This is a genomic window from Pantoea jilinensis, from assembly GCF_019104105.1.
In the GTDB taxonomy this organism is placed as follows: domain Bacteria; phylum Pseudomonadota; class Gammaproteobacteria; order Enterobacterales; family Enterobacteriaceae; genus Pantoea; species Pantoea eucalypti.
In genome coordinates, this window is the sequence record NZ_CP077746.1 from 1,835,507 (window position 1) to 1,893,177 (window position 57,671).

54 protein-coding genes, 2 tRNA genes and 2 other RNA genes (1 of these 58 cut by a window edge) are annotated in these 57,671 nt (G+C 52.8%); 27 read left to right on the top strand and 31 right to left on the bottom strand.

Going from position 1 to position 57,671, the window contains the following annotated elements; translation table 11 throughout:
* The 4 genes from pdeD to pabB all read right to left on the bottom strand — a co-directional run.
* A protein-coding gene (gene pdeD, locus KTJ90_RS08625) for a cyclic di-3',5'-guanosine monophosphate phosphodiesterase PdeD (protein WP_003852692.1) crosses the window boundary here: on the bottom strand, positions 1–285 show its start. 1,278 nt of this gene lie to the left of the window's left edge; 285 of the gene's 1,563 nt are visible here — the first part of the coding sequence; it begins with the start codon at positions 283–285; its stop codon lies beyond the left edge, outside the window.
* 225 nt (positions 286–510) lie between these two features.
* Positions 511–1,875, bottom strand: a complete 1,365-nt coding sequence (locus KTJ90_RS08630) for an L-serine ammonia-lyase (protein ID WP_003852693.1) — start codon at positions 1,873–1,875, stop codon at positions 511–513.
* Positions 1,876–2,059: 184 nt separating this feature from the next.
* Complete coding sequence (locus tag KTJ90_RS08635) at positions 2,060–2,623, bottom strand: CoA pyrophosphatase (protein WP_003852695.1); 564 nt, start codon at positions 2,621–2,623, stop codon at positions 2,060–2,062.
* Positions 2,607–3,986 (bottom strand): aminodeoxychorismate synthase component 1, encoded by a 1,380-nt coding sequence (gene pabB / locus KTJ90_RS08640; RefSeq protein WP_140915461.1) that lies wholly within the window; start codon positions 3,984–3,986, stop codon positions 2,607–2,609. Before pabB ends, KTJ90_RS08635 begins: the two co-directional genes overlap by 17 nt.
* Positions 3,987–4,096: 110 nt before the next feature.
* On the opposite strand from pabB, the gene KTJ90_RS08645 reads away from it, so the two are divergent.
* Positions 4,097–4,291, top strand: coding sequence for a YoaH family protein (locus tag KTJ90_RS08645; protein WP_003852697.1), 195 nt, complete (start codon positions 4,097–4,099; stop codon positions 4,289–4,291).
* 12 nt (positions 4,292–4,303) lie between these two features.
* Here KTJ90_RS08645 and KTJ90_RS08650 read toward each other — a convergent pair whose 3' ends face one another.
* Both KTJ90_RS08650 and KTJ90_RS08655 read right to left on the bottom strand, forming a co-directional pair.
* Positions 4,304–4,648, bottom strand: a complete 345-nt coding sequence (locus KTJ90_RS08650) for a RidA family protein (protein ID WP_003852699.1) — start codon at positions 4,646–4,648, stop codon at positions 4,304–4,306.
* A gap of 67 nt (positions 4,649–4,715) precedes the next feature.
* On the bottom strand, positions 4,716–5,075 hold the full coding sequence (locus KTJ90_RS08655; protein ID WP_105099121.1) for a hypothetical protein: 360 nt from the start codon (positions 5,073–5,075) through the stop codon (positions 4,716–4,718).
* A gap of 341 nt (positions 5,076–5,416) precedes the next feature.
* Here KTJ90_RS08655 and KTJ90_RS08660 point away from each other — a divergent pair, with 341 nt between their 5' ends.
* The 6 genes from KTJ90_RS08660 (at position 5,417) to rnd (ending at position 12,785) form a co-directional block, all read left to right on the top strand.
* Complete coding sequence (locus KTJ90_RS08660) at positions 5,417–5,584, top strand: hypothetical protein (RefSeq protein WP_003852701.1); 168 nt, start codon at positions 5,417–5,419, stop codon at positions 5,582–5,584.
* 781 nt (positions 5,585–6,365) lie between these two features.
* The gene (yoaA, locus tag KTJ90_RS08665; protein ID WP_008925318.1) at positions 6,366–8,282 is read left to right on the top strand and encodes a DNA repair helicase YoaA; all 1,917 of its coding nucleotides are present in this window, start codon (positions 6,366–6,368) and stop codon (positions 8,280–8,282) included.
* A 44-nt stretch (positions 8,283–8,326) separates the two neighbouring features.
* A complete protein-coding gene (gene tsaB, locus KTJ90_RS08670) occupies positions 8,327–9,025 on the top strand; it encodes a tRNA (adenosine(37)-N6)-threonylcarbamoyltransferase complex dimerization subunit type 1 TsaB (RefSeq protein ID WP_003852707.1) in 699 nt (232 codons plus the stop codon).
* Between the two features lie 60 nt (positions 9,026–9,085).
* Entirely contained in the window at positions 9,086–9,682 is a 597-nt protein-coding gene (locus tag KTJ90_RS08675) for a Slp family lipoprotein (RefSeq protein WP_003852709.1), read from the top strand.
* Positions 9,683–9,889: 207 nt separating this feature from the next.
* Positions 9,890–11,566 carry a long-chain-fatty-acid--CoA ligase FadD gene (gene fadD, locus KTJ90_RS08680; RefSeq protein ID WP_128755131.1) on the top strand — a complete coding sequence of 559 codons (1,677 nt, stop codon included), beginning with the start codon at positions 9,890–9,892 and terminating at the stop codon, positions 11,564–11,566.
* Between the two features lie 97 nt (positions 11,567–11,663).
* Positions 11,664–12,785 (top strand): ribonuclease D, encoded by a 1,122-nt coding sequence (gene rnd, locus KTJ90_RS08685; protein WP_003852713.1) that lies wholly within the window; start codon positions 11,664–11,666, stop codon positions 12,783–12,785.
* A 53-nt stretch (positions 12,786–12,838) separates the two neighbouring features.
* On the opposite strand, the gene minE is transcribed toward rnd, so the two are convergent.
* The 3 genes from minE to minC are packed head-to-tail and all read right to left on the bottom strand — an operon-like array spanning position 12,839 to position 14,671.
* The gene (gene minE / locus KTJ90_RS08690) at positions 12,839–13,108 is read right to left on the bottom strand and encodes a cell division topological specificity factor MinE (RefSeq protein ID WP_008925314.1); all 270 of its coding nucleotides are present in this window, start codon (positions 13,106–13,108) and stop codon (positions 12,839–12,841) included.
* Positions 13,109–13,111: 3 nt separating this feature from the next.
* Complete coding sequence (minD, locus tag KTJ90_RS08695) at positions 13,112–13,924, bottom strand: septum site-determining protein MinD (RefSeq protein ID WP_003852716.1); 813 nt, start codon at positions 13,922–13,924, stop codon at positions 13,112–13,114.
* A 33-nt stretch (positions 13,925–13,957) separates the two neighbouring features.
* Positions 13,958–14,671: a septum site-determining protein MinC gene (minC, locus tag KTJ90_RS08700; RefSeq protein ID WP_008925313.1), complete on the bottom strand. Its 714-nt coding sequence runs from the start codon at positions 14,669–14,671 to the stop codon at positions 13,958–13,960.
* A 155-nt stretch (positions 14,672–14,826) separates the two neighbouring features.
* Here minC and KTJ90_RS08705 point away from each other — a divergent pair, with 155 nt between their 5' ends.
* The 3 genes from KTJ90_RS08705 to ycgN all read left to right on the top strand — a co-directional run bounded on the left by KTJ90_RS08705 (position 14,827) and on the right by ycgN (position 16,589).
* On the top strand, positions 14,827–15,102 hold the full coding sequence (locus tag KTJ90_RS08705) for a YcgL domain-containing protein (protein WP_003852719.1): 276 nt from the start codon (positions 14,827–14,829) through the stop codon (positions 15,100–15,102).
* A gap of 315 nt (positions 15,103–15,417) precedes the next feature.
* A complete protein-coding gene (locus KTJ90_RS08710) occupies positions 15,418–16,077 on the top strand; it encodes a fumarylacetoacetate hydrolase family protein (RefSeq protein ID WP_003852721.1) in 660 nt (219 codons plus the stop codon).
* A gap of 65 nt (positions 16,078–16,142) precedes the next feature.
* Entirely contained in the window at positions 16,143–16,589 is a 447-nt protein-coding gene (gene ycgN, locus KTJ90_RS08715) for a cysteine cluster protein YcgN (RefSeq protein WP_003852723.1), read from the top strand.
* A 58-nt stretch (positions 16,590–16,647) separates the two neighbouring features.
* Here ycgN and dsbB read toward each other — a convergent pair whose 3' ends face one another.
* Entirely contained in the window at positions 16,648–17,178 is a 531-nt protein-coding gene (dsbB, locus tag KTJ90_RS08720) for a disulfide bond formation protein DsbB (protein ID WP_078804466.1), read from the bottom strand.
* A gap of 470 nt (positions 17,179–17,648) precedes the next feature.
* Between dsbB and fadR the strand changes: the two genes are divergently transcribed.
* Positions 17,649–18,368 (top strand): fatty acid metabolism transcriptional regulator FadR, encoded by a 720-nt coding sequence (gene fadR, locus KTJ90_RS08725; RefSeq protein ID WP_078804465.1) that lies wholly within the window; start codon positions 17,649–17,651, stop codon positions 18,366–18,368.
* Between the two features lie 59 nt (positions 18,369–18,427).
* On the opposite strand, the gene KTJ90_RS08730 is transcribed toward fadR, so the two are convergent.
* Positions 18,428–19,963 (bottom strand): SpoVR family protein, encoded by a 1,536-nt coding sequence (locus tag KTJ90_RS08730; RefSeq protein WP_499026322.1) that lies wholly within the window; start codon positions 19,961–19,963, stop codon positions 18,428–18,430.
* A 504-nt stretch (positions 19,964–20,467) separates the two neighbouring features.
* On the opposite strand from KTJ90_RS08730, the gene KTJ90_RS08735 reads away from it, so the two are divergent.
* Both KTJ90_RS08735 and dadX read left to right on the top strand, forming a co-directional pair.
* Positions 20,468–21,769 (top strand): D-amino acid dehydrogenase, encoded by a 1,302-nt coding sequence (locus tag KTJ90_RS08735; protein ID WP_499026324.1) that lies wholly within the window; start codon positions 20,468–20,470, stop codon positions 21,767–21,769.
* A gap of 19 nt (positions 21,770–21,788) precedes the next feature.
* Positions 21,789–22,859, top strand: coding sequence for a catabolic alanine racemase DadX (gene dadX, locus KTJ90_RS08740; protein ID WP_457173052.1), 1,071 nt, complete (start codon positions 21,789–21,791; stop codon positions 22,857–22,859).
* Here dadX and KTJ90_RS08745 read toward each other — a convergent pair.
* From KTJ90_RS08745 to yeaG, 6 genes are all read right to left on the bottom strand, one after another.
* The gene (locus KTJ90_RS08745) at positions 22,852–24,045 is read right to left on the bottom strand and encodes a multidrug effflux MFS transporter (protein WP_008925308.1); all 1,194 of its coding nucleotides are present in this window, start codon (positions 24,043–24,045) and stop codon (positions 22,852–22,854) included. The genes dadX and KTJ90_RS08745 overlap by 8 nt on opposite strands.
* Positions 24,046–24,170: 125 nt before the next feature.
* Positions 24,171–25,637 carry an undecaprenyl-phosphate galactose phosphotransferase WbaP gene (wbaP, locus tag KTJ90_RS08750; protein ID WP_008925307.1) on the bottom strand — a complete coding sequence of 489 codons (1,467 nt, stop codon included), beginning with the start codon at positions 25,635–25,637 and terminating at the stop codon, positions 24,171–24,173.
* Between the two features lie 377 nt (positions 25,638–26,014).
* On the bottom strand, positions 26,015–26,248 hold the full coding sequence (locus tag KTJ90_RS08755) for a DUF1480 family protein (RefSeq protein WP_003852736.1): 234 nt from the start codon (positions 26,246–26,248) through the stop codon (positions 26,015–26,017).
* A 78-nt stretch (positions 26,249–26,326) separates the two neighbouring features.
* Positions 26,327–28,054 carry a potassium/proton antiporter gene (locus KTJ90_RS08760; protein WP_003852737.1) on the bottom strand — a complete coding sequence of 576 codons (1,728 nt, stop codon included), beginning with the start codon at positions 28,052–28,054 and terminating at the stop codon, positions 26,327–26,329.
* Between the two features lie 248 nt (positions 28,055–28,302).
* Entirely contained in the window at positions 28,303–29,577 is a 1,275-nt protein-coding gene (locus KTJ90_RS08765; protein ID WP_003852738.1) for a YeaH/YhbH family protein, read from the bottom strand.
* Between the two features lie 85 nt (positions 29,578–29,662).
* Complete coding sequence (gene yeaG, locus KTJ90_RS08770) at positions 29,663–31,597, bottom strand: protein kinase YeaG (RefSeq protein WP_003852739.1); 1,935 nt, start codon at positions 31,595–31,597, stop codon at positions 29,663–29,665.
* A 420-nt stretch (positions 31,598–32,017) separates the two neighbouring features.
* On the opposite strand from yeaG, the gene KTJ90_RS08775 reads away from it, so the two are divergent.
* Both KTJ90_RS08775 and KTJ90_RS08780 read left to right on the top strand, forming a co-directional pair.
* Positions 32,018–32,767 (top strand): MipA/OmpV family protein, encoded by a 750-nt coding sequence (locus tag KTJ90_RS08775; protein WP_003852740.1) that lies wholly within the window; start codon positions 32,018–32,020, stop codon positions 32,765–32,767.
* Positions 32,768–32,848: 81 nt separating this feature from the next.
* The gene (locus KTJ90_RS08780) at positions 32,849–33,700 is read left to right on the top strand and encodes an aldo/keto reductase (RefSeq protein ID WP_140033348.1); all 852 of its coding nucleotides are present in this window, start codon (positions 32,849–32,851) and stop codon (positions 33,698–33,700) included.
* On the opposite strand, the gene KTJ90_RS08785 is transcribed toward KTJ90_RS08780, so the two are convergent.
* Together KTJ90_RS08785 and gapA are read right to left on the bottom strand one after the other, a co-directional pair.
* The gene (locus KTJ90_RS08785) at positions 33,697–34,596 is read right to left on the bottom strand and encodes a D-hexose-6-phosphate mutarotase (RefSeq protein WP_499026329.1); all 900 of its coding nucleotides are present in this window, start codon (positions 34,594–34,596) and stop codon (positions 33,697–33,699) included. The genes KTJ90_RS08780 and KTJ90_RS08785 overlap by 4 nt on opposite strands.
* A 73-nt stretch (positions 34,597–34,669) precedes the next feature.
* Positions 34,670–35,668, bottom strand: a complete 999-nt coding sequence (gapA, locus tag KTJ90_RS08790) for a glyceraldehyde-3-phosphate dehydrogenase (RefSeq protein ID WP_003852747.1) — start codon at positions 35,666–35,668, stop codon at positions 34,670–34,672.
* A 341-nt stretch (positions 35,669–36,009) separates the two neighbouring features.
* Here gapA and msrB point away from each other — a divergent pair, with 341 nt between their 5' ends.
* Both msrB and KTJ90_RS08800 read left to right on the top strand, forming a co-directional pair.
* A complete protein-coding gene (gene msrB / locus KTJ90_RS08795; protein ID WP_003852748.1) occupies positions 36,010–36,420 on the top strand; it encodes a peptide-methionine (R)-S-oxide reductase MsrB in 411 nt (136 codons plus the stop codon).
* A 5-nt stretch (positions 36,421–36,425) separates the two neighbouring features.
* A complete protein-coding gene (locus KTJ90_RS08800; RefSeq protein ID WP_003852750.1) occupies positions 36,426–36,707 on the top strand; it encodes a YeaC family protein in 282 nt (93 codons plus the stop codon).
* 39 nt (positions 36,708–36,746) lie between these two features.
* On the opposite strand, the gene pncA is transcribed toward KTJ90_RS08800, so the two are convergent.
* From pncA to sppA, 3 genes are all read right to left on the bottom strand, one after another.
* Complete coding sequence (gene pncA, locus KTJ90_RS08805) at positions 36,747–37,355, bottom strand: bifunctional nicotinamidase/pyrazinamidase (protein ID WP_003852752.1); 609 nt, start codon at positions 37,353–37,355, stop codon at positions 36,747–36,749.
* 16 nt (positions 37,356–37,371) lie between these two features.
* Positions 37,372–38,385, bottom strand: coding sequence for an asparaginase (gene ansA, locus KTJ90_RS08810; protein ID WP_008925303.1), 1,014 nt, complete (start codon positions 38,383–38,385; stop codon positions 37,372–37,374).
* An 85-nt stretch (positions 38,386–38,470) separates the two neighbouring features.
* Positions 38,471–40,333 (bottom strand): signal peptide peptidase SppA, encoded by a 1,863-nt coding sequence (sppA, locus tag KTJ90_RS08815; RefSeq protein ID WP_003852755.1) that lies wholly within the window; start codon positions 40,331–40,333, stop codon positions 38,471–38,473.
* 173 nt (positions 40,334–40,506) lie between these two features.
* Here sppA and KTJ90_RS08820 point away from each other — a divergent pair, with 173 nt between their 5' ends.
* The 3 genes from KTJ90_RS08820 to KTJ90_RS08830 all read left to right on the top strand — a co-directional run bounded on the left by KTJ90_RS08820 (position 40,507) and on the right by KTJ90_RS08830 (position 43,474).
* Positions 40,507–41,058 carry an NAD(P)H nitroreductase gene (locus KTJ90_RS08820; protein WP_008925301.1) on the top strand — a complete coding sequence of 184 codons (552 nt, stop codon included), beginning with the start codon at positions 40,507–40,509 and terminating at the stop codon, positions 41,056–41,058.
* A gap of 191 nt (positions 41,059–41,249) precedes the next feature.
* Positions 41,250–43,166, top strand: coding sequence for a DNA topoisomerase III (locus KTJ90_RS08825; RefSeq protein WP_499026333.1), 1,917 nt, complete (start codon positions 41,250–41,252; stop codon positions 43,164–43,166).
* The gene (locus KTJ90_RS08830) at positions 43,163–43,474 is read left to right on the top strand and encodes a YnjH family protein (protein ID WP_003852760.1); all 312 of its coding nucleotides are present in this window, start codon (positions 43,163–43,165) and stop codon (positions 43,472–43,474) included. The genes KTJ90_RS08825 and KTJ90_RS08830 overlap by 4 nt, the downstream gene beginning before the upstream one ends.
* Before the next feature lie 33 nt (positions 43,475–43,507).
* On the opposite strand, the gene xthA is transcribed toward KTJ90_RS08830, so the two are convergent.
* From xthA to KTJ90_RS08865, 7 genes are all read right to left on the bottom strand, one after another.
* Positions 43,508–44,314 carry an exodeoxyribonuclease III gene (xthA, locus tag KTJ90_RS08835; RefSeq protein WP_033762790.1) on the bottom strand — a complete coding sequence of 269 codons (807 nt, stop codon included), beginning with the start codon at positions 44,312–44,314 and terminating at the stop codon, positions 43,508–43,510.
* 222 nt (positions 44,315–44,536) lie between these two features.
* Positions 44,537–44,664: non-coding RNA, RtT sRNA (locus KTJ90_RS08840), on the bottom strand.
* 41 nt (positions 44,665–44,705) lie between these two features.
* Positions 44,706–44,833: non-coding RNA, RtT sRNA (locus KTJ90_RS08845), on the bottom strand.
* Positions 44,834–44,874: 41 nt separating this feature from the next.
* Positions 44,875–44,959 (bottom strand) — tRNA-Tyr (locus tag KTJ90_RS08850).
* A gap of 40 nt (positions 44,960–44,999) precedes the next feature.
* Positions 45,000–45,084, bottom strand: a tRNA-Tyr gene (locus KTJ90_RS08855).
* Positions 45,085–45,228: 144 nt separating this feature from the next.
* Positions 45,229–46,077 (bottom strand): formyltetrahydrofolate deformylase, encoded by an 849-nt coding sequence (gene purU / locus KTJ90_RS08860; protein WP_003852258.1) that lies wholly within the window; start codon positions 46,075–46,077, stop codon positions 45,229–45,231.
* A 55-nt stretch (positions 46,078–46,132) separates the two neighbouring features.
* On the bottom strand, positions 46,133–46,588 hold the full coding sequence (locus tag KTJ90_RS08865) for a YchJ family protein (RefSeq protein ID WP_283544046.1): 456 nt from the start codon (positions 46,586–46,588) through the stop codon (positions 46,133–46,135).
* Between the two features lie 96 nt (positions 46,589–46,684).
* Between KTJ90_RS08865 and rssA the strand changes: the two genes are divergently transcribed.
* The 5 genes from rssA (at position 46,685) to KTJ90_RS08890 (ending at position 52,193) form a co-directional block, all read left to right on the top strand.
* The gene (rssA, locus tag KTJ90_RS08870; protein WP_003852252.1) at positions 46,685–47,590 is read left to right on the top strand and encodes a patatin-like phospholipase RssA; all 906 of its coding nucleotides are present in this window, start codon (positions 46,685–46,687) and stop codon (positions 47,588–47,590) included.
* 99 nt (positions 47,591–47,689) lie between these two features.
* Complete coding sequence (rssB, locus tag KTJ90_RS08875; protein ID WP_003852251.1) at positions 47,690–48,706, top strand: two-component system response regulator RssB; 1,017 nt, start codon at positions 47,690–47,692, stop codon at positions 48,704–48,706.
* Between the two features lie 193 nt (positions 48,707–48,899).
* Entirely contained in the window at positions 48,900–49,808 is a 909-nt protein-coding gene (gene galU, locus KTJ90_RS08880) for a UTP--glucose-1-phosphate uridylyltransferase GalU (protein WP_008925296.1), read from the top strand.
* A gap of 22 nt (positions 49,809–49,830) precedes the next feature.
* Positions 49,831–51,171 carry a UDP-glucose dehydrogenase family protein gene (locus KTJ90_RS08885; protein ID WP_003852248.1) on the top strand — a complete coding sequence of 447 codons (1,341 nt, stop codon included), beginning with the start codon at positions 49,831–49,833 and terminating at the stop codon, positions 51,169–51,171.
* A 14-nt stretch (positions 51,172–51,185) separates the two neighbouring features.
* Positions 51,186–52,193: an NAD-dependent epimerase gene (locus KTJ90_RS08890; RefSeq protein WP_003852243.1), complete on the top strand. Its 1,008-nt coding sequence runs from the start codon at positions 51,186–51,188 to the stop codon at positions 52,191–52,193.
* Positions 52,194–52,264: 71 nt separating this feature from the next.
* On the opposite strand, the gene hns is transcribed toward KTJ90_RS08890, so the two are convergent.
* Entirely contained in the window at positions 52,265–52,681 is a 417-nt protein-coding gene (gene hns, locus KTJ90_RS08895; protein WP_003852241.1) for a histone-like nucleoid-structuring protein H-NS, read from the bottom strand.
* Between the two features lie 410 nt (positions 52,682–53,091).
* Here hns and tdk point away from each other — a divergent pair, with 410 nt between their 5' ends.
* Positions 53,092–53,712: a thymidine kinase gene (gene tdk / locus KTJ90_RS08900; RefSeq protein WP_003852240.1), complete on the top strand. Its 621-nt coding sequence runs from the start codon at positions 53,092–53,094 to the stop codon at positions 53,710–53,712.
* A 67-nt stretch (positions 53,713–53,779) separates the two neighbouring features.
* Here tdk and adhE read toward each other — a convergent pair whose 3' ends face one another.
* Positions 53,780–56,467, bottom strand: a complete 2,688-nt coding sequence (adhE, locus tag KTJ90_RS08905; RefSeq protein WP_499026340.1) for a bifunctional acetaldehyde-CoA/alcohol dehydrogenase — start codon at positions 56,465–56,467, stop codon at positions 53,780–53,782.
* A 460-nt stretch (positions 56,468–56,927) separates the two neighbouring features.
* Between adhE and KTJ90_RS08910 the strand changes: the two genes are divergently transcribed.
* On the top strand, positions 56,928–57,575 hold the full coding sequence (locus tag KTJ90_RS08910; protein ID WP_003853931.1) for a YchE family NAAT transporter: 648 nt from the start codon (positions 56,928–56,930) through the stop codon (positions 57,573–57,575).
* Positions 57,576–57,671 lie beyond the last annotated feature (96 nt).

Here is a 57,671-nt window from a genome sequence, read left to right on the forward strand (position 1 = left end):
CGTCTGCAGAGAAGAGATTTTTTCGATGAGTGGAAAACGAACATTGTTGCAGGGTACACCCACGAGGCCCAGCGTATTATTCGCGGAAACTTCCAGCGGCGAAAACATCCGGTCAAACCGCATAATCGCTTTATTGGCGAAATCCATTGCCTGACGTTCAATACGTGACTTTTCTTCAAAATAGCGAAAGGCCAGCGTCAATATCATGACCACGATGGCGATTGAGAATGCTATGAGCAAACGCTTGCGTCTGAATTGTCCAACAAATTGCTGGGCCATAAACATCAGTATCCACCTTCCCAAAAAGCCAGAATAAAGCAAAAAATTACGGGGTTAGTATCGGCACGGCCAGATCAATATTGAGGCCGAAATGCAGAAAAGCGGGTCTGGAAAGCGACGAAAGCCGGACGGTTGCGCGGAAAACACTCTACCGTTAAAACCTGCGCTGAGATAGCGCAGGATGCGGATTTTATTACAGTTGAACGTTATTTAAACATTTAAACGTTTCGTTCAATCACACTGCACTTTAATTGCCAGACCGCCGCGTGAGGTTTCGCGGTATTTAGCGTTCATATCTTTGCCCGTTTCATACATCGTCTCAATAACCTTATCCAGCGAGACGCGAGGTTCGCTGGTACGACGCAGTGCCATTCGCGCCGCGTTAATGGCTTTAACTGAGGCGATCGCATTGCGCTCAATGCAGGGCACCTGAACCTGACCGGCAACCGGGTCACAGGTTAGTCCCAGGTTGTGCTCCATGCCAATTTCAGCGGCCACGCAGACTTGCTCAGGACTGCCGCCCAGCAACTCGGCCAGACCGGCCGCCGCCATGGAGCAGGCCACACCCACTTCACCCTGGCAACCCACTTCAGCACCGGAAATAGATGCGTTCATTTTGTACAGTACGCCAATGGCGCCGGAGGCAAGGAAATAGCGCAGAAAAATATCGGGGGTTACCGGCTCGATAAAGTGATCGTAATAAGCCAGCACCGCCGGCACGATGCCACAGGCACCGTTTGTTGGTGCGGTGACGACACGACCTCCTGCGGCGTTCTCTTCGTTGACGGCCAGTGCATACATATTAATCCAGTCGATAACAATCATCGGGTCACTGGAGTGCTTAGTGGAGGAGGTCAGGAGGCGACGCAGTGAGGCAGCACGACGTGGCACGCGCAGCGGTCCGGGCAACACACCTTCGGTATTCAGACCGCGATCGATACAGGCCTGCATCGTCTGCCAGATATCGGTGAAATAGGCATAGATCTCATCGCGGCTGTGCAGCGCCAGCTCATTTTTCATCACCAGGCCAGAGAGGGAGAGGCCGGTCTCATGGCAGTGCGCCAGCAGATCTTTAGCGGAATGAAACGGCCATGGCACTGACACTTCATCCAGTGCCGACTGCCCAAAGTGCTCTTCATCAACGATGAAACCGCCGCCAACGGAGTAATAGGTCTTCGACAGAATCAGCAGGTCACCTGCAAACGCCAGCAGACGCAGACCATTTTCATGCAGCGAGAGGTTCTCGCTGCGGAACACCATGCCGCCTTCGCGCGGAAAATCGACTTCATGCGCGCCTTTCGCCAGCAGCAGCCGCTCACGCTGTTCGACATCTTTAATAAACGCGGGTATCGCATCAATATCCACGGTATCGGGCGATTCACCCGCCAGACCCATGATGATCGCGATATCCGTATGATGGCCTTTGCCGGTCAGAGACAGAGAACCATAGACATCTACGGCGATTCGGGTCACCTCCTGAAGCTTTTCCTGTTCGCACAGCAAATCCACAAACTGCTTACCCGCTTTCATCGGGCCGACAGTATGCGAACTCGATGGGCCGATGCCCACTTTGAACATGTCGAAAACACTAATCACAGGTGACACTCCTCACAATTATTCTCAGTCTGCCGGGGCAGTTTATGGCGCCCATAGTAATAGTCATGCACCGGAAAAGAGCGCTTTTTCGCATGAAATAAACTTATCTAAAACGATAGAAAAAATTATAGCGCAGCCCGGCAGGTCGCTGGCGAGCATCTGTGAAAAAACAGGCAAAAAGGTTTCAGAAGGCGATCTGGGTGCTCAATGAACGGATGATTCCGGCGGTCATGCCCCACACCAGATAATCCTGGTAGCGCGAGAGCCAGACCGGATGGCGTACACCGGCCCGATGCACCTCCAGCGCGCTGTAGCGGCTTAGCTGCAGAGCTTCGGCCAGCGGCATCTCAAAAGCACTGCTGACCTCATCCGGGTTAAGAGTAAGTCGTAAATCGGCCGGAATAATGCCCAGCACGGGCGTGACCTGGAAGCCGGTGCTGCTGGTGACGGCAGGCAGCGCACCCAGTATCTCGACCTGCTGCGGATCGATGCCGACCTCTTCCTGCGCTTCACGGAGTGCTGTGTTGATCAGTGAGGCGTCGGTGTCATCCTGCATCCCGCCGGGAAAGGCGACCTGTCCGGCGTGCTTGCGCAGGGCCTGCGAACGCTGCGTCAGCAACAAACCCGGCTCAGGACGGGCCACAATAGGCACCAGCACCGCAGCATGACGTCCTGAGAGACGCTGGGTGCTGCGGGCGGGTTGCTGCAATAAAAAACGGCTGCGAAAAACATCAATCGTCAGTGCCAACTGAACCTCCTGCCTGCTCAAGTGTCGGTAAGATCCGGCTGACTTTATCGAGCGTTTCCTGATACTCCGCTTCCGGATCGCTGTCAGCCACCAATCCGCCACCGGCAGAGCAGTAGAGTTGCTGGCCTTCGGCGATTAGCGTGCGAATCGTGATGCTGGTATCCATCCGGCCACAGAGGCTGATATAGCCGATGCTGCCGCACCAGGCATTGCGGCGCTGCGGTTCCAGCTCATCAATAATCTCCATTGCCCGAATCTTAGGTGCACCGGTTATCGAGCCGCCAGGAAAACAGGCGCGCAGTAAATCAGTGGCCTGCAGGCTGTCAGGTAGCTGCGCCCGCACCGTGCTCACCAGGTGATGCACGGCGGGGAAGGGTTCAACCACAAACAGCTCTGGCACCGTAACCGAACCGGGTCGCGCCACACGGCCAATATCGTTGCGCAGCAAATCAACAATCATCAGATTTTCAGCCCGATCTTTCTCCGCATGGCGCAACGACTCCGCCTGTTGTGCGTCGGCAATCGGGTCGTCACAGCGTGGTCGGGTCCCTTTAATGGGGCGAGTTTCAATCTGCTTGTTATTCAGCGACAGGAAGCGTTCCGGCGACAGGCTGAGAATTGCACTGTCAGGCAGCCGCAGAAACGCGCTGAAGGGTGCGCGGTTAGCCGCATTGAGGAGAGTGAATGCCTGCCACTCATCACCCTGATAACCCGCCTGAAAACGCTGTGCCAGGTTTACCTGATAACAGTCACCGGCCTGAATATAAGCCTGAACGGCGGCAAAGCGCGCGGCGTATTCGGCATAGCTCATATTAGAGCGCCAGCGGCTTGTCAGCGAAAAGGGTACAGTTTCGCGTACAGGCCACTGTGCCAGCCAGGCGGCACGTTCTTCAACATTGCTCAACGCCACGAGCGTCAGGGTTTGCTGATGATGGTCGGCAATCAATGCCCAGTCATAGATTCCTGTGGCCATGTCAGGCGTAGTGAGATCGGCTGCAGCCCGCTGCGGCAGGGACTCAAACCGGCGGCCCAGGTCATAACCAAACAGCCCCAGCGCACCGCCCTGAAACGGCAGCGTCTCGCTGGATGCAGGTGTGACGCCCAGCGCATCACACTGTTGCTGCACCAGCAACAGGGGATCGGCGGTTGATTCGGTTGTACCGGTTGGGTCGCTGAGCGTCGTGATTGCGCCGCGGGTCACCAGGGTGGCGCGGGGATCGGCGGTCAGAAGATCAAAACGGTTGTCACTGTGACTGGCCTGCGCGGAGGAGAGCAGCATCGCCCAGGGCAGATGGGCAAGGGTGGCGAAACGCTGAGTCAGCGCATCGGGGGTATAATCAAGCGTGAGGGTTTCAACAATCATCGGGCAGACAAATCAGAAAGCTAAGAGGCGGTCAGACTGACATATTTTTTCCTCACTGGCACCTGTTAGTTCCACGTGGGATACTGTCTGACCCAACGCAGGAGTAAAAAATGTTTATTGGATTACCGGCTCTCTCTCATGAGCAACAACAACAGGCCGTCGAACGTATTCAGGCGCTGATGGCAGGCGGACTATCGAGCGGTGAAGCAATCGCCCAGGTGGCGCAGGAAATCCGCGAAAATCACAAGGGCGAACGTATTCGGGCGTTATTCGAAGACGAAGATGACGAAAACGAAGAGGAATAACGCCCGGCAGGTTTAACGTGCAGCAATGATTTTAATTTCGATCTTGTATTTTGGATTTAGCAGACCGGCCTGAACCGTACAGCGCACCGGCGCATTGCCCGGCGAAACCCAGGCATCCCAGGCGCGGTTCATGGCGGGGAAGTCGGCTTTATCTACCAGGAACAGCGTCGCATCCAGAATTTTGCTTTTATCGCTACCGAGCCGGGTCAGAATGGCGTCAATCACCGCCAGCGCATTGGCGGTCTGTGCTTCTGCGTCGGCATCCAGATTTTCGGGCACACTGGTGTAATAGATTGTGTCGTTATGAATGACGGCTTCGGACATACGATGTTCCGGGTCAATGCGGGTAATACTCATCGGTTTCTCCCTGGTTAATTGCGCATTAGCCTGGCACACTCCTGATATCGCTGTCACCTCTTACGCTTTACAGGCAGCGCTCAACAATCGCCTGTCTGTCTGCCATCACGTCCGGGGACATCCGGAAGGTGGTGAAATATTTCACATCAGCACCTTTTCGGCGGGGCGAAACATCCGCAAAAATAGAATCTTCCCAGGTAAAGACGCTGATCTCACTGCCGTTCGGCTGGGTGTGGGTGGTGTTATCCCGTGCAATGACGCTGGTGGTGGACCAGCCGCGATAAATACAGTCGCTGAGCTGAGGGACGGTGCGGGCGCTTTGGCCCTGGAAAACGGGTTGCTGCAGACGAGCCTGATCAGGGGTAGGTGCCTGGCAGCCGCAGAGCAGCAGTACGCCAGCCAGAGATCCGATGCGGACATAATTCATGATGTACCTCCGCCTGAAACAGGCAGTCGGGTTTAGCCATCTGCGAAACATCACCTGAAGGGCAATGTTAAGCCAGTCTCAGCACATCAGCCTACGGGTGCCACATCCCAACAGTAAGCTGATTTAATCATTATAATCCTGCCTTTTGATTACCTGATGTGTTCATTTGCATTTGATAACTGCATCACACTGTGGCGCTAACTGCGCTGACAATGAAGTGTCCTTAATCGCGCCTGCTGTTAGCGCTGACAGGGGATAAGAAACACGGAATTAGGGGAACTGGCGGCTTAAAAATGTTATAAATCAGTCATGAGATTGCGCCACAGGTTGAGGATTAAAGCATGGCGAATACGCAGTATCTTTTTTGGGTAATGGCTGGCGCTCTGACGCTGCTGTTTATTGTTATCGCGGCATTTGTGGGGTTATCCAAAGGCAGTAAGCAGGGATTTGTTACCTTTGCCGTGCTGTTCATCATCATGCTGGCGGGTGCACTGTACCTGCATCATTAGCAAGGTGCGGTTGGGCTGTTTTCAGTCCATTACAGTGAATTCACGTTTGGTTCACATTTCAGGTGGAAAGTGTGCGGCCTCCAGTGAGTGTTAACTATGATCAGTTGAAATAGCAGCCTTGCTATTTATCACCGGAGGTAATTATGTCTGAACGTCCTGATTACGATGAACCGCTGCCAGATGATGCTGAGATCTATCCGGAAGATGAAGAAGAGGATGAGGAAAACGATCCCTTAGAAAAGGATGTTTAGGCGTTTGAAACGGTTGTCTGACGACCTCCATTTCTTCTGAATTCTGACTCACGCCGCAAAACCGTCAGTCGCGCAGTTTTGCGGTTTCTACACCGGTCTCATTGACTCACTTCTGTCCGCGCCTTTTCAGCTTTACCCGGGTTGCTGGAATCTGGCTAAACAACACCCTGGTGATGACCCTCTGACCGCTCGGGTTGTTCAGATAAACTGCCCGGATAAAATCCTTCAGTCATTAGTCTCACTGACATTCGCATCGATGAAAACCTTTAGCGATTCCTGCGCGGATGCACGGCGGTTTATCGCCTTACAGATTAAAAAGCGAATGGAATAAAGTCCCTGTTATTAATTAGCTTATTCAGCAGGGTATTTAATGAAGCGCTAAAATTTCAGGTTTTCTTATCGTACTTTCGGGTCACGTACCGCCGCACCTGAAACGGCTAAAACCTCAACCTGTTGATATTTATCGATTTTGATTTGTTTATCCAATACTGACATAATTACAGTGTTTTTGCCGTTCTTAGAGAGGGTATGTGGCAGACGATTTTGCAGTGGATGGCGCACTGGCGTTGGCGATCGCAGGTTTTAAACCGCGTGAAGCACAACGTGAGATGGCGCAGGCGGTATCTGAAGCCGTAAAACAGCAGGGTGAACTGGTGGTTGAAGCCGGCACCGGCACCGGCAAAACCTATGCTTACCTGGCACCCGCCTTGCGGGCCGGAAAAAAAGTCATTGTCTCCACCGGCTCAAAAGCGCTGCAGGATCAGCTTTATGGCCGCGATCTGCCCACCATGATTAAGGCACTGAAGTTCAAAGGGAAAACGGCCTTGCTGAAAGGGCGCTCTAACTATCTCTGCCTGGAACGCATGGAACAGCAGTCGATGGCCGGTGGTGAGCTCACCGTGCAGGCGCTAACCGATCTGGTGACGCTGCGCAGTTGGTCATCACAGACAAAAGATGGCGACATCAGCAGCTGTGCGGGTGTGACCGAAGATAGCCCGATCTGGCCGCTGGTGACCAGCACCAACGACAACTGCCTGGGCACGGATTGTCCGCGCTATAAAGAGTGTTTTGTGGTCATGGCACGTAAGCGCGCCATGGACGCTGATGTGGTGGTCGTTAACCACCATTTGTTTCTTGCCGACCTGGTGGTAAAAGAGGGGGGCTTTGGCGAATTGATTCCCGAGGCTGATGTGATGATCTTCGATGAAGCCCATCAGTTGCCCGATATCGCCAGCCAGTATTTTGGTCAGCAACTCTCCAGCCGCCAGTTACTCGATCTGGCTAAAGATATTATTACCGCCTACCGCACGGAAGTGCGTGATGCCCAGCAACTGCAGAAATCAGCTGATCGACTGGCGCAATGCGCACAGGATTTCCGCCTGTCATTAGGCGATCCGGGTTATCGCGGTAATTTACGCGAACTGCTGAGCGATAACCAGATACTGCGCATGTTCACCTTGCTGGACGATGCGCTGGAGCTCTGTTACGACGTTATCAAACTCTCGCTGGGTCGTTCAGCTCTGCTGGATGCCGCCTTTGAGCGCGCCGCGCTTTACCGTACCCGCTTAAAACGGTTACGGGCGATTAACGAGCCGGGCTACAGCTACTGGTATGAATGTACGTCGCGTCATTTTATTCTGGCGCTGACGCCGCTCTCGGTCGCTGAACGATTCCGGGAAGTGATGGACAACCGTAAAGCGGCGTGGATCTTCACCTCGGCCACCCTGGCGGTGGATGAAAAAATGGCCCATTTCGCCGAACGACTGGGTGTGAATGCGGCAAAGAGCCTGATTCTGAATAGCCCGTTTGATTTTGCGAAGCAGGCACTGCTCTGCGTGCCGCGCAATCTGCCTGAGCCTAACCGTCCCGGCGGCGCCCGCCAGCTGGCCGCGATGATGAAACCGCTGATCGATGCCAACAAAGGCCGCTGTTTCTTCCTCTGCACATCGCACCTGATGATGCGTGAACTGGCGGCAGAATTTCGCGCCTCAATGACCCTGCCTGTGCTGGTACAGGGTGAAACCAGCAAAGGTCAGTTACTGAAACAGTTCATCGACAAAGGCAACGCCCTGCTGGTGGCGACCAGCAGTTTCTGGGAAGGGGTTGATGTGCGGGGTGATGCGTTGTCGCTGGTTATTATCGATAAACTGCCGTTCACCTCGCCGGAAGATCCCCTGTTAAAAGCCAGAATGGAAGATTGCCGGATTCGTGGCGGCGATCCCTTCACGGATGTGCAGCTACCGGATGCCGTGATCACGCTGAAGCAGGGGGTGGGGCGGTTGATCCGTGATACGGATGATCGGGGTGTGCTGGTGATTTGCGATCAGCGCCTCGTATCGCGTCCTTATGGCGCGTTGTTTCTCAACAGCCTGCCACCTACGCCGCGCACCCGGGACATTGATCGTGCCATCGCCTTTATCCGTCAGCAACCCGAACCAGACGCATAATTTTATGCTAATATGCGCGCCGTTTTCTTTCTTCTGAGGTGGTCATGTCAGCCCGAATTTTAGCGCTGGATACGGCGACAGAAGCCTGTTCAGCTGCCTTGCTGAATCAGCAACAGATTGATGCCCGATTCGAGATCGCCCCGCGTGATCATACCCAGCGTATTTTACCGCTGGTCGAAGAGCTCCTGCTGGCACAGCAGCTGGAACTGACCGAACTGGACGCGCTCGCCTTTGGTCGCGGCCCGGGCAGTTTTACTGGCGTACGCATTGGCATTGGCATTGCGCAGGGCCTTGCACTGGGCGCAGCACTGCCGATGATCGCGGTTTCTACCCTCGCGACGCTGGCGGAAGGCGCATGGCGCCTTCACGGGGCAACCCGGGTATTAACGGCGATTGACGCGCGGATGGGCGAAGTCTATTGGGCCGAATATCAGCGTGATGAGCACGGTGCCTGGCAGGGCGAAGCCAGCGAAAGTGTGTTGTCGCCGGAAGCGGCACTGGCACGCATGCAGTCGCTCTCTGGTGAATGGATGACCGCTGGCACCGGCTGGCAGGCTTATCCTGGCCTGCAGCAGGGACATGAACTGACGCTGGTTGCCAGTGAGGTCACGCTGCCTGCCGCTCAGGATATGCTGCCGCTGGCGATACTTGCTCTGGCGCAGGGGAATACGCTGCTGCCGGAGACGGCGGAGCCCACTTATCTGCGCAATGAAGTCGCCTGGAAAAAATTACCTGGCCGGTAAAATGCACGCAACTTATTGTTATGCGTCCAGTCTAAGTCTTTACCTAACGGGAGAACGTCTATGTCGTCAATGTGTGGTAAAGGGCTTTCAGGTCTGCTGCTGACCTGTGTGCTGGCGTTAACCGGTTGTGTCTCGATTCCCGACACACTGCAGGGCAGCTCGCCTCAGCCGCAGCAGGATTTGTTGCGGGTCATGAGCGATCCTTCGATCTTCGTCGGGCAGGAATCTCGCTTTGGCGGCAAGGTCGTGAATGTCACTAATCTGAACGGCAAAACCCGGCTTGAGATTGCTGCACAGCCGCTGGACGATAGCGCCAGACCGCGTCTGGGGGCGGCGTCGGTGGGGCGGATTTATGCCGATATCCACGGCTTCGTTGATCCAGTGGATGTCAGAAACCAGTATGTCACTGTGCTGGGTACCCTGAAGGGAACGGAGCAGGGCAAAATTGGTGAGGCAGATTATAAATTTGCCGTTATCGATGTACGAGGTTACCAGCGCTGGCGTCTCGCGCAACAGGTAACAGCACCGCCTCAGCCAATGGATCCCTGGATCTGGTATGGTCCGACTCGTCATCGCGGCGGCTACTGGGGCCCAAATCCTTACTGGGGTATGGTTAACAGTGGGCCGACTGAGGTGCAAACCATACTGACCGAGTAACGGTGAAAAAGGTGATATCCAGCCCGGTTGCGGTGCTCGCTGCCGGGCTTTTTATTTGCCTGTTTTCGCTGCACGAAATTTAGTGATGCACTTCGCAACCTCAACATGCCAAACCAGGCAAACTGGTACAATCAGTTAAAATATTGTTAACAAAACAGATTGGCTGAGGCAGCGATGGAAATACAACATAATTATCGGGGTGAATCCTTGAATAAGGTTTGGCTGAAACGCTACCCGGCAGATGTGCCTGCCGAAATAAGTGCAGATCGTTACACCTCGCTGGTGGATCTGTTTGAGCAGGCCGTAAAACGCTACGCTGATCAACCCGCGTTTATAAACATGGGTCAGAAGATGAGTTACCGTCAGCTGGAGGAGAAGAGCCGCGCGTTTGCCGCCTATCTCCAGCAGCAACTGGGCCTGAAAGCGGGTGACCGCGTGGCCCTGATGATGCCTAACTTATTGCAGTATCCGGTGGCCCTGATTGGTGTGCTGCGCGCTGGCATGGTGGTGGTCAACGTTAACCCGCTCTATACGCCACGTGAACTCAGGCATCAGCTCAATGACAGCGGTGCCAGCGCCATCGTCATCGTCTCGAATTTTGCCCACACGCTGGAAAAAGTGGTGGCGGAAACCGCGGTGCGTCATGTCATTCTGACGCGGATGGGCGATCAGCTGGCACCCATAAAAGCGACGCTGGTTAACTTTATCGTCAAGTATGTGAAGAAGCTGGTGCCTAAATATCATCTGCCTGGCGCCATCTCCTTTCGTCATGTTCTGGACGTGGGTGCCACACTCAATTATCAGCGTCCGACCGTCTCAAATGACGATCTCGCTTTCCTGCAGTACACCGGCGGCACGACCGGCGTAGCCAAAGGGGCAATGCTGACCCATCGCAACATGCAGGCGAACCTGGAGCAGACCCGCGCGACTTACGGTAAAGTGCTGCGCGACGGTAAAGAGTTTGTCGTCACTGCGCTGCCGCTTTATCACATTTTCGCTTTAACAGTGAATGGCCTGCTTTTCCTGGAGCTGGGCGGTCAGAATCTGCTGATCACGAATCCGCGTGATATTCCTGGCTTCGTTAAGGAGCTGGGTAAATTTCCGTTTACCGCGATCACTGGCGTGAACACGCTGTTCAATGCGCTGCTCAACGATGAGCAGTTCAATAAGCTCGATTTCTCAACGCTGCGTCTTTCGGCCGGTGGCGGGATGGCTGTGCAGAAAGTGGTGGCGGAACGCTGGGAAAAGCTAACCGGACACTATCTGCTGGAAGGCTATGGCCTGACCGAATGTTCGCCGCTGGTGTCAGTCAATCCGTATGACATCAGCTGTCATACCGGCAGTATCGGCCTGCCGGTGCCCTCGACAGACGTGCGGATTCTGGATGACGATGGCAACGAAGTGCCGCCAGGTGAGCCGGGTGAGCTCTGCATCAAAGGTCCCCAGGTGATGCTGGGCTACTGGCAGCATCCGGAAGCGACAGCGGAAGTGCTGAAAAATGGCTGGCTCCACAGCGGTGATATTGTTACCGTTGATCAGGAAGGCTTTATCCGCATCGTTGACCGCAAAAAAGATATGATTCTGGTCTCCGGTTTTAATGTCTATCCGAATGAAATCGAAGATGTGCTGATGCAGCATCCTAAAGTGCGTGAAGCGGCGGCAATTGGTGTGCCGAGCGATCTTTCTGGCGAAGCCGTAAAAGTCTGTATCGTGAAAAAAGACGCGTCACTGACTAAAGAAGACGTGCTCGATCACTGCCGCCGTCAGTTGACCGGCTACAAGGTGCCGAAGATCATTGAGTTTCGTGATGATTTGCCCAAAACCAACGTCGGCAAGATTCTGCGGCGCGAGTTGCGTGACGAGGTAAAACCCGGCGCGAGCTGAATCCGGGCAAAATTGAGGTTGAACGCCGGCATGTCCGGCGTTTTTATTGTTTTTAACATGGAGCGCCGCGCGTTGTTAGCTGCGGTGGAAATCAGACGTGAACTATTCCCTTATCGACCAGGATGATCAACTGGCAGACGTGTGTCAGAAAGCGCGCCAGCAGGCGGCGGTGGCACTGGATACCGAATTTGTCCGTACCCGTACTTACTATCCTCAGCTTGGCCTGATCCAGCTGTTCGACGATCACCAATTGGTGCTGATTGACCCACTGAATATCCGTGACTGGTCACCCTTTATTGCGTTGCTTACCGACACCCGTGTCACCAAATTCCTCCATGCCGGAGGTGAAGATCTGGAAGTCTTCCTGCACCGTTTCGGCGTGCTGCCGACACCGATGATCGATACACAGATTCTGGCAGCCTTCTCCGGCCAGCCGCTCTCCTGGGGCTTTGCCTCAATGGTGGCGCATTTCACGCAGGTCGAACTCGATAAAAGTGAATCACGCACCGACTGGCTGGCACGCCCTCTGACCCAGCGTCAGTGCGAATATGCGGCGGCAGACGTTCACTATCTGCTGCCGATTGCGCGCCAGCTGATGATCAACACTGAAGAGGCCGGCAACATGGCGGCGGCGCTCAGTGAGTGCGACAATCTTTGTCAGCGTCGTCTGGATAGCCTTTCGCCGGATGAAGCCTGGCGGGATATCACCAATGCCTGGCAATTGCGTCCGCGTCAACTGGCCGCGCTGCAGCGACTGGCGGCCTGGCGTCTGAAACTGGCGCGTGAAAAGGATATGGCGGTTAACTTTGTTGTGCGCGAAGAGCACCTGTGGAAAGTCGCGCGCTTTATGCCAGGTTCACTGGGTGAGCTGGATCATCTGGGACTGTCAGGTCATGAAATCCGTTTCCACGGTAAAACGCTGGTGGCGCTGGTGGCCGAAGCAGAGGCGCTGGATGAAAGTGAACTGCCGGCTCCGCTGGGCAATCTGATCGACCATCCTGATTACAAGCAGGTGTTTAAAGCGATGAAAGCCCTGGTGCAGCAGGTCAGCGGGCAGAGTGGGTTCAGTCAGGAATTACTGGCGTCACGACGTCAGATTAATCAGGTATTAAGCCAGCACTGGGGTCTTAAGCCACAGGGACGTCAACCGGAGTTACTGACCGGATGGCGGGGCGAACTGCTGAAACCCGGCATTGAGGAGATTCTGGCGGGTTGTTAACGGTAAAAATTTCCCCTGCCAGAGCGCAGGGGAAATTCAGGAAACCGTCAGCGTCATTTAGTCACTTCATCCGTTTCCGGCAACGTTACGTTCAGCTCCAGAATCGAGATATCGTCACCTTTCTGATCGAGCTGCACAGTCACCATTTCGGGATCGATCTTCACATATCTGCAAATCACTTCCAGAATGTCGCGCTTAAGTTGCGGAAGATAATGGGGCTCACTGTCGCCCCTTCTCCGTTCTGCCACGATAATCTGCAGCCTTTCCTTGGCTATGTTGGCAGTGTTCTTCTTCCGGGATAAAAAGAAATCAAGTAATGCCATGGTTTATCCCCCGAACAGGCGTTTCAGGAAACCCTTCTTCTCTTCTTCGATAAAGCGGAAGGGGCGTACTTCACCGAGCAACCGTTCAACGGTATCGGCATAGGCTTTGCCAGCATCAGATTCGCCGTCAAGAATCACCGGTTCACCCTGGTTAGAGGCACGTAACACCGATTGATCTTCAGGAATCACGCCAACCAGAGGAATGCGCAGAATCTCCAGCACATCTTCCATGCTCAGCATATCGCCACGGTTAACCCGGCCAGGGTTATAGCGGGTCAGCAGCAGATGCTCCTTCACCGGATCCTGACTGTTTTCCGCACGACGCGATTTAGACGAAATAATACCGAGGATACGGTCGGAGTCACGCACAGATGAGACTTCCGGGTTCGTAGTGATAATGGCTTCATCAGCAAAATAGAGCGCCATCAGTGCACCGGTTTCAATCCCTGCCGGTGAATCGCAGACGATGAAATCGAATTCCATAGCGGCTAAGTCGTTCAGAACTTTTTCAACACCTTCGCGAGTCAGCGCATCTTTATCACGGGTCTGCGAGGCGGGCAGAATGTAGAGTTGCTCAGTGCGTTTGTCGCGAATCAGCGCCTGGTTCAGCGTGGCATCGCCCTGGATAACGTTGACGAAGTCATAAACCACGCGGCGTTCACAACCCATGATCAAATCCAGATTACGCAGACCGATATCAAAGTCGATAACGACCGTCTTTTTGCCTTTCTGCGCTAAACCGGTGGCGATGGCCGCGCTTGACGTGGTCTTACCAACGCCCCCTTTACCGGATGTAACTACAATAATGCGTGCCATAAATGTTGATTTCCTTAACAAAAGAAAAGGGGCCTAATTAAGTGTCTGGATAGTCAGCGCGCCATCCTGCAGGCACAGACGCGCGGCTTTACCAAAAAATTCTTGCGGGATCTGATCCATGATCCAGTACTCTCCGGCAATCGAGACCAGCTCGGCGGCCAGGTTGGTACAAAAAATCTGGCAATTGCGATCACCACTGGCACCCGCCAGTGCGCGACCGCGCATCATGCCGTAAATATGAATGTTGCCATCGGCGACCAGTTCGGCGCCGGCGCTGACGCTGCTGGTGATAATCAAATCAGCGTCACGCGCATAAATCTGCTGGCCTGAACGCACCGGCGTGTTCACGATGCGTGTTTTCGTTGCCACCGTTTCGGTGACCACCGGCAGCGGTTCAGGAACTGGCACGGGTGGTGGCGCTTCTGCACGCGGTCTGGACTCTTTGCCTTCTGCCAGAACTGGCAGGCCTGCCCGGGATATCATGCGTTTCAGTGCGTCATTTTTGCAGCCGCTTACGCCGACAATACGTAAACCGGTGGCGAGAATCGCCTGCTGCAACTGTTTCCAGTTAACCTCGGCACTCAATGTGGCGACGTTAAGTACAACCGGTGCGTTTTTCAGGAAATCCGGAGCCTGATCAATCTTGTCCTGAAGTGCCTTACGAATCACCGCAGGGTCATGGTGGTGCAAATGGACGACAGATAGGGTGAAACTGCTACCTTTGAATTCGATTGGCGTTTGCGACATCTGTCCCGACTCAGTCCTGTTTTCACTACCGTTAGCAAGCCGATGATAAAATCATCACTGAAGCGCTAACGGTGAATATTCGAAGTTCTGCAAGCATGTTATAGTTACAGCTATATTCAGACAAGCCTCAACGCCGGTTAATTCGAGTAAAAAATATGTTTTGTGTGATCTACAGAAGCCCGTTACGTGACCAGACTTATCTCTATGTAGAAAAAAAGGACGATTTCTCGCGCGTTCCTGAAGAATTGCTGAAAGGGTTTGGCAAGCCGCAGTTGGCGATGGTGCTAAAGCTGGCGGGCCGCGACAGGCTGGCAAATGCAGATATCAATAAAGTTAAGCAGGGGTTGAGTGAGCAGGGCTATTATTTGCAACTTCCTCCGCCGATTGAAAGTCTGCTAAAAATTCATTTAGAGGCTGATAAAAAAGTTTAACTCAGATTCTTCTGTAAATATAAATCCTGTCGGCGTCATCCTGGCAGGATAATATTGCCCGACGCTGCGTAAAATTAACGGCGCAGCTTATCTGTTTCACCCGTTTCTAAATTTCCTGCCCATTTTTTTCGCCTGATTTGTACGATTATTCAGCACCTCAGCGCCGCCATTTACGCTTTTTGACAAATTCCATCCCCCGGACCGTTAAAAGGATCTTATTATCACGCCATGAGGTTGGCATTTCGATCAACACAAAAGCAAACATCAACCCGCCAGCAGCGCTGGCATCACACCTAACCTGAACAGGGGATGAGCATGTATCAGCATCGTAACTGGCAAGGCGCTCTGTTAGATTTTCCGGTCAGTAAAGTGGTTTGCGTGGGCAGTAATTACGCAAAACACATTAAAGAAATGGGCAGCGCAACGCCGACTGAGCCGGTGATCTTTATCAAGCCGGAAACAGCGCTGTGTGATTTACGCCAGCCGCTCTCTATTCCCGACGCATTTGGCGAAGTTCATCACGAGGTCGAACTGGCCGTGCTGATTGGCGGGACGCTGAAGCAGGCGACGGAGGCACATGTGGCTAAAGCGATTGCAGGTTATGGCGTGGCGCTGGACCTGACATTGCGTGATCTGCAGTCCGGGCTGAAAAAAGCAGGCCAGCCCTGGGAAAAATCCAAAGGTTTTGATAACGCCTGTCCGGTTTCCGGTTTTATCCCGGTGTCAGACTTCAGTGGCGATCCGCAGAATGTCGAACTGAAACTGGTGGTGAATGGTGAAGTGCGGCAGCACGGTAACACCGAAGATATGATTCATAAAATCCTGCCGCTGATTGCACACATGAGCCACTACTTTACCCTGCGCGCCGGCGACGTGATTCTGACCGGTACGCCAGAAGGGGTGGGCCCGATGCGCTCGGGTGATCAGCTGGAAGTCTCCCTGGCGGGTCACGGCATCAGCACGCGCGTACTCTAAAAACTTGCATCACCGCAGCATAGGCTTTATAAGGTGCGGTTTAGGCACAACCCGGACAAATCATCATGACAGACACCCCTTTCTGGCAACAAAAACGCCTGGCACAAATGAGCGATGAGGAATGGGAATCCTTGTGTGATGGTTGTGGACAGTGTTGCCTGAACAAGTTACAGGACGCAGACACCGATGAGATCTACTTCACCAATGTCGCCTGTAATCAGCTCAATATTAAAACCTGCCAGTGCCGCAACTATGAGCGCCGCTTCGAACTTGAAGAGGATTGCATCAAGTTAACGCGCGAAAATCTGACCACGTTTAACTGGTTACCGCGTACCTGTGCATACCGGTTGCTGGGTGAAGGTAAAGATCTCCCCGCCTGGCATCCGCTGCGAGCCGGTTCTAAAACCGCCATGCACGCGAAGCGTATTTCTGTAAGGTATATTGCCGTGCGCGAGAGTGAAGTGCGGGATTGGGAAGATCACATTATCGATCGCCCCGATCGCAACGGCTAAACGCGTCGCGTGAGTCGGGATATGAAAAAAAGGCTGCCATTGGCAGCCTTTCCTGATCTCAGCGACTAAAGAGATCGCGACGTTTTGGTTTTAGCGGCTGGGCAATCAGTACCAGCGCCGCAACCAGCAGATAACCGGCGAATACCACAATCATCCACTGTGGCATGCTGAGCGTCAGGAACGTCCAGCTGCGATCAGCGCAATCACCGGTAGCCTGAAACACGGATGGCATCCACTTATCCAGCGGTAATCCGCTGGGGAAGCGTGCGGCGAAATCACAGGTGGTGAATGGGTTAGGGTGCAACTGAATCATCGTATGTTCATAGGAGAGACGCAGTCCTTCCCAGGCACTGTAGATCCACAAGGCCAGCGCGCCCAGACGCAACGACGATTTAGGCGCAATTGCGCCCACCAGACCCGCACCCAACACACCAAACAGGGCATTACGCTCATAGATACACATTACGCAGGGCTTCAGGCCCATCACATGCTGAAAAAAGAGTGCCGTCAATTCCAGTGCAAGCGCCGTCAGTGCCAGTAATAACCAGGCTCCACGCCCCCGTGAACATTGATTCAGATATCGCAACATATTGCATTCCCTGTAAACGTTAATGCCACGCAGTGTAAACCAAAAGCGTTTGCAAACCAGCCAGTCGCAAGGAAAAATCGTGTGCAAACATGACCTGATTCTGATCCAGAACAGGTTAAATGAGGATCTGCAGAGGCTATCTCCGCGGAGGTCGCATCAGCACGGCGATTGAAATCAGTCAGGCGGAGAGAGTGGGTCGCATAAGGCAGTCAGTGAAACGGCTGGCAGCAACTATCCTGCGCGAACAGTCCACGCATTCAGAACGCCATTATGCTGTTCGGGGACACAGGTTGTTTCAGCCCATAAAACTGTTCTGATGACGGTTGTCTCTGCGCAGCAGATTAGATTGTCAGCCATTCTGAAATATGCGACTACGCCCGGTTTAATGAGTACGCAGGCTATATCCGCTATAGGGCGTCTGGTATGATGAGTCCACATCATGATGAGAAAAGCAACGAGAACACATTGCTATGGTTATAAAGGCTCAGAGTCCAGCGGGATTTGCTGAAGAGTATATTATTGAAAGCATCTGGAACAGTCGCTTTCCGCCCGGATCGATTCTTCCTGCTGAGCGTGAGCTTTCTGAATTGATTGGGGTAACGCGCACTACCTTGCGTGAGGTGCTGCAGCGACTGGCACGCGATGGCTGGCTGACGATTCAGCATGGCAAACCGACACGGGTAAACGATTTCTGGGAGACCTCCGGCCTCAATATTCTGGAAACCCTGGCCCGTCTCGATCACGACAGCGTTCCCGTGTTAATCGACAACCTGCTGTCTGTCCGCAGCAACATTTCATCGATTTTTATCAGCCGAGCGCTGCGTCATCATCCGGATAAAGCGCGTGAAGTGCTGGAGAGAGTCAGTGCCGCAGCCGATCAGGCTGATGCCTATACCGAACTTGATTATCGGGTGTTCCGTGGCCTGGCATTTGCGTCAGGTAACCCGATTTATGGTTTGATTCTGAATGGCCTGAAAGGCCTCTATACTCGCGTTGGTCGTCACTACTTCTCTAACCCGGAAGCTCGCCAGGTCGCGCGCGATTTCTATCTTAAGCTTCTGGCGCTGTGCGATAAAGAACCAGGACAGGATGAGATTGTGGATGTGGTGCGCAACTATGGTCGCCGCAGCGGTGAAATCTGGCACAGCATGCAGAAAAACTTGCCTGACGATCTCGGCAACAAACGTTAAAAAAAACCGGACATCGCGTCCGGTTTTTTGTTTCTAAGCCGTCACCTTCAACTGAACCCTCAAAGTGAAGAACCGCGTGGCGGATTGCGGTCCAGCAGCTCCACACTGCCATCCTCGTTCTGCTGTTCCAGAATCACATCGAACCCCCACAGGCGATGCACATGCTTCAGCACCTCGCGACGGCTCTTATCCAGCGGCGTGCGGCTCTGCGGCACATAGCGCAGTGTCAGCGAACGGTCACCGCGCACATCAACGTTGTAAACCTGAATGTTAGGCTCAAGATTACTCAGGTTGTACTGTGCGGAAAGTTGCTGACGAATCGCCCGGTAACCCGCTTCATCGTGGATCGCGGCGATTTCGAGATAGTTATTGCGGTCATCATCCAGCACAGTGAACAGCCGGAAATCGCGCATCACTTTCGGCGACAGGAACTGGCTGATAAAACTCTCATCCTTGAACTCACGCATCGCAAAATGCAGTGTTTCCAGCCAGTCGGAACCGGCGATATCCGGGAACCAGTAGCGGTCCTCTTCCGTTGGCGACTGACAGATGCGCTTGATGTCCTGCATCATCGCAAACCCTAAGGCGTAAGGGTTGATACCGTTGTACCATTGACTGTTATAAGGCGGCTGAAACACCACATTGGTGTGACTGTGCAGGAACTCCATCATAAAGCGTTCCGACATTTTGCCTTCGTCATACAGGTGATTCAGGATGGTGTAGTGCCAGAAGGTTGCCCAGCCCTCATTCATCACCTGGGTCTGTTTCTGTGGATAGAAATACTGGCTTACCTTGCGCACGATGCGCAGGATCTCACGCTGCCAGGACTCCAGCAGCGGGGCGTTTTTTTCCATAAAATAGAGCAGGTTTTCCTGCGGCTCAGAAGGGTAGCGTGCGGCTTCAAAAGCCACCGCCTCGGTCTCACGTCGTGGCAGCGTGCGCCACAAGGTGTTTACCTGACTTTGCAGATACTCTTCACGACTTTTCTGGCGCGCCTTCTCCTCCTGCAGGGAGATCTTCTGCGGGCGTTTATAGCGATCGACGCCATAATTCATTAAGGCATGGCAGGAATCGAGTAGTCGCTCGACCTCTTCGACGCCATAGCGCTCTTCGCAGTCACTGATATAGTTTTTGGCAAACAGCAGATAATCGACAATTGAGCCGGCATCGGTCCAGCTGCGGAACAGATAATTATTTTTGAAGAATGAGTTGTGACCATAGCAGGCATGCGCCATCACCAGCGCCTGCATGGTCATGGTGTTCTCTTCCATCAGGTAGGCGATGCAGGGGTTCGAGTTGATGACAATCTCATAGGCCAGCCCCTGCTGACCGTGCTTATAACGCTGCTCGGTCTCGATAAACTTTTTACCGAATGACCAGTGTGAATAGTTGATGGGCATACCGACGCTGGAATAGGCATCCATCATTTGTTCAGAGGTGATCACTTCGATTTGGTGCGGGTAGGTATCAAGCCGGTAGAGTTTAGCCACCCGGTCGATCTCTGCTAAATAGACATCAAGCAGTTCGAATGTCCAGTCTGGTCCGTCATTGAGTCGTTTGCTGTCTCTGATGGCTTCGTCAAAGATTGTCGTCATAGCGCACCTCTTTTTTGCAAACCGGCTGACCCGAAAGACAACCCGTTCTGGTTATTTAAGGCTTCGTCCTGAAAAAGGGAACCCGAAAAAAACTGAGCGAACACAACAATGATAGCCCACTGTCGCTTATCCGAAATACGAACTCAAATGAATTCTTTGGCACAAAATCATTAAGAGTGTTGCAGCAGAGAATTTAACAGCCTTTGATGCGACTATTAATTTAAAATGCGGAATATCATCCTGTTTATAAGCGGAATGTATGGGGTTGAAGGATTCTCCTGCAATGCGCAGATTTAACTGCCACTGTTGTCATTTATTTCTGTCTTTCGTGATTAAGGCGCATAAAGCGCTGAAATTAGCCGGGCAGCAAGATTTTAGTTACCTGAAAAGTGAAAAAGATGTGAAATGGATGCTGAATTTATGGGGTGATGTCCGCTGTGTAAATCCGCTGACTATCATCTTCTTAACAGTGAATTATGCTTTTACATGCCGGGTGGGGGAGCTATGCACGTTGTAATTCTTGGAAGTGGTGTGGTGGGAGTGGCAAGCGCCTGGTATCTGGCGCGCGCCGGACATCAGGTGACCGTCATCGATCGTCAACCCGCGGCGGCGATGGAGACCAGCGCGGGTAATGCCGGTCAGATCTCACCCGGTTATGCCGCACCTTGGGCCGCGCCAGGCGTGCCATTGAAAGCCGTGAAGTGGATGTTTCAGCGCCACGCGCCGCTGGCTATCCGGCTGGATGGCAGCAGTTTTCAGCTGGAGTGGATGTGGCGCATGCTGCGTAACTGCGACATCACCCACTATCAGCAGAACAAAAGCCGCATGGTACGGATTGCCGAGTACAGTCGCGACTGCATGAAAGCGCTGCGTTCTGAGACCGGCATCGCCTATGAAGGTCGTCAGGGTGGAACATTACAATTGTTCCGCACTCAACAGCAGTTTGACAGCGCCAGCAAAGATATTGCCGTGCTGCGCGACGCGGGCGTGCCCTATGAGCTGTTAGAGGCGCATGAACTGTCACGCGTTGAGCCTGCACTGGCGGCAACGCAGCATAAACTCACTGGCGGATTACGGCTGCCCAACGATGAAACCGGCGACTGTCAGCTTTTCACTCAGCGTCTGGCAAAAATGGCCGAAGAGGCGGGCGTCGTTTTCCGCTTTAACACCCCGGTTGACCACCTGCTGCGCGATGGCAATCGTATTTATGGTGTGAAGTGTGGTGAGGAGATCATCAAGGCGGATAGTTATGTGGTGGCCTTGGGTTCTTACTCCACCGCGCTGTTAAAAAATGTCATTGATATCCCGGTCTATCCGCTAAAAGGCTACTCTCTGACCATTCCGATTAAAAACCCTGACGCTGCGCCGGTTTCGACCATTCTGGATGAGACTTACAAAGTGGCGGTGACCCGTTTTGACGATCGTATTCGTGTTGGTGGCATGGCAGAGATTGTTGGTTTTAACACCAAACTCACTGAAGCACGTCGGGAAACGCTGGAGATGGTCGTCAGTGATCTCTATCCTGAAGGCGGTCATGTCGCGCAGGCGAGTTTCTGGACCGGGCTGCGTCCGATGACGCCAGACGGTACGCCGATTGTGGGTGCCACGCCAATTTCTAATCTCTGGCTCAATACCGGTCACGGTACGCTGGGCTGGACGATGGCGTGTGGTTCTGGTCAGCTGCTGGCCGATCTCATCTCCGGTAAAAAGCCTGCCATTGCGGCGGATGACTTAGCGGTGTTCCGCTACTTACCCGGTTTCGCGCCGACGTCATCGCCGCTGCGTAACGCCAACGCAACTCGTTAAGTCTTCAGGGAGAGAGAGGATGTCACGTCCGATTATCGCTACCATCAATCAGCAGGCGTTACGTCAGAACCTGGCGGTCGTTCGCCAGGCGGCACCTGCATCCCGCGTCTGGTCAGTGGTGAAAGCGAATGCTTACGGCCATGGTATTGAACGCGTCCGCGAGGCGTTATCTGTTACTGACGGCTTCGCACTGCTTAATATGGAGGAGGCGATTCAGCTGCGTGAGCAGGGCTGGAAAAAACCGATTCTGTTACTGGAGGGATTTTTCCAGCCAGAAGATTTGCAGTTAATCGATCGCTATCGTCTGACTACCAGTGTGCACAGCAACTGGCAAATCAAAGCACTGGCCAGTGCCCAACTCTCTGCCCCGGTTGATATTTATCTCAAAATGAACAGCGGGATGAACCGTCTGGGCTTTCGCCCGGAGCAGGTCAACGGCGCGTGGCAGAAACTGCGGGCGCTGAGCAATGTCGGTGAGATGACGCTGATGGCGCATTTCGCCGATGCTGAAAATCCGCAGGGTTTAGTTGCACCGCTGCAGCGCATTGAGCAGGCGGCAGAAGGGTTGAGCTGCCCGCGATCGCTCTCTAACTCCGCCTGCACCTTATGGCATCCTGAAGCGCATTTTGACTGGGTTCGTCCTGGCATCATTCTGTATGGCGCATCGCCCAGCGGTAACTGGCAGGACATTGCAGGCAGTGGCCTGCAGCCGGTGATGACCTTAAGCAGTGAGATTATCGCGGTTCAGCAATTACAGGCTGGCGATGGCGTGGGTTACGGCTATCGCTATCATGCCAGCACGGCGCAGCGGATTGGCGTGGTGGCCTGCGGTTACGCTGATGGCTATCCGCGTCATGCCCCAACCGGCACGCCGGTCTGCGTAGATGGTGTAATGACGCAGGTGGTGGGAGCCGTCTCCATGGATATGATTACCGTGGACTTAACGCCTTGCCCTCAGGCTGGCATTGGCTCAGCCGTTGAGCTGTGGGGTGAGCAGGTGAAAATCGATCAGGTCGCAAAAGCAGCCGGAACGGTAGGGTATGAGCTGATGTGCGCCCTGGCACCCCGCGTTCCGGTCACCGTTATTTAAGCGCGGTCAGGCTGCCGCGCATCTTTCTGCTGCAGCGCCAGGCGATAAACGCCAGCGCTGCACCCAGCAGCATCATCAGGCTCAGCGAGAGCTTCTCCGCCACCGGCAGCGCAACGATTACCAGGCTGCCTGCTGCACCACCAGCCATCTGAATAAATCCCTGCAGGGCGGACGCCACGCCTGCCTGTTGCTGATACGGCTCCAGCGCATAGCTGGTGGCGGGTCCTACCGTAAAGGCCAGTCCGGCAACCGATACCGCCACCGGGAACATGTAGAGCGCCCAGTGTGTTTGCATTTCCGCCGGAAATATCTGCGTTCCCGCCATCAGTAGTACCGCCCCCAGCAGCATCGTTAAAAAACCCATTGCCAGACAGAAAGGGCGACCCGCTTTGCGAATCGCTTTATTCACAAACATGCTGACAAACATAATCCAGAAACCGTTGGCCCCGAAAGCAAACGAGAACTGGATCGGCGTCAGGCCGCCTTCGGTCATTAATACCTGTGGTGCCAGTGACACGTAGGTCAGCACCATGCCCAGCGCACCGGCATTGGCAAAAGCGAACGCCAGAAAACGCGGCTGACGCAGGATTTCAGCGTACTGCTTAACCGGTAATCCTTTCACCCGCAGGGTATCTGCCGGGCGCGTCTCGGGCAGCCAGATAATCACCAGCAGCGTAATCAGCAGACCATAGGCGCAGAGGAACCAGAAGGGCGCGCGCCAGTCAAAGGCGCTGGCCAGCAGGCCACCCAGTAACGGAGCGAGTGCCGGAACGATATTCAGTGCGCCGTTCAGGAATCCATAGGCGCGTGCGGCATCATCGCCACTCAGGCGGTCGCGCACGCCGCTAAAGGCGACAACGGCGCTACAACAGACGCCACAGCCCTGCACCAGACGAGCAACGACAAACAGCGGGAATGACGTCGCCGTGGCAGCGATAGCACTGCCGGCGATGTAAAGCGCAAGTCCCAGCAGGGCAATCGGCTTGCGGCCATAGTTGTCCACCAGCGGACCCGTGACCAGTTGTCCCAGCCCCATGACCAGCAGAAACAGTGGAATCGTGGTCTGAACCAGATTAACCGGCGTATCCAGCCCTTCTGCGATTTGTGGCAGCGTGGGCAAATAGAGATCAATGCCTAAGGGTGCCAGCAGCACCAGGCTTAATAACAGCAGCGTAAATTTTTGCATAACAACCAGAGGGTAACGTTCTGTTGAAAAACGATCGAAGAGGGTAATGATTCAGAGGCAAAAAAGATAGAGGAAGTCGTGCGGAAAGTGCGATGCCTGCTGTAAACAGGCATCGCATTAAAGGCCTAGTAGGCGCCGTCGCGGCGTAATACCACCCCTGCGGTTTTAAACAGGATCGCGATATCGGTCCAGAGCGCCCAGTTTTTGACATACCAGGAGTCAAAGTAGACGCGAGTGTCATAGTCGATATCGTTACGTCCGCTGACCTGCCAAAGACCTGTCATGCCGGGTTTGGCCATCAGGTAATAGTCCACATCACCCGCATAACGCTCCAGCTCCGCTTCGATAACCGGACGCGGACCCACCAGGCTCATCTCGCCGCGGATCACGTTCCATAACTGCGGTAACTCATCCAGACTGGTTTTTCGCAGGAAGCTACCAATACGGGTCACGCGCGGGTCGTTTTTCAGTTTGAAATCTTTGTCCCACTCAATCCGCGCCTCTTCACTGGTTGCCAGTAATTTCTCCAGCACCTCTTTTGAATTGGTCACCATGGAACGGAATTTCAGGCATTTGAATTTTTTGCCATTCTGGCCCACACGTTCGTGACCATAAATTGCATTGCCGCCATCGCGTTTCACCATGTAGCAGAGCAGGGCGAAGATCGGGCCAAGGAACAGCAGCAGCATTGACGCCACCACGATGTCAAAGGCACGCTTCATGAAACGGGAGGAGTGTTTCGCCAGGTTGTTGCTGACGCGCAGGATCATCACTTCATGGCTAAAGATAAAGGACATGTCCGTACCATAAAGCGGTACACCGCGCAGCGTAGGGATCACTGAGACTGAACGGCAGTTCATCTTCGACAGGAATTTCAGCCAGCGATCGCGCATTGGCTGCTGCTCATACTCCATGGCAACAATAAACTGCACGTTATCGCGGTCAATGGTCTGCCAGTTAATGTCTTTCCAGGTGATAACGGGCACGCCATTCACGCTCTGCTGGGCAGGAACATCATCAACCGAGATAAAGGCCTGCACGTTGTAGCCCAGGATCTCTTCACTCTGCAGCGCCGCATAAGCTTCGGTGGCATTGCGGCCGGAACCGATAATGATGGTCTCTTTCTGCCACTGGCCCGCCTTGTTGATGGCGCGTTTCACCAGAGCACGCATCAGTGGGAGCAGCAGCAGGGCATATGTCCAGCTGAAGACCCACACCATGCGGGAGAAGTCCCATTTAGAAAAAGCGATCAGTGCGAGGTCGAGCAGTGAAAAAACAAATAATGTTTTAACGATCTCTTTAAGCTCAAACCAGAACGGTTTGCGATAAGTATAGTGACGCAGACGTACCCAGAACCAGCCGGTACACATTACTGACATAATAAACTGTGCCACGAAACGATATTCGATCTGGTGCGGTGGAATAAAGGTATCCAGCTCGCCCCAAATACCTTGTATCGTCGCGGCAGATAAAAACAGTGCCAGGTTAAGTGCAATCAGATCGGAAAAGCTCAGGGCGAATTTCACGATGATATTTTTACGCGTGCCGCTCCATGAGCGGCTCGGGCTATTCATTATCAATGTACTTGCCATAAAACCTGCTCTCTTTCTCAAGTAAAAGATGGCCTGACCAGAATCAGGTGCGCGCTCAGGAGTGGGCCTCTGAAAAATTAAAAAATAATTTTCAGTCTGTTGCAGTCAGTAAAGCCAGTACAGCTGCAAAAAAGATAACGATTAAAGCGTGATGATAATCACGGAATGTTGCAGCATTGAGAATGAGTATGCAGGAGTTATTTGACAGAGTTAATACGGAAAAAATCTGAAAACATCAAAACTGATTAAAGTTTTAAATAGCTAACTTGTGGATTTAATTAGATAAAATAAGGAAGGGGGTCAGTTATAACTAAACTGTTTAAGACGCTTTTTAGGAATTACCGCCGAATCTGACGACTGGCGGTAATGATCGCGCATCAGGCAGGTTTCTTTAAAATCCAGCGGTCCTGCTGTTTATCGTAATGGCCGATTTGCAGATTCACCGGTTCACCGTCAATCCAGGCCGGGACGCTGGTATCACGATCCCAGCCATCAAGTTGCGTAATTAAACCGGGATTAGTGTGACAGGGGATACTGACAGTGTCCGGATTCTCACCGCCAAGATCGGCATCAACAATCTCATAACGACCAATTTTAACCACGTGTCCCATTCATTTCTCCCGTTTTTACTGGCGTAGAACGTTAAGCTTAGCGTATTGAGAGAAAATAACGTGGCTGAATCATTAGGATTATTCCTTCTCTTCCGCTGGCCGGACACCAATTTTCACAATACGGTTATCCTCTTTCTCAGCAACAGTCCATGTCAGTTGATTCCACTCCACCTGATCGCCGACCACCGGTGAACCGCCGAGCATAGCCAGAACCAGCTGTCCCAGTGACTGCTGATCATTCGTGCTCTCATCCAGTTCCAGTCCGTAAATCTGCGCAACATCGCGCAGGCGAGCTTCTGCATCCAGAATAAAGTCGCCGAAGAAGCGCTGGTCGAGCGAAACCGGCGGTGACTGACTGAACATTTTGCCCAGCGCGGGAAGATCGCGCTCGCGGCCAATGACGCAGATAACGTCGTTCTCTTTCAGACGCGTCCCGCCATTGGGATGCATCAGCACATTGTCACGGAAAAGGGCGGCGATACGCGTCTCGCGTGGCATCTGCAGGTCACGCAGTGCGGCACCGACACACCACTTGTCGGCGCTGAGCTGGTAGACGAACTGCTCCCAGGGATTTTCCGGATGAATATCCAGACCCACACGGCTGATAGGTGAAGCGGTTGGCGGCACCACCACTTTGGCTTTTTTGGCAGCAAAGCCCAGTGATGTACCCTGCAGCATCAGGGAGACCAGCACCACGAAGAAAGCGATATTAAAATAGAGCGAAGCGTTCTCTAAGCCTGCCATCATCGGGAAGACCGCAAGAATAATCGGTACCGCACCACGTAAGCCGACCCAGCTGATAAAGACCCGTTCACGGGTCGTGAAGTTGCGAAATGGCAGCAGGCCAATAAAGACCGACAGCGGACGTGCCACCAGAATGAGCCACAGCGAAAGAAGCATGGCTGGCACCGCGATGTGCCACAAATCAGAGGGTGTGACCAGCAGGCCCAGCACAATGAACATGCCAATCTGACTCAGCCAGGCCATACCGTCAAAGGTCTGCAGAATGCCGTGGCGGTTACGAATCGGGCGGTTGCCCAGTAAGAAGCCACAGAGATAGACCGCCAGAATACCGCTGCCCTCTAATACCGTGGTCAGCGCGAACACCAGAATGCCGCCACTCAACGCCAGCAACGGGTAAAGGCCGGGAGCCAAGCTGATACGGTTTATCAGTTGCTGCAGCGCCCAGCCGCCGCCCAGGCCTAATACGATACCCAGACCAAACTGCTGTACCAGATGCACCAGGAACATCCAGTCAAGGCCGCTGCGGCCCTGTTCAATCATTTCAATCAGGGTAATGGTGAGAAACACGGCCATCGGGTCGTTGCTGCCCGATTCAATCTCCAGCGTGGAGCTGACGCGCTCATTCAGGCCTTTGTCACCCAGCAGTGAGAAGACCGCAGCAGCATCCGTAGAGCCAATAATGGCGCCAATCAGGAAGCCCTGCATCATGTCGAGGTTAAAGAGCCATGCGGCCACGACGCCCGTTAAACCTGCGGTGATCATCACGCCGACGGTGGCCAGCGACAGCGCAGGCCCGAGCGCGACTTTAAACGAGCTGGCTTTGGTTCGCATACCGCCATCCAGCAGGATGATCGCCAGCGCCAGGTTAGAAATTAAGTAAGCCGCGGGATAGTTATCGAAAGCGATGCCGCCGATACCATCAACACCGGTGAGCATACCCAGTGCGAGGAAGATAACCAGAATAGGAATGCCCAGTCGGGATGAGAAAGAGCTGAGCAGAATGCTCGATGCTACCAGCACGGAACCGATGATAAAAAGACTGTAGACAATAGTGTGGTTCAAACCCGGTCTCCTGAGATATGACAGTGCGCTGCAGCAACTGCTGACAAATATCCATGCTATCTCTGAAAGATAATGTTTTATCAAGGAGTTGTCATTGTGAAAATGATCATTATACCAATTGCTGAAGAGGGTATGGAATCAGATTAATGTGAAGAATGAGGGGGTTGGCAGGCAAGCGGGAGAAAACAGACTGTTTTAGCAGGTTATTCGGCAGATAAAAAAAGCCGGTGATTAACCGGCCTGGTGGGTCAGGCTTCCGTTGCCTGTTTATGAAACAGCGATCGGAACACCGGATAGATATCTTCCGGTTCGCGAATATGTTCAATGGCAAAGTTATCGAATGTTGCCTGCAGATGCTCATACTCACGCCACAGCGTCTGATGCGCACGGCGGGTGATTTCGATATAACTGTAATAACGCACGACCGGCAGAATATGCTTCGCCAGAATCTCATGACAGAGCGGTGAATCGTCGGCCCAGTTGTCACCGTCCGATGCCTGCGCCGCGTAGATATTCCACTGCGCCGGGTCATAGCGTTCTTTTACGACTTCATCCATCAGTTTCAGTGCACTGGACACGATGGTGCCGCCCGTCTCCTGAGAGTAGAAGAACTCCTGTTCGTCCACCTCTTTGGCCTGCGTGTGATGACGGATATAAACCACATCAACGTTCTTGTAGGTGCGGCTCAGGAACAGGTAAAGCAGGATATAGAAGCGTTTCGCCATATCCTTGGTGGCCTGATCCATCGAACCTGAGACATCCATCAGACAGAACATGACCGCCTGGCTGGAAGGCTCCGGGCGTTTCTCAAAGTTTTTGTAGCGCAGATCGAAGGTGTCGATAAAGGGCACCCGTTCGATGCGCGCCCGCAATTCAGCGATCTCTTTGCGTAGCCGCTCCTCCTCCAGCAACTGAGCAGGTTCAGTTTTCTCAATCTCCTGCAGCGTCTCTTCCAGTTCATGCAGCATACGGCGTTTCCCTGCCGTCATTGCGGTACGACGCGCCAGTGAGTTCTGCAGCGAACGCACGACGCTGATATTGGCTGGTACGCCGTTAGAGGTGAAACCGGCACGGTGAGTCTTATATTCATTAAGCTGACGATGCTGGTTGCGGCGCAGATTAGGCAGGGCAAGGTCTTCAAACAGCAGGTCAAGATACTCATCCTTCGAGATCTGAAAGACAAACTCATCCTGTCCTTCACCATCCTGACTGGCATTACCCTGTCCGCTGCCACCGCCGCCGCCGCCCTGTGGACGCTCAACACGGTCATTCTGCACAAAATGGTCGTTACCCGGATGGACCCGATGACGATTTCCGCCGCGTCCCTGATGGAAAATCGGCTCATTGATGTCGTCAATAGGTATAGAGACGGACTCGCCGCTGCTGACGTCGGTCACCGAGCGTTTATTGATGGCCTCGGAGATCGACTGCTTAATTTGCGACTTATAACGGCGAAGAAAGCGCTGGCGGTTAACCGCGCTCTTGTTCTTACCGTTAAGCCGGCGATCGATGAAATAGGCCATGGTATTCCCCCAAACTACATTGTAAGCAGGTCGGGCGCACCCGACCCTGTCAGACCGGTATCACTTACCGGCAAGCTTACCTCTATCAGGACGATTTACGCACACGCAGATACCATTCACACAGCAGGCGAACCTGTTTGCGGGTATAGCCTTTTTCCATCATGCGATCGACAAAATCATCATGTTTTTTCTGCTCATCGGTAGAGGTCTTGGTATTGAACGAAATCACCGGCAGTAACTCCTCGGTATTCGAGAACATTTTCTTCTCAATTACCGTGCGTAACTTCTCGTAACTGGTCCAGTTTGGATTGCGACCATTATTATGTGCTCTGGCGCGCAGCACAAAATTGACGATCTCATTACGGAAGTCTTTCGGGTTACTGATGCCAGCGGGTTTCTCAATTTTCTCCAGTTCCGCATTGAGCGATTCACGATCAAACAGCTGTCCGGTATCGGGATCGCGATACTCCTGATCCTGAATCCAGAAGTCAGCATAAGTGACATAGCGGTCAAAGATGTTCTGACCATACTCAGAGTAGGACTCCAGATAAGCAGTCTGAATCTCTTTGCCGATAAACTCAGCGTATTTAGGAATCAGATAGCCTTTAAGATGTTCAAGGTATTTCTCTGCCTGATCCTGTGGAAACTGCTCACGTTCAATCTGCTGCTCCAGCACATAGAACAGATGAACCGGGTTGGCGGCCACTTCAGCGTGGTCGAAGTTAAACACCCGTGACAGGATTTTAAAGGCAAAGCGGGTCGAGAGACCGTTCATCCCCTCATCCACACCGGCGTAGTCGTGATACTCCTGCCAGGACTTCGCTTTAGGGTCGGTATCTTTGAGGCTTTCACCATCGTACACCCGCATTTTGGAATAGATACTGGAGTTCTCAGGATCTTTCAGGCGCGACAGGATAGAGAAGCGTGCCAGCGTTTCCAGCGTGCCAGGTGCGCAGGGCGAGGTCGCCAGCTCACTGTGGTTAAGCAACTTGTCGTAGATTTTGATCTCTTCAGAGACCCGCAGGCAATAGGGCACCTTGACGATATAGACACGGTCAAGGAACGCCTCATTATTCTTGTTGTTACGGAACGTCACCCATTCAGATTCGTTGGAGTGCGCCAGAATAATGCCGTTGAACGGCAGGGCCGAAATGCCTTCGGTACCGTTATAGTTCCCTTCCTGCGTCGCCGTCAGTAACGGATGCAGCACTTTAATCGGCGCTTTAAACATCTCGACGAACTCCATGATGCCCTGGTTCGCGCGGCAGAGGGCACCGGAATAGCCGTAGGCATCGGGATCGTTTTGCGCATGGTTTTCCAGTTTACGGATATCCACTTTACCCACCAGCGCAGAGATATCCTGGTTGTTCTCATCGCCCGGTTCAGTTTTGGCGATAGCCAGCTGTTCCAGAATCGACGGCCAGACTTTAACGACTTTGAAACGTGAAATATCACCACCAAAATCGTGCAGACGTTTAGCGGCCCAAGGCGACATAATCGTGCCGAGGTAGCGGCGTGGTACGCCATACTCTTTTTCAAGAATGTGCGCATCTTCCTGCGGATTGAACAGGCAAAGAGGGTGGTCATTTACCGGGCTGCGTTCGCCGTCAGCACTGAGCACATAAATAGGCACCCGCTGCATCAGCGACTTAAGCCGTTCCGCCAGTGAGGATTTACCGCCACCGACCGGCCCCAGCAAATAGAGGATCTGTTTTTTCTCTTCCAGTCCCTGAGCGGCATGTTTCAGGTAGGAGACGATCTGTTCAATCGCTTCCTCCATGCCGTAAAACTCCTCGAACGCTGGATAGCGTCCCATCACACGGTTGGAGAATATTCTGGAAAGGCGTGGCTCCTGAGCAGTGTCGACCATTACCGGCTCTCCGATAGCCATTAACAGTCGCTCTGCAGCGTTGGCGTATGCACTGCGATCCTGCTTACAGATAGCAAGAAATTCCTGCAGTGTGAACTCTTCGTCCTTGGCAGCTTCATAACGCTGACGATAGTGATCGAATATATTCATAGCGATGCCCGTCCTTTCGTTTTTAGCACAGGTAAGGAGCACAATTAATGACTTGTAGCAGCTCCCGGAAGATATTCTCTGTTGAGTACAGCAACCCTTATGCCAACCTGATCTTTTTTATCGGGATACACAACGTTTGTGGTTACTCTGCTCGGTCAAATTCTATGCTGTTACTTCTAACTGTAGATGGCTTCTAGGAAATTTCCTCCACGGGTTTAGGTGAATGAGGGGGAGATCAAGAGTATTTCAGGTTTGTCGTGAGATGAGTTCATATGGGTGATGCTTTAACTTAACGTGTTTTTAACCTTAAATGCCACTTTGATTGGTGAGTAACTTAAAGGAATTCGATATAAGTTAATGCAGCCGTAAAAAAACGTTAGACTTCCTGTTTGATTGTTATATTTATGGAATGAATAAATTGTGAACCAATTCAAATTTAAGACGCTTGTTGCACTTCTGCCGTGTTATTTACTGAGCTCGCAGGCCTTTGCCGCACCGCTTTCTCTTGGTGCGTCGGTACTCTATGCCCAGTCACCTTATCGCGGCGGTCAGGATCGCTATATCCCCCTTCCGGTGATCAACTATGAGGGTGAAGACTTCTGGTTCCGCAGCCTGCAGGGTGGCTACTATCTGTGGAAAGATCCCCAGAACCAGCTGTCGCTGACGCTGCTGGGTTCACCGCAGGAGTACAAACCCAGTGAGAATGACCTGGGCGACATGAAAGGGCTGGATAAACGCCGTATGACGCTGATGGGTGGCGCAACGTATCGTCACGTTGCTGACTGGGGTATCGTCCGTACTTCATTACTGGGCGATGTGCTGAACAACAGCAACGGGATGATGTGGGATTTAACCTACCTTTATCGCTTTGAGATGGGCGACTTCAGTCTTACTCCGGGCATTGGTGCTATCTGGAACAGCGCCAATCAAAACCGTTACTACTACGGTGTCTCCGGCCATGAAAGCGCCCGGACCGGTATTAGTCGCTATACGCCTGATGACAGCTGGTCCCCTTACGTTGAGCTGAATGCCAGCTATCAGATTTCTCCGCAGTGGAATGCCAGCCTCACAGGACGCTACACGCGCTTTGACAGCGAAATCAAAGACAGCCCAATGATTGATAAAAGCGGGCAGGCGTTAATCTGGACGGGTATCAGCTACACCTTCTGATAACGCTTCATTCGCACCAACAGAGGGCATCTATTGCCCTCTGTTCTTTTACAGGGCCCCGAAAGGGGGCGGGAGAGCAGAATGCGCAACACGATTAACTTTGCTGACTTCAGTAATCTGCCGGTCATTGGCCAGGGCACCTGGTACATGGGCGAGAATCCGGCGCAGCGTTCCGCTGAAATCGCTGCACTGCAGGCAGGTCTTGAATGTGGTTTGCAATTGATTGATACCGCCGAAATGTACGCCGACGGCGGAGCCGAAGAGGTGGTCGGGCAGGCCATGCTGGGGCGTCGCGACAAGGCGCTGCTGGTATCAAAAGTCTATCCGTGGAATGCAGGCGAAGTGGATGCTATTGAAGCCTGTGAGCGCAGCCTGCGCCGTCTGCAGACCGATTATCTTGACCTTTACCTGTTGCACTGGCGCGGTAATGTTCCACTGGAAGAGACCCTGCGCGCCATGGAACGCCTGCAGCAGCAGGGCAAGATCCGTCACTGGGGCGTCTCGAATTTTGACACAGATGACATGGCAGAACTTTGGGATGAACCGGAAGGAAGTCAGTGTACGACCAATCAGGTGCTCTATCATCTGGCGTCACGCGGTATTGAATTTGATCTGCTGCCGGCATGTCAGCAGCGTGAGATGCCGATAATGGCCTACTGTCCGCTGGCACAGGCAGGACGGCTGCGTGACTCACTCTTTACCGACCCGGTACTGACGCAGATTGCACAACAGAAGGGCATCAGCGTCGCGCAGCTTCTGCTGGCCTGGGTCATTCGTCAGCCTGAGGTGATTGCCATTCCCAAAGCCAGCTCAGTCGTTCACGTGCAGGAAAATGCTGCGGCACTGGAGGTCGTCCTGACCGATGAAGAGTTGCAGCTCATCGATCGTGCCTGGCCAGCACCACAGCATAAGTTACCGCTGGATATCGTTTAGCCGCTGACCTTGTCGCCCGCTGCGGCTTTCTTCTTCAGGCGGAAAGTCGTGGCCAGGCGTGCTGGCTTCTCACCTGCGCTGCGTAACGGTTTACTGATGCGCGCCGTCTCCACGCAGACCATGGTTTTATAACCCTCATTCGCCATGTCCGACATGCTGCAGGAGAGTTCCACACCTGGATTCCACGTGACAACGTCACTGTGGTGATGGTGATAAACCTCAATCTGCCGTTGATCCGCCGTATCATTGATCACCGAGCAATCTTCTGCGGCGGTAAAGATACGGTCAATGCGTCCCGGATAACGTTGCTTGCCGTCGCTGCTGCCAGCCTCGCCGTTATTCACCTTGTCGATAAAACTATTGCCCAGACCGGAAACCTCAACGCCGTTGATGTCGCTGACGGTAAAGTAGCTGTGCAGCGCTGCTGTCGCTTCGAAGTCACCGTAGGCTTCAAGTTCGATCTCACAATGCTGGCCCAGGCGGAAGCGGGCAATCAGGGTAAACTCATGCGGCCAGAGCTTCAGCGTCTGTGCATTGCTCTCCAGCACCAGTGTCAGCATCACGCCATCTTCATTCTCATCATGCGCAGTCAGCTTCCACAGCTGAATCCGGGCAAAACCGTGTGCCGGTTCGCCTGCCGGGCCGAACCACGGCCAGCAGATGGGGACACCGCCACGAATTGCTTTGCCTGGTGAGAAGAGACTCTTATCGCTCAGCCAGAGCACCGGCTTCTCACCGCTTGGCTGCCAGGCGATCAGGTGCGCGCCCTGCAGGGTGATCGCAGCCCGAACCTTAGGGTGACTGATGACAATCGCCGGGAGTTCACCTACCTGACGCTGGGTGAGGTAAGGGGAAATCTGATTAACCACCGGCAGAGTAAACAGCTTATCTTGCATGTTCGATTCCTTCCTGTACGGATAAAAAAAGGGCGACCGAAGTCGCCCTTATTCTCAATGCTGTCTGGCTGCCTTATTTAGCAGAAACCAGTGCAATCAGGTCGAGAACTTTGTTTGAGTAGCCAGTTTCGTTGTCGTACCAGGAAACCAGTTTCACAAAGTTGTCGTTCAGCGCGATACCGGCTTTAGCGTCAAACACTGAAGTCAGGATTTCGCCGTTGAAGTCGGTAGAAACCACGTCATCTTCAACATAGCCCAGAACGTCTTTCATCTCGCCTTCTGCAGCTGCTTTGATTGCAGCACAGATTTCTTTGTAAGACGCCGCTTTTTCCAGACGCACGGTCAGGTCAACAACGGAAACGTTAGGGGTAGGTACGCGGAATGCCATACCGGTCAATTTGCCGTTCAGCTCTGGCAGAACTTTACCAACGGCTTTCGCTGCGCCAGTTGATGAAGGGATGATGTTCTGCGATGCGCCGCGGCCGCCGCGCCAGTCTTTGTGAGATGGACCATCAACGGTTTTCTGGGTTGCAGTGGTCGCGTGAACAGTGGTCATCAGACCTTCAACGATGCCGAACTTGTCGTTGATCACTTTGGCCAGTGGTGCCAGGCAGTTGGTGGTACAGGAAGCGTTAGAAACGATATCCTGGCCATCATATTTGTCGAAGTTTGCACCACGAACAAACATTGGGGTGTCATCTTTAGATGGACCGGTCAGAACGACTTTCTTAGCACCCGCGGTGATGTGTTTACGTGCGGTTTCGTCGGTCAGGAAGATACCGGTTGCTTCAGCAACAACGTCAACGCCCACTTCATCCCACTTCAGGTTCGCTGGATCACGTTCAGCAGTAACACGGATTTTTTTACCGTTAACCACCAGTGCGCCATCCTGAACTTCTACGGTGCCGTCGAAACGACCGTGAGTAGAGTCATACTTCAGCATGTACGCCATGTAATCCGCGTCCAGCAGGTCGTTGATAGCAACGATTTCGATGTCAGAACGCTTTTGAGCAGCACGGAAAACGATGCGACCGATACGGCCGAAACCATTGATACCTACTTTGATAGTCATATATTCCACCAGCTATTGGTTAGTGAATAAAAGTTGCCTGTAAAATTACAAAAACCTTACCAGGCGTCAAGCGGAATCGTGTCAATTGTTGCGACAGGTCAATTCGCCTGAAAGGAATTATTCGATGCGCAACCGCTTGCGCGCCGCTCATCATATAGCGCTTCGTCGATTCAATCGCCGAATATATAGGGATGCCCGAAACAAAAGGTGATCGAAGTCACAAATCCGCTTAGCAGCAGACGGGCTGAAAGGGTGAGCACAAAAAAAGACCCGGGTTATGTTGATCATTTGTTAGAATAATAGTCGAATTTTTCAGAATGGCACTTCCCCGGAATCCTAAAATGGCTAAAGACACCGCAACCGACGCAAAAATCGCCGAGCTGACAGAGATGCAGCGTTATGTGACACAGCAGCGCGGAACGGAACCGCCTTACAGCGGCGCACTGCTCCACAACAAGCAGGAAGGGATCTACCACTGCCTGGTCTGTGAGGCGCCACTCTTTCTCTCTGAGACCAAATATGATTCTGGCTGTGGCTGGCCCAGTTTTTATCAGCCAGTGAGTGATGATGCGATTCGTTACATCGAAGATAACTCACATGGCATGCAGCGTGTTGAGATCCGCTGTGGCAGTTGTGATGCGCATCTGGGGCACGTCTTCCCCGATGGCCCGCAACCGACTGGCGAACGCTACTGTGTTAACTCCGCCTCATTGAATTTTACCGACGAGCAGGGCGAACAGACCAAAGGGTAACGGCAATGAAGGAACAACTTGAAGCAATGCTTGCGTCAATGACACCTGAAGTTTATCAGCGGCTGGCGACGGCGGTTGAGATTGGTAAGTGGCCGGATGGTGTGGCGCTGACTCAGGAGCAGCGTGACAACTGCCTGCAACTGGTAATGATGTGGCAGGCAAGGCACAACGACGCGCCACAGCATATGACCATCGGTAAAGGTGGCGAGATGGTGATGAAGTCGAAAAAAGAACTGAAAGAGGAGTTCGGCATCGACCCGGATGTAACACGGATTCATCTGCACTAATCTGCACGAAATAGAGCTGGCGTCGAGCCAGCTCTATCTTTAAATCAAAATAGCGCCCTGAGCGGTCATCTGTGCGAAGGCGATCTCACTGTCCTCTGGATTCAGATTCACTCCGCGGCAACCCTCTTTGACCACCTCAACGTGATACCCCAGCTCCAGCGCATCCAGTACGCTATATTTCACGCAGTAGTCCGTCGCCAGCCCCAGCATCACCAGATGGGTAATGCCACGCTCACGCAGCCAGCTGTCCAGTTCGGTTTTACGGCGATGACCGTTGTCAAAAAAGGCGCTGTAGCTGTCGACATCATGATCTTCGCCTTTGTGGAATGTCGCATCAAACAGCGAGCGATCCAGACCGGGATGAAAATCTGCGCCCGCTGAGCCCTGAATACCGTGATCGGGCCACCAGATCTGCGCCAGACCATTTAATTCGCCCAGGGTGTAAACCGGTTCGCCTGAGATCGAGGCAAAACTGCCGTGATCGGCCGGGTGCCAGTCCTGCAGGGCCAGAACGCACTCACCGTTTTCACGGAACATGCGTGCGTAACGATTTGCCACCTCGACAGTGTGATCACCCTCATGAACGGCCATTGGGCCGCCTGGGCAAAAATCGTTCTGGATATCAATAATGATGAGTGCCCGCTTCATTATTTGTCGCTCCGTTTCAGTCTTCAGTCAGTTCACCGCGCAGATTCTGCTGCATTCTTGCACGAATTTGATCGGCCGACAGATCCTGGCTGAGTAAAAAGTGTAATTTGGTCAATGCTGCTTCTACAGTGAGGTCGAATCCGCTGATTACGCCAGCATGTTCCAGTGCATTGCCGGTAGCGTATCCGCCCATATTCACTTTGCCAGAAATACACTGAGTGAGGTTCACCACCACGATGCCGCGCTCGCTGGCCTGCTGCAGTTCAGCAAGGAATTCTTTGTTTTGCGGTGCGTTACCCACGCCGTAAGAACGCAGGATCAACGCTTTCACCGGCTGACGCAGGAAGTTGCGCACAACGTCTGCTGAAATCCCAGGATAGATGGTGACCACACCAATAGGCTGAGGCGTAATCGTGTGGACCCTGAGCTCGCCCTGACCGGACGGGGCGGGTGGCGTATTGAGGCGGCGAATATGAATGCCCGCTTCCAGCAGCGCAGAAAGGTTTGGCGAAGCAAAGGCATTAAAGCCGTCAGCGTGGGCCTTGGTCGTACGGTTGCCGCGATAAAGGGTGTTATTAAAAAACAGTGATACTTCGCTGATCGGATAGTTAGCCGCGACATAAAGCGAATTTAACAGATTTTGCTGGCCATCTGAGCGCAGCTCAGCCAGTGGAATCTGTGACCCGGTGACAATCACCGGCTTAGCCAGATTCTCCAGCATAAAAGAGAGGGCTGAAGCGGTAAACGCCATGGTGTCCGTGCCATGCAAAATCACAAAACCATCGTATCGATCGTAGTTTTGGCGAATATCTTCGGCAATAGACTGCCAGTCTTCCGGTGTCATATCGGAAGAGTCGATCAGCGGCTGATATTCGTGAATAGTGAAATCAGGCATCTCAGGGCGGTGGAACTCGGGCATGTTTGCCAGCTGCTGCTGCAGGTGTCCGGAGACCGGAATATAGCCCTGCGCCGAGCGTTGCATACCGATTGTCCCGCCAGTGTAGGCTACATAGATATTTTTCTTTTGCATCAGAGAACTCAGACTCGCCATAAAACGCGCAGTATAAGGGGAATAGCGGGGAAAAGCAGCCCGACCAGCGGCCGGGCTGAGAGGTTTATCGCACTTCGCCGCAGTTCAGGCAGAAGGCGTAACGGTTCTGAGGATCGTTTTGCTTGTCAAACAGACCCGGCTGGGCTTTCATGGCACTCATCACATCCAGCATCGGCGCTGGCAGCCAGGCTTTCAGCGTATCCGGCAATACTGCCTGCACAGACGCGTTCATCTGGCTCAGCATCATATCCAGGAAGCTCGGGTCATCCTGATACCAGCTCAGCATAGGTTTATCGACTTTCGCCAGCTCGCCTGCTTTCTTCACGGCATCATCAAAGTCACCCAGCGCATCAACCAGACCATTGGCTTTTGCATCGCTGCCGGTCCAGACGTGGCCCTGGGCAATGGCATCAATCTGCTCTGGTGTTTTGTGACGCGACTTCGCCACCAGACCCACAAAGTTGCGGTAGCCATTTTCGATGGTCAGCTGCATCATCTGCTGAACTTCGGCTGGCAACGCTTTGGTGGTAGAGATATCCGCCAGCGGGGAGGTCGCGACACCATCTGTGTGTACGCCAATGCTGTCCAGACTGTTCTCCAGCGTATTGATCACGCCAAAGATACCAATCGAGCCGGTTAGCGTGCTCGGGTTCGCCACGATGTAGCTGGCGGGTGTTGAGATCCAGTAACCACCGGATGCCGCCATACCGCCCATTGAAACCACGATCGGCTTGCCCGCGGCCTGAGCCGCTGCCAGCTCTTCACGAATGGCTTCAGAAGCCGTGACGCTGCCGCCCGGGCTGTTTACCCGCAGAATGATCGCTTTGATTTTCGGATCAAGACGCGCATCGCGAATCTGAGCTGCCGTGGTGTCGCCACCGACGTTGCCCGGCGTCTCTTCGCCATCCATGATGGCTCCGCTGGCCATGACGACGGCGATGTTGCCATCCTGCTGAGAGCCAGCCGGTTTCACGCTGTAGTCATAAATGCTGACGCTGCGATAATCATTGCTCTGCTTATCCAGACCAAAGGTCTTTATCAGTTCTTCATCCGCTGCTGCACGGGAACCCAGCGTATCAACCAGCTTATTGTCCAGTGCATATTGCGCGGTATCGCCTTTCACCGCGTTCAATCCGGCAATGATTGCCGCTGCGCCCGGGAAGAGTTGCTCAGGCGTAATCTGACGATTGGCCGCCACGGTGTTCAGGTAATTCTGCCACAGCTGACCGACCCAGCGGCTGTCAGCATCCCGTGCAGCAGGGGACATATCGTCACGCAGGAACGGTTCTACCGCGGATTTATAAGTCCCGACACGGAAAACGTGTGAGGTGACTTTCAGCTTATCCAGCAGCGTTTTGTAGTAAAGCCCGTTGGTGGCGAAACCATGCAGATCCACGCTGCCCTGCGGCGACAGATAGATTTTAGTGGCGTAGCTGGCAAGGTAGTACTGCGCCTGGCTGTAGCTGTCGCCCAGTGCATAAATCGGCTTACCGCTGTCACGGAATTCCCGTAATGCTTTTCCGACATATTGCAGCGAAGGCTGATCACCGCCGGCAAATTCGCGTAAATCCAGCACGATGCCTTTAATGTTGCTGTCGCCTTTTGCCTGGCGAATCGCGTCGACCACATCAAACAGCGAATTTTCCTGTAAACGGTCACTGCTGGCACCCAGCAGCTGGCGGCCGATTTTACTCAGACGATTGCTCACTGAGGGTTTATCCACCAGTACGCCGCTGAGATCGACTTTCAGTGCGCCTTGCTGAACCGGCGCTGAACTGCCGCCTGATCCGCTGACCTGCAGCCAGATCCCTGCACACACCACAATCAACAAAATCAGGAAAATATTCAGAATAAATTCCCTGATAAAATTCAATACCCGCCAGCTCCAGCGGAACAGACCTGCAATTATTCGCCACAATGTGCGCATCAGACTCTCCATAAATATGTAGCAGGAAGTGGCCGCCGCGCGGACCAGACTTCCCCGACGAGCTCATCCTAAAGAGCGGCGTGTTAAAAGTCAGCAGGAAATCACTGTGCACTGTTACAAAAAATCTGCCTGTGCCAGGATAACGGCCACATTACAGAGATCGGGAGAGAAACATGGACGCACTTGAATTACTGGTCAACCGACGTTCGGCCTCACGCCTGACCGAGCCGGCACCGGCAGGTGACGCGCTGGAAAACATTCTGCGGGCTGGCATGCGCGCACCGGATCATGGGACGCTGCAGCCCTGGCGTTTTATTATTGTAGAAAATGAGGGACGCGACCGGATGAGCCAGCTGCTGGAGAAAGCAGCCCGCGATAATCAGCTGGATGAAAAGGCGATTAACAAAGCGAGCCAGGCACCGTTTCGCGCGCCGATGATCATCACGGTAGTGGCGCATTGTGAAGAGCACCATAAAGTGCCGCGCTGGGAACAGATCGCCTCGGCAAGCTGTGCCGTGATGGCGATGCAGATGGCGGCCGTGGCCCAGGGCTTCAACGGTATCTGGCGCAGTGGAGCCTGGACCGATGACGAGCAGGTACGCCAGGCCTTTGGCTGCCGCGAGCAGGATGCTATCGTCGGCTTTCTCTATCTGGGCACCCCGCAACTGAAATCCAGCACTACTGTGCTCCCGCCAGACACTGCGCCTTTCGTCCGTTACTTCTGATTGTCTGCGGGTTCGGGCAGGGTGCTCTTCAGCCCTGCCTTTTGCACGGTTCCTGTGCGAACGATCGCTAACACCGCGTATCACGCTTACGCCAGAAGAGCAGCCAGGCTAACATAGCCCGCGAGATGCAAACCGACAGCGAACAACCGGTTATCAACGTGTTCCCCTGATGTTAAGGATTACCTGATTCAATGCGTTTGTTTATTGCGGAAAAACCGAGCCTTGGGCGTGCTATCGCGGATGTATTACCGAAACCGCATCGACGCGGTGATGGCTTCATTGCCTGCGGCAACGATCAGATCGTCACCTGGTGCGTAGGCCATCTTCTGGAGCAGGCACAACCCGACAGTTATGACAGCCGTTATGCGCGCTGGTCGCTGGTCGATCTGCCGATCATTCCGGAAAAGTGGCAGCTTAAACCTCGTCCCTCGGTCGCGAAGCAGCTGAAAGTGGTTGAGGGATTGCTGGCGCAGGCGAGCGAAGTGGTGCATGCCGGTGACCCGGATCGGGAAGGGCAGTTGCTGGTGGATGAGGTACTCGATTACCTGAATCTGCCACCAGAAAAACGTAAAAACGTGCAGCGCTGCCTGATCAACGATCTCAATCCTCAGGCGGTGGACCGGGCGGTAAACCGCCTGCGTGAGAATCGCGAGTTTATCCCGTTATGCGTTTCCGCGCTGGCCCGCGCGCGTGCTGACTGGCTCTACGGTATTAACATGACCCGTGCCTGGACACTTCTCGGGCGTAATGCGGGCTATGACGGTGTGCTGTCGGTTGGCCGCGTACAGACGCCGGTGCTGGGGCTGGTCGTCCGGCGCGATGAAGAGATCGAAAACTTCGTGCCGAAAGATTACTTCGAAGTGAAGGCCCATATTATCACGCCTGATGGCACTCAGTTTATCGCCAGCTGGATCCCCAGCGAAGCCTGTGAGCCGTGGCAGGATGAAGAGGGCCGTCTGCTCAAGCGTGCGCTGGCCGATCATGTGGTGGCGCGCATTACCGGCCAGCCTGCAACCGTCACCGCTTACAGTGATAAGCGTGAAAATGAGGTGGCTCCGCTGCCATTCTCCCTCTCCAGCCTGCAAATTGAAGCGGCTAAACGCTACGGGCTGAGTGCGCAGACGGTGCTGGATACCTGCCAGCGGCTCTATGAAACGCATAAACTGATTACCTATCCCCGCTCAGACAGCCGCTACCTGCCGGAAGAGCATTTTGCCGGTAGACATGCGGTATTAAAGGCGATACAAGCCCATCAGTCGCAGCTGATCCCGCCCGGAGACTTCGATGCCGATCGCAGAAACCGCTGCTGGGACGATAAAAAAGTGGATGCCCACCACGCCATTATCCCCACGGCGCGTTCCAGCGCGGTTAAGCTCAGTGAAAACGAGCAGAATATTTATGAGCTGGTGGCGCGCCAGTATCTGATGCAGTTCTGCCCCGATTCCGTGTTCCGCAAATGCGTCATCGACCTTGATATTGCGGGCGGAAAATTCGTGGCGAAAGCGCGTTTTCTTGCAGAAGCAGGCTGGCGCGCGCTGCTGGGCAGTAAAGAGCGGGATGAAGAGAATGATGGTATGCCGCTGCCGGTGGTGGCAAAAGGGGATGAGCTTCTGTGCGAGCGGGGCGAGGTGCTGGCGAAGCAGACTCAGCCGCCTCGACCGTTTACCGATGCCACCATTCTTTCTGCAATGACCGGCATCGCCCGTTTCGTTCAGGATAAAGAATTAAAGAAAGTGCTGCGTGCGACCGATGGTTTAGGAACGGAAGCCACACGCGCCGGCATTATCGAATTACTGTTTCGTCGTGGCTTCCTGGTGAAGAAGGGCCGTTACATCAATTCCACGGATGCCGGACGCGCCCTGATTCACTCTCTGCCCGATCTGGCAGCGCGCCCGGATATGACGGCGCAGTGGGAATCGACACTGACGCGTATCAGCGAAAAGGCCTGCCGCTATGATGAGTTTATGCAGCCGCTGGTGCAGACCTTAACCGGCCTTATCCAGCAGGCGCGGCAGCAGCCTGCGGCGCATGCATTTCGGGGATTACCGTCCACCGGACAGAAACGTCCGGTGCGCAAAACCAGGCGTAAAGTGAAGGAGACGGAATGAGGCATTATTCGGTATTTCTGGTCGTGGCTCTGACGCTGGTGACCAGCGCAGTGCAGGCCAACAGTCGTTATCAGTCGATGCCACAACAGGGCAGCAACGGTGTGAACACAGATGTGGTGGTGGATATGCCGCCGGAAGCCTGGACGCAGTCAGAGAGACGCCAGCAGGACTGTCTCCGCTGCTGTATTTTTGAGAACCGCAACTACACAGAAGGCGCGGTAGTGAAATCTGAGGGTGTGCTGCTGCAGTGCGCGCGTGATGAACAGTCTCTTGGCACCAACAACCTGATCTGGAAGATCGTCAAATAGCCGTCGCGTGGCGCTCTGCCACGCGACCGTCAGTTAAAAGCGGAAGGTTGACCAGATGGGTGCATGGTCAGAAGGTTTCTCCATGCTCCGGATAGCATAATCAATGCCGGTCTCGACGCAGTGTGACGCCAGGTTTTTACTTGCCAGCACCAGATCAATACGTAACCCGCGATTATCATCAAACCCTTTCGAACGGTAATCGAACCATGAGAAACGGTCCGCAACTTCCGGATTGTGCTCACGCCAGGTATCAACCAGTCCCCAGCTCAGCAGGCGATCCATCCATTCGCGCTCTTCCGGCAGGAATGAGCATTTGCCGGTGCGCAGCCAGCGCTTACGGTTATCCTCACCAATACCAATATCCAAATCGGTGCTGCTGATATTCATGTCACCCATAATCAGAACCGGCTTATCAGCAGGCAGATCGTCGGTCAGCAGACGTTGCAGATCGCGGTAGAATTTCTCTTTAGCCGGAAATTTTGTAGGATGGTCACGACTTTCTCCCTGTGGAAAATAGCCATTAATCACGGTGATATCGCCAATCGGGCTGGGGATTTCCGCGACGATCAGACGGCGCTGGGATTCTTCGTCATCATCCGGAAATCCCCGACTGACCGACACGGGCTGAGCTTTGGTGAGCAATGCCACGCCATAATGGCCTTTCTGTCCATGATAGAAGACGTGATAACCGAGCTTTGACACCTCTTCCAGCGGGAACATGTCATCATGAACTTTGGTTTCCTGCAGACCGATCACATCGGGCTGATGCTGTTCGACAAGCGCCTGAAGCTGGTGCGGGCGGGCGCGCAACCCATTGATGTTAAATGAAACAAATTTCATGAGATCGACCATTGTTCAGCAAGTGATAGCCGGAGATGGTAACGATTTTTATGCATAAAGTCATGGCAGAACAGGGGAAGATTGGTCGAAAGCGGGTAAGGAATTATCGGGTAGCGCAGAAGCGCGATGCTGCACACGAACCTTAATCGAATGTTCTCATCCCTCTCCCCGCAGAACAGGAAGCTTGGGTAGTTTTTTGGGATTCGTGTGCGATTTGCAGAATGGTGGTGGGAGAAGGATTATTCGGCGCGTTGCGCCTCACCCTGCGGGCCGCGCTGAAGCGCGTTGTCTCGCAATGCTCGACACGAACCTTAATCGAAGGTTCTCATCCCTCTCCCCGCAGAAAAGGAAGCTTGGGTAGTTTTTTGGGATTCGTGTGCGATATGCAGGATGGTGGTGGGAGAAGGATTATTCGGCGCGTTGCGCCTCACCCTGCGGGCCGCGCTGAAGCGCGTTGTCTCGCGATGCTCGACACGAACCTTAATCGAAGGTTCTCATCCCTCTCCCCGCAGAACAGGAAGCTTGGGTAGTTTTTTGGGATTCATATGCGATTTGCAGAATGGTGGTGGGAGAAGGATTCGAACCTTCGAAGTCTGTGACGGCAGATTTACAGTCTGCTCCCTTTGGCCGCTCGGGAATCCCACCAGGGATATATTGACGTGGCTTAAGATGTTTCAGATTCAGATGGTGGTGGGAGAAGGATTCGAACCTTCGAAGTCTGTGACGGCAGATTTACAGTCTGCTCCCTTTGGCCGCTCGGGAATCCCACCATGGCCTGAATCTTTCTCTCTTAAAGCGGGGCGCATCATACCAAATGCGATAAAGGTGTAAAGCGCCCACTGGCAAAACAACATCTGTTTGCCCACTTTTTACGCGTAGCGCTGAATCTGCAGACAATTCAGCACGCTGGCTGATTAAAGAATAATCGTGCGATTGCCATAAACGAAGACGCGCTGCCCCAGAACTTTGTAGAGTGCGTTGCTCAGAACATTCTTTTCTACGTCGCGACCGGCGCGCATCATCTCATCAGCGGTGTAGCTGTGATCGACGTTGATCACATCCTGCATGATGATGGGGCCTTCATCGAGATTGTCATTCACATAGTGCGCGGTGGCACCGATGATCTTCACGCCACGCTCATAAGCCTGGTGATAAGGGCGGGCACCGATAAAGGCGGGCAGGAACGAGTGGTGAATATTGATGATCTGGTTCGGATAACGCTGCACAAAAGCAGGCGTCAGGACACGCATATATTTTGCCAGCACCACGTAGTCGGGCTGATAGCGATCAATCTCTTCCACCATGCGGTTATCGTGCTCTTCCCGCGTCAGACCCTCATGACTCACCAGCACAAAGGGAATATCGAAACGCTCAACCAGCGAACGCAGCGTATCGTGATTACCGACGACTGCCGCGATCTCCATATCCAGGCCGCCAAAGGCGCTCTTCATTAACAGGTCGCCCAGGCAGTGCGCTTCTTTGGTGACCAGAATCACTACGCGACGACGACCGGCGCTGTGCAGTTCACGCACTGAACCCTGTGGCAGAGCGCTGTCGAGATCGGCGAGCAGGGTGTTGTCGTTGAAAATCCCTTCCAGCTCGGTGCGCATGAAAAAACGCCCGGTGCGATGATCAACAAACTCATTGTTCTGCACGATATTGAGTTCGTGCTTGTAACAAATATTGGTGATTTTGGCGATCAGACCTTTTGCATCGGGACAAATGGTTCGTAAAACTTTTCTTTGCATGGTTTGCGCTTGCATCTCAATCAGAGTCCTGTCAAAGCATTAGGGGTAAACCGCTGGGGCAGCCATCAGCTTAACCACAACATTTTTTGTATTTTTTGCCACTGCCACATGGGCAGGGATCGTTACGCCCCACGGGCGGTGCTGTACCGTCAACATAGTACCAGCGTTGATCCTCGCGAAGAAAGCGTGAACACTCATGAATGGCATGAATGTTGTCGTTCTCGCGGTATCGCGCAAAAAAGGTGACGAAAGCTTCGTCCTCATGGCTTCCATGATTACAACGGGTTACATTCAGGCTAAGCCAAACGGTACCCGGGAAACTTTCAGATAAAAGCCCTGACAGGCCGGGATGGCGTTTATCAGGATGCCAGGTCGCAACCAGATACTCCGCATTATGCTGAACATAAGCGCAATAACGGGATCGCATAAGTTGTTCAGCTGTAAAAGGAATTTGGTTGCCCTGCAGAAAGGGCTCGCAACATACGCTATACTGCTCTCCGCTACAACATGGGCAGGTTTCTGACACATTATCTCCAGAGAATGATGAGTCGATTTCACAGGCGCGCTATGTTAGCTGACCCCACGTTGTGACGCTACGTATTGACGGCAGGACCAGATACAAATGAGAAAAGTAAAAATTGGATTGGCTCTGGGGTCTGGAGCGGCCAAAGGATGGGCACACATTGGTGTGATCAACGCCCTGGAGCGCGCTGGCATTGAGATTGACGTTGTTGCAGGTTGCTCAGTCGGCGCACTGGTTGGGTCTGCCTATGTGAATAATCGTTTGCCGTTGATGCAGAAATGGGTCAGTGCATTCCGCTACTGGGATGTTATTCGTCTGATGGATGTCTCGTGGCAGCGTGGCGGACTTTTACGCGGCGAGCGGGTTTTCAACCATGTTCGTCAGCTTATCCCTAACGATGCGATTGAGCAGTGCCATAAACCTTTTGGCGTGGTGGCGACCAACCTCAGTACCGGTCGCGAACTCTGGCTCACTGAGGGCGATTTACATCAGGCCGTGCGTGCATCCTGTAGTATGCCAGGTTTATTACCACCAGTGGGCTACAATGGGTATTGGCTGGTAGATGGTGCCGTGGTCAATCCGGTGCCAGTCTCACTGACGCGTGCCCTGGGCGCAGACATTGTTATTGCCGTTGATTTACAGCATGACGCGCATTTAATGCAACAGGATCTCTTTTCCGTTACGCCTCAGAACAGCGAAGAAGAAGCCGCAGCAGCGGCATTGAGTTGGGGTGGGAAACTGCGACAGCGCCTGGTGAATTTCACCCAGCGCCGTGCATCTCAGTCGCCTGGCGCGATGGAGATTATGTCCACCTCAATCCAGGTGCTGGAGAATCGCCTGAAGATGAACCGTATGGCAGGCGATCCACCCGACGTTTTAATACAGCCGGTCTGTCCGCAAATTTCGACGCTGGACTTTCATCGTGCTGAAGAGGCTATCGAGGCAGGCAGGGCGGCCGTAGAGAAGAAAATGGATGAACTATTACCACTGGTCCGTGGCAGATAATGAAGTTGTTCATTCAAAGCGGTGACTTCGGGCAATTCTGAAAGGCGCAACTGCGTTTTATGAACCACTATTGAAATATCTGGTACGCAGGGGGAAAGAATGGAAAAACCACTACTCGGCAAAAAGATACTCATTGTCGAAGATGAGGCTGTTTTCCGTTCGTTGCTGGACCAATTTTTGTTATCGATGGGTGCTGTGACGTTACAAGCGGAAGACGGTCTGGAAGCAATTACACAACTACAACAGCATACTGTCGACCTGATTATCTGCGATCTGGAAATGCCTCGCATGAGCGGCATCCAGTTTGTTGAGCATATTCGCACCCGTGGCAATGTGGTGCCGATTTTAATCATTTCGGCCACTGAAAACATGTCTGATATCGCTCACGTACTGCGTCTTGGGGTGCAGGATGTGCTGCTGAAACCGCTGAAAAACTTTGAACGCTTCCGTGAAGCGGTCTATGAGTGTCTCTATCCCTCTATGTTCACCTCGAAAGTGGAAGAGGATGAGCAACTGTTCCAGGACTGGGATGCGCTGGTTCGCGATCCCAAAGCGGCTGCCAAGCTGCTTAAGCAACTCCAGCCTCCGGTACAACAGACGATTGCCAACTGTCGGGTTAACTACCGCCAGCTGACAATGGCTGAGCAGCCCGGACTGGTGCTTGATATCGCGGCGCTCTCCGATAAAGATCTGGCATTTTACTGTCTGGACGTCACGCGCGCCGGTGACAATGGCGTGCTGGCGGCGTTGCTGTTGCGGGCTCTGTTCAATGGTCTGTTACAGGAGCAGCTGACCGGACAAAAACAGCGCCTGCCAGAGCTTAATGGATTGCTCAGACAGGTTAATCTGTTACTCCGTCAGGCAAATCTCAGCGGTCAGTTCCCGTTGCTGGTTGGTTACTATCACCGCGGTTTAAAAAACTTGATCCTGGTTTCCGCCGGATTAAACGCCACACTTCATGTTCATACCCATCAGATTCAGCTCAGCAATGGCGTCCCTCTTGGCACTATGGGCAGCACCCATCTGAACCAAATCAGTCAGCGTGCTGATAACTGGCAATGCCATGTGTGGGGCGCGGGCGGGCGCATCCGGCTGATGCTGTCGACCGAAGAATAAGGGCTAAAAAACGAAAGATTCTGGTGCTGAGGACAGGGCCAGAGTTTAGCTTTACAGTTGGGTAATAGTCTTAATTTCGACGGTTTCATGCCTTCCAGGATAAATCCGTTCGATACTAGCTGATATACTCATTTCCGAATTTAAACCGACATATCAAGTATTAACTTGAACGGCCTATGAGAGAGGTATCTTAATGTCTGCCAATAATACCAAAGTAAAAAAAGCGGTAATCCCGGTAGCGGGTTTGGGCACGCGTATGCTCCCGGCTACCAAAGCGATTCCAAAAGAGATGTTACCGCTGGTTGATAAGCCGTTAATCCAGTATGTCGTTAACGAGTGTATCGCTGCTGGCATCAATGAAATTGTGCTGGTAACGCATTCATCAAAAAATGCCATCGAAAACCACTTTGATACCAGCTTCGAACTGGAATCCATGCTGGAAAAACGTGTTAAGCGTCAGCTGCTGGACGAAATCCAGTCAATCTGCCCGCCACACGTTACCATCATGCAGGTTCGTCAGGGCATTGCCAAAGGTCTGGGTCACGCAGTGATGTGTGCACACCCACTGATCGGTGATGAGCCATTTGCCGTTATCCTGCCAGACGTCATCATCGACGAATACGAATCCAACCCAACCAAAGATAACCTTGCAGAAATGCTGAGCCGTTATGAAGAGTCTGGCCGCAGCCAGATCATGGTTGAGCCGGTTGCCGATGTGACCGCTTATGGTGTTGTTGATTGCCAGGGCGCAGAACTGAACCCAGGCGACAGCGCGCCGATGGTCGGTGTGGTTGAGAAGCCTAAAGCGTCAGAATCACCTTCTAACCTGGCTGTAGTCGGTCGTTATGTTCTCTCTTCAGAGATCTGGCCACTGCTGGCGAAAACCCCTCCAGGTGCAGGCGGTGAAGTTCAGCTCACTGACTCCATTGCCATGCTGATGGAAAAAGAGACTGTCGAAGCTTACCACCTGAAAGGCGTGAGCCATGACTGCGGTAACAAGCTGGGCTACATGCAGGCTTTCGTTGAGTACGGTGTTCGTCATCCGGTATTGGGCAAAGATTTTTCTGAATGGCTCGATGGCGCAGTTGGCAACAAAAAGTAATTCATAAACACAGGATAACTCGATGAAAGTCACTGTATTTGGTATCGGCTATGTCGGTCTGGTTCAGGCTGCGGTGTTAGCCGAAGTCGGACATGACGTTCTCTGCATTGATGTCGACGAAAACAAAGTCGAAAATCTGAAAAAAGGCATCATTCCTATTTTCGAACCAGGTTTAACGCCGCTGGTAATGTCCAATTACGAAGCGGGTCGTCTGAAGTTCAGCACTGATGCTGAGCTGGGCGTAAACCATGGTGTTATGCAGTTTATTGCAGTCGGTACTCCACCGGATGAAGACGGCTCTGCCGATCTGAAATATGTGACCGCCGTAGCGCGCACCATTGCGCAGCATATGAACGATCACAAAGTGGTTATCGACAAATCAACCGTTCCGGTTGGCACAGCAGACAAAGTTCGTGCGGTAATGACGGAAGCGCTGAAAGCGCGTGATGCCAACATCACATTTGATGTGGTTTCAAACCCTGAATTCCTGAAAGAGGGTGCTGCAGTTAATGACTGCATGCGTCCGGAGCGTATCGTTGTCGGTACTGACAACGACGACGTGGTAGAGCTGTTACGTGAGCTTTATGAGCCGTTTAACCGTAACCACGATCGCATGATCATGATGGATATCCGCAGCGCAGAGCTGACTAAGTATGCCGCTAACTGCATGCTGGCAACCAAAATCAGCTTTATGAACGAGATGTCTAACCTGGCTGAACGTTTAGGTGCGGATATTGAAAAAGTACGCCAGGGCATCGGTTCAGATCCCCGCATTGGCTACCACTTTATCTACCCTGGCTGTGGCTACGGCGGCTCCTGCTTCCCGAAAGATGTGCAGGCGTTGATCCGTACCGCGGAGTCTATTGGCTATCAGCCACGTCTGTTACAGGCCGTGGAAGATGTGAATGACAACCAGAAAAATAAACTGCCTACCTTCATTAAGCGTCATTTTGGCGACGATCTGAAAGGTAAAACGTTTGCACTCTGGGGTCTGTCATTCAAGCCTAATACGGACGACATGCGTGAAGCCTCAAGCCGTGTGCTGATGGAAACGCTGTGGGAAGCGGGCGCTTCTGTTCAGGCGTTTGACCCTGAAGCAATGGACGAAGCGCAGCGTATCTATGGTCACCGCAGCGATCTGAAGCTGATGGGGACCAAAGAAGCAGCCCTGCAGGGTGCAGACGGTCTGGTCATCTGTACGGAGTGGCAAAACTTCCGTGCGCCTGACTTCGACATTATCAAAAATGCGCTGAAAGAAGCCGTGATTTTTGATGGTCGTAACCTGTATGATCCAGAGCGTATCAGCAAACGCGGTTTCGTTTATTATGCAATCGGCCGCGGAGCGTCTATTCAAACTGCATAATTAACGAGGGATTTATGAACTTTCTGGTCACCGGCGCCGCAGGCTTTATTGGTTTTCATGTTAGTCAGCGTCTGCTGGCCGCCGGTCACCAGGTTGTCGGTATCGACAACCTGAATGATTATTATGACGTAAATCTCAAGCATGCCCGTCTCAATTTAATTAAAGCCAACCCAGGTTTTACCTTTATTGAGATGGACCTGGCGGACCGTGATGCAATGGCATCACTGTTCGGCCAGAACAGGTTCCAGCGCGTTATTCACCTTGGCGCTCAGGCTGGTGTCAGGTATTCCATCGAAAACCCTCATGCTTACGCAGACGCTAATCTGATCGGTCACCTCAATATCCTTGAAGGCTGCCGTCATCATAAAATTGAACATCTGCTCTATGCTTCATCCAGTTCAGTTTATGGTCTGAACCGCAAGATGCCGTTCTCAACGGAAGACAGCGTTGATCATCCGGTATCATTATATGCGGCGACCAAAAAAGCCAATGAGCTCATGTCGCATACTTACTCGCATCTTTATCAGTTGCCGACAACCGGATTGCGCTTCTTTACCGTCTATGGGCCGTGGGGCCGCCCGGATATGGCATTATTCAAATTCACGCGCGCAATGATTGCCGGTGAAGCGATAGATGTTTATAACCAGGGCCAGATGAAACGCGACTTTACCTATATTGACGATATTGCTGAAGCGATTGTTCGTCTGCAGGATGTTATACCTCAGAAGGATGATCACTGGACCGTTGAAACCGGTTCACCCGCAACCAGTTCAGCCCCATATCGTGTTTATAACATTGGTAATAGTCAGCCTGTTACGTTGATGAGCTATATCGAAGCGATTGAGAAAGCACTGGGTATTACTGCGAATAAAAATCTGATGCCGATGCAACCCGGTGATGTACTGGAAACCAGTGCGGATACAAGCGCGTTGTTTGAGGCCATTGGTTTTAAACCGCAGACCGGTGTTGAAGAGGGCGTTAAAAAATTCGTTGACTGGTATCGGGATTTTTACAGCGTCTGATTTAAAGAAAAAAGGAAGCGTCTGCTTCCTTTTTTTTGCGCATCAGGCTGATACTAATGTCGCGGCACTGTTTACTGTTTCAGTAAAAAATCGTCCAGCGTTTTACCCTGTTCTTCCAGTGCTATTTTGATCACCGCAGGTGTACGTCCCTGACCGGTCCATGTTCTGGACTCACCTTTTTCATCGGTATAAGCATATTTAGCCGGGCGCACTGAGCGTTTAGCTTTTGCCGCAGTTCGGGGAGTCGCGGCCTGGGCGTTAATCAGTTCATTCGGGTCGATTCCATCGGCCAGCAACATTTCACGATACTGATTAAGTTTACGCGTGCGTTCTTCATTTTCTGCCTGAAAATGCGACTCTTCTTCGCGGCGTTCTTTTACCACCACGTCCAGTTTTTCCAGCATCTCTTCCAGTGTTTCTACGGAATACTCTCTGGCCTGGGCGCGCAGCGTACGGATATTATTAAGAACTTTTAGTGCTTCGCTCATTGTCCTGGTCTCTGAATAAGGGGAAAGTTGTGTTGCCCGCTAATAGTAGTGGTGACGTTAAATAACTTCAATCATAAAAAAAATGATCACGGCTAATAACGCTGGAAATTAAAATAACCTGAGGGGGAATAATTCATAATTATGCCGAATGAAAAATATTTTCGCTTAGTGTGATATGAAATAAATTTAATGTATTTAAGGCAGTAACAAAAATGTCATTGCTTGCATTGCAGTTAAAATAAGCAAAACTTATTCTCTTTCCTGACGCACCTGACGGTCGTCATAAACTGCCTGTTTAACGGTAAGCGGGCGGGCATTACGCTCTATTCCTCCATCGGCGTCAACGTATTCCCTGCGCTTTGTGTTAATATGCGCGCCATTCTGTTCAGTCCCGATGAAGATACGTTCCTATGGCCCAACTCTATTTCTATTACTCTGCCATGAATGCAGGGAAATCAACTGCACTGCTGCAATCTTCCTATAACTATCAGGAGCGCGGCATGCGTTCACTGGTCTACACCGCTGAGATCGATAATCGCTTTGGTGCCGGGCAGGTGAGTTCCCGCATCGGACTTTCGTCTCCCGCTGTGCTCTACAATGCAGAGACTGCACTTTACAGTGAAATTGCTGCTGAACATGCTGTGCAGCCTATTCACTGCGTGTTAGTTGATGAGAGTCAGTTCCTGACCCGGGAACAGGTCAAAGCGCTCTCTGATGTCGTGGACGATCTGGACATCCCTGTGCTCTGTTATGGCTTGCGAACTGATTTCCGGGGTGAACTGTTTGTGGGCAGTCAGTATCTGCTGGCATGGGCTGATAAGCTGGTTGAGCTTAAAACTATCTGTCACTGCGGCCGCAAGGCCAGCATGGTGCTGCGACTGGATAGTGAAGGTAAACCGTTCAGTGAAGGTGAGCAGGTCGTGATTGGCGGTAACGAAAGTTATATCTCCGTCTGTCGTAAGCACTATAAACAGGCGATAGAGCAGGGCTCGTTACAGGCGATTCATGGTGCACAGACTCCGCTGCCGTAACCCTCTTTTCAGGTAATAAAAAACCCGCCGTGGCGGGTTTTCTTATCACAGTGTCAGCGGGTCATTATCAGACCTTTTTCGCCTTCTTATCAGCCTTGATTCCTTTAACCGGCTGCTGAGCAACCGCCTGAGCGACGCTTGAGAACGGTTCAACAAATTCACGACCATAGAAAGTGTCGAGCATAATCTGTTTCAGCTCAGCAATCAGCGGATAACGTGGGTTAGCACCGGTACACTGGTCATCAAAGGCATCATCGGCCAGTTTGTCGACTTTTGCCAGGAAGTCCGCTTCCTGCACACCCGCTTCACGGATGGAGGTCGGGATACCCAGTTCAGTTTTAATCTCATCCAGCCATGCCAGTAACTTCTCGATTTTTTGCGCAGTGCGGTCGCCCGGCGCGCTCAAACCTAAATGGTCCGCAATTTCAGCGTAGCGACGACGGGCCTGCGGACGATCATACTGGCTGAAAGCGGTCTGTTTAGTCGGGTTGTCATTGGCGTTGTAGCGAATAACGTTCGAGATTAACAGCGCATTAGCCAGGCCGTGAGGGATATGGAATTCTGAACCCAGTTTGTGCGCCATTGAGTGACAGACCCCAAGGAAGGCGTTGGCGAACGCAATGCCGGCGATAGTAGCAGCGTTGTGGACACGTTCACGCGCAACCGGATTTTTCGCGCCTTCAGCATAACTGGCTGGCAGATTCTCTTTTAACAGTTTCAGTGCCTGCAGTGCCTGCCCATCAGAGTACTCATTTGCCAGCACAGAAACGTAGGCTTCCAGCGAGTGGGTCACTGCATCCAGACCACCAAAGGCGCAGAGTGAACGCGGCATATCCATCACCAGGTTAGCATCGACAATCGCCATATCCGGGGTCAATGCATAGTCAGCGAGTGGATATTTCTGACCTGTCGCGTCATCGGTCACCACGGCGAACGGTGTGACTTCTGAACCGGTCCCGGAGGTCGTGGTGATGGCCACCATCCGTGCTTTTACGCCCATTTTCGGGAATTTGTAGATACGTTTACGGATATCCATGAAACGTAACGCCAGCTCTTCGAAGTGGGTTTCCGGATGTTCGTACATCACCCACATGATTTTCGCGGCATCCATCGGGGAACCACCACCCAGTGCGATGATGACATCAGGCTTGAAGCTGTTCATCTGCTCGGCACCTTTACGCACGATGCTCAGCGTCGGGTCAGCTTCAACTTCGAAGAAGACTTCGGTTTCGATGCCGTGTGATTTCAGCACGCGGGTGACCTGGTCGGCATAGCCGTTGTTGAACAGGAAACGGTCAGTGACAATAAAGGCACGTTTCGCGCCATCCGTTGCCACTTCTTCCAGCGCAATAGGCAGTGAACCCCGACGGAAGTAGATGGATTTAGGAAGTTTATGCCACAACATATTCTCAGCTCGCTTGGCGACAGTTTTGGTATTAATCAGGTGTTTTGGACCGACGTTTTCTGAAATAGAGTTACCGCCCCATGAACCACAACCCAGCGTCAGAGAGGGGGCCAGTTTAAAGTTGTAGAGGTCACCGATACCGCCCTGTGAAGCCGGCGTGTTGATCAGAATACGCGCAGTTTTCATTTTGTCGCCGAAGTAGTGCACGCGCTCAGTCTGGTTGTCCTGGTCGGTATAAAGGCAGGAGGTGTGACCGATACCGCCCATCGCGACCAGTTTCTCCGCTTTATTAACCGCATCCTGGAAATCTTTCGCCCGATACATCGCCAGCGTTGGGGAGAGTTTTTCATGGGCAAAAGGTTCAGATTCATCCACGAGTTTCACTTCACCAATCAAAATTTTCGTGTCTGCTGGTACGGTTAGCCCGGCCATCTCCGCAATTTTAAATGCCGGTTGACCCACGATGGCCGCATTGAGGCCGCCGTTTTTAAGGATGATATTCTGAACTGCACTCAGCTCGGCGCCCTGCAGCATGTAACCACCATGGCTGGCAAAACGTTCACGCACTGCGTCATAGACCGAATCAACCACGATTACCGATTGTTCTGAGGCGCAGATCACGCCGTTATCAAACGTTTTCGACATCAGAATTGACGCAACGGCACGTTTCACATCGGCGGTTTCATCAATCACCACCGGCGTATTACCGGCACCCACACCAATTGCCGGTTTGCCGGAGCTGTAAGCCGCTTTCACCATTCCCGGTCCACCAGTGGCGAGAATCAGGTTGATATCGGGGTGATGCATCAGCTGGTTTGACAGCTCAACAGATGGGGCGTCGATCCAGCCGATAATGTCTTTAGGCGCACCGGCGGCAATCGCGGCCTGCAGGACGATATCTGCCGCTTTATTCGTCGCGTCTTTGGCACGTGGATGTGGCGAGAAAATGATACCGTTACGGGTTTTGAGGCTGATTAAGGCTTTGAAAATGGCGGTTGAAGTTGGATTAGTAGTCGGGACGATACCGCAAATCAGGCCAATCGGCTCGGCGATGGTGATGGTGCCGAAAGTATCGTCGGTGGCTAACACACCGCAGGTCTTTTCATCTTTATAGGCGTTGTAGATATATTCTGAAGCAAAATGGTTTTTAATGACTTTGTCTTCGACGATGCCCATACCGGATTCGGCAACAGCCATCTTAGCAAGGGGGATGCGGGCATCTGCGGCAGCGAGGGCGGCGGCACGAAATATGGCGTCGACCTGTTCCTGAGAAAAATTGGCATATTCACGCTGGGCTTTTTTTACACGTTCAACCAGTGCATTGAGTTCAGCGACATTGGTTACGGCCATGGTGTTCTCCTGAAGGAAGTTAAACTTTTTTAGTAAACAATCCTGCGCCCTGAGTATAGCCATGCTCAAAAAATGCGCTGTATCAGGATGTAATGACAGGATTTTCAACTGCTTACTGAATAAGTCTTGCGTTGTCTGTGAAGACGTTTTCATTGATGCCGCTAATACTTCCGTTGTGAAAATATTACCTGGTTTGGGGTAGGTCAATTTTGATGCAGATCAATTTAACCGCAGGCTGACACCTTTCAGCACGGGGCTGATCCTTTATCAGCTCAAATGGACTTTCACATGCTGGCAGTCAGCCTGGTAGCGTCTAAATCCAGTCACTTTTTAATCTCTGGTGTAAAGCGCTAAAGGAGCGTTCATTCATCTATATAAATAGCTGGCTCAGCATCTGGTGTACGGGTCTGTTTTCACATACATTAGGCGCGTTTCCCCCCTGTGGTACGGAGTTAAAGTCGTGAACCCTGCGCTGTTAGATTTATCAGGCTATATAAAATTTTTTGTCGGGCTCTTTGCGCTGGTCAATCCAGTGGGCATTATTCCGGTGTTCATCAGCATGACCCGATATCAGGGCGTGGCTGAGCGTAATAAAACTAACCTTACCGCTAATCTTGCGGTGGCCATCATTCTCTGGACGTCACTTTTTCTGGGCGATGCGATTCTGCATGTGTTCGGTATTTCGATTGACTCTTTCCGCATTGCGGGTGGGATTTTGGTCGTCACCATTGCGATGTCGATGATCAGCGGCAAGCTGGGTGAGGATAAGCAGAACAAGCAGGAAAAGTCAGAAACGGCGATCCGTGAAAGCGTGGGCGTTGTGCCTCTGGCGCTGCCACTGATGGCGGGGCCAGGTGCTATCAGCTCGACAATCGTCTGGAGTACCCGTTATCACAGCTGGCTGAACCTGATGGGTTTTACCCTGGCAATCGCTATCTTTGCCTTCTGTTGCTGGTTACTGTTCAGGGCTGCACCATTAATGGTGCGTATTCTCGGCCAGACCGGCATCAACGTCATTACCCGTATCATGGGTTTGTTACTGATGGCACTGGGCATTGAATTTGTTGTAACCGGTATGAAGTCTATTTTTCCCGGTCTGCTGAATTAAACCCTCACTTATTTCAGGCAATGAAATGAAGTAATGATCCGTGATGGTGCAAAATGGCCTTTCATTGCACTATTACGATGCAATTATTCGCGATAC

Coding starts and splice junctions, on each gene's coding strand:
- pabB (WP_140915461.1), bottom strand. CDS start 3,986: ATGATTGTTGAAACCCTCACGCTTGATTATACCCCCGATGCGCTGACT.
- KTJ90_RS08645 (WP_003852697.1), top strand. CDS start 4,097: ATGTTTATTGGATTACCGGCTCTCTCTCATGAGCAACAACAACAGGCC.
- KTJ90_RS08650 (WP_003852699.1), bottom strand. CDS start 4,648: ATGAGTATTACCCGCATTGACCCGGAACATCGTATGTCCGAAGCCGTC.
- KTJ90_RS08655 (WP_105099121.1), bottom strand. CDS start 5,075: ATGAATTATGTCCGCATCGGATCTCTGGCTGGCGTACTGCTGCTCTGC.
- KTJ90_RS08660 (WP_003852701.1), top strand. CDS start 5,417: ATGGCGAATACGCAGTATCTTTTTTGGGTAATGGCTGGCGCTCTGACG.
- tsaB (WP_003852707.1), top strand. CDS start 8,327: ATGTCAGCCCGAATTTTAGCGCTGGATACGGCGACAGAAGCCTGTTCA.
- KTJ90_RS08675 (WP_003852709.1), top strand. CDS start 9,086: ATGTCGTCAATGTGTGGTAAAGGGCTTTCAGGTCTGCTGCTGACCTGT.
- minE (WP_008925314.1), bottom strand. CDS start 13,108: ATGGCATTACTTGATTTCTTTTTATCCCGGAAGAAGAACACTGCCAAC.
- minD (WP_003852716.1), bottom strand. CDS start 13,924: ATGGCACGCATTATTGTAGTTACATCCGGTAAAGGGGGCGTTGGTAAG.
- minC (WP_008925313.1), bottom strand. CDS start 14,671: ATGTCGCAAACGCCAATCGAATTCAAAGGTAGCAGTTTCACCCTATCT.
- KTJ90_RS08705 (WP_003852719.1), top strand. CDS start 14,827: ATGTTTTGTGTGATCTACAGAAGCCCGTTACGTGACCAGACTTATCTC.
- KTJ90_RS08710 (WP_003852721.1), top strand. CDS start 15,418: ATGTATCAGCATCGTAACTGGCAAGGCGCTCTGTTAGATTTTCCGGTC.
- ycgN (WP_003852723.1), top strand. CDS start 16,143: ATGACAGACACCCCTTTCTGGCAACAAAAACGCCTGGCACAAATGAGC.
- dsbB (WP_078804466.1), bottom strand. CDS start 17,178: ATGTTGCGATATCTGAATCAATGTTCACGGGGGCGTGGAGCCTGGTTA.
- fadR (WP_078804465.1), top strand. CDS start 17,649: ATGGTTATAAAGGCTCAGAGTCCAGCGGGATTTGCTGAAGAGTATATT.
- KTJ90_RS08730 (WP_499026322.1), bottom strand. CDS start 19,963: ATGACGACAATCTTTGACGAAGCCATCAGAGACAGCAAACGACTCAAT.
- KTJ90_RS08735 (WP_499026324.1), top strand. CDS start 20,468: ATGCACGTTGTAATTCTTGGAAGTGGTGTGGTGGGAGTGGCAAGCGCC.
- dadX (WP_457173052.1), top strand. CDS start 21,789: ATGTCACGTCCGATTATCGCTACCATCAATCAGCAGGCGTTACGTCAG.
- KTJ90_RS08745 (WP_008925308.1), bottom strand. CDS start 24,045: ATGCAAAAATTTACGCTGCTGTTATTAAGCCTGGTGCTGCTGGCACCC.
- wbaP (WP_008925307.1), bottom strand. CDS start 25,637: ATGGCAAGTACATTGATAATGAATAGCCCGAGCCGCTCATGGAGCGGC.
- KTJ90_RS08755 (WP_003852736.1), bottom strand. CDS start 26,248: ATGGGACACGTGGTTAAAATTGGTCGTTATGAGATTGTTGATGCCGAT.
- KTJ90_RS08765 (WP_003852738.1), bottom strand. CDS start 29,577: ATGGCCTATTTCATCGATCGCCGGCTTAACGGTAAGAACAAGAGCGCG.
- yeaG (WP_003852739.1), bottom strand. CDS start 31,597: ATGAATATATTCGATCACTATCGTCAGCGTTATGAAGCTGCCAAGGAC.
- KTJ90_RS08780 (WP_140033348.1), top strand. CDS start 32,849: ATGCGCAACACGATTAACTTTGCTGACTTCAGTAATCTGCCGGTCATT.
- KTJ90_RS08785 (WP_499026329.1), bottom strand. CDS start 34,596: ATGCAAGATAAGCTGTTTACTCTGCCGGTGGTTAATCAGATTTCCCCT.
- gapA (WP_003852747.1), bottom strand. CDS start 35,668: ATGACTATCAAAGTAGGTATCAATGGTTTCGGCCGTATCGGTCGCATC.
- msrB (WP_003852748.1), top strand. CDS start 36,010: ATGGCTAAAGACACCGCAACCGACGCAAAAATCGCCGAGCTGACAGAG.
- KTJ90_RS08800 (WP_003852750.1), top strand. CDS start 36,426: ATGAAGGAACAACTTGAAGCAATGCTTGCGTCAATGACACCTGAAGTT.
- pncA (WP_003852752.1), bottom strand. CDS start 37,355: ATGAAGCGGGCACTCATCATTATTGATATCCAGAACGATTTTTGCCCA.
- ansA (WP_008925303.1), bottom strand. CDS start 38,385: ATGCAAAAGAAAAATATCTATGTAGCCTACACTGGCGGGACAATCGGT.
- sppA (WP_003852755.1), bottom strand. CDS start 40,333: ATGCGCACATTGTGGCGAATAATTGCAGGTCTGTTCCGCTGGAGCTGG.
- KTJ90_RS08820 (WP_008925301.1), top strand. CDS start 40,507: ATGGACGCACTTGAATTACTGGTCAACCGACGTTCGGCCTCACGCCTG.
- KTJ90_RS08825 (WP_499026333.1), top strand. CDS start 41,250: ATGCGTTTGTTTATTGCGGAAAAACCGAGCCTTGGGCGTGCTATCGCG.
- KTJ90_RS08830 (WP_003852760.1), top strand. CDS start 43,163: ATGAGGCATTATTCGGTATTTCTGGTCGTGGCTCTGACGCTGGTGACC.
- xthA (WP_033762790.1), bottom strand. CDS start 44,314: ATGAAATTTGTTTCATTTAACATCAATGGGTTGCGCGCCCGCCCGCAC.
- purU (WP_003852258.1), bottom strand. CDS start 46,077: ATGCAAGCGCAAACCATGCAAAGAAAAGTTTTACGAACCATTTGTCCC.
- rssA (WP_003852252.1), top strand. CDS start 46,685: ATGAGAAAAGTAAAAATTGGATTGGCTCTGGGGTCTGGAGCGGCCAAA.
- rssB (WP_003852251.1), top strand. CDS start 47,690: ATGGAAAAACCACTACTCGGCAAAAAGATACTCATTGTCGAAGATGAG.
- galU (WP_008925296.1), top strand. CDS start 48,900: ATGTCTGCCAATAATACCAAAGTAAAAAAAGCGGTAATCCCGGTAGCG.
- KTJ90_RS08885 (WP_003852248.1), top strand. CDS start 49,831: ATGAAAGTCACTGTATTTGGTATCGGCTATGTCGGTCTGGTTCAGGCT.
- KTJ90_RS08890 (WP_003852243.1), top strand. CDS start 51,186: ATGAACTTTCTGGTCACCGGCGCCGCAGGCTTTATTGGTTTTCATGTT.
- hns (WP_003852241.1), bottom strand. CDS start 52,681: ATGAGCGAAGCACTAAAAGTTCTTAATAATATCCGTACGCTGCGCGCC.
- tdk (WP_003852240.1), top strand. CDS start 53,092: ATGGCCCAACTCTATTTCTATTACTCTGCCATGAATGCAGGGAAATCA.
- adhE (WP_499026340.1), bottom strand. CDS start 56,467: ATGGCCGTAACCAATGTCGCTGAACTCAATGCACTGGTTGAACGTGTA.